The following is a 56,268-nucleotide window of genomic DNA, read 5'->3' as shown; positions in this document are numbered from 1 at the left end:
AGGCGAGCTTGATCCGCTGCGCCTCGCCGCCCGACAGCTCCGTGGCCGGCTGGCCGAGCGTCGGATACCCGAGGCCCACGTCGAGCAGGGTGCGCAGACTCCGGGCCGCGGCGGGGACGTCGTCGAAGAAGGCGGCGGCCGACTCGACCGTCAGACCGAGGACCTCGGCGATGGTGAGGCCCCGCAGCCGCACCTGGAGGGTCTCCGGGTTGTAGCGCGCGCCGTGGCAGTCGGGGCAGGGCGCGTACGTACTGGGCAGGAAGAGGAGCTCGACGGAGACGAATCCCTCGCCCTGGCAGGTCTCGCAGCGCCCGCCGGGGACGTTGAAGGAGAAGCGGCCGGCCTTGTAGCCGCGTGCCCGCGCCTCCTCGGTCTCCGTGAACAGTCTGCGCACGACGTCGAACAGGCCCGTGTACGTGGCCAGGTTGGAGCGCGGGGTCCGGCCGATCGGCCGCTGATCCACCGTCACCAGACGCCCCACCCCCGAGAGTTCCTCGGTGAGCGCGCCGACGAGCGTCGACTTCCCGGAGCCGGAGACACCGGTGACGGCCGTCAGCACCCCTACCGGGAAGGCCGCGTCGACCGCCCGCAGATTGTGCCGGGTGACCGGCCCCGTCCGCAGCCAGCCGGCCGGTGGACGGACCTCCCGCGCGGGCGCGGGCGGCCGGTCGAAGAGGAAGCGGCGGGTCGCCGACTCCTCGACGTCCGCCAGTCCGCTCGGCGGGCCGCTGTGCAGCACCCGCCCGCCGTGCACCCCGGCGCGCGGGCCGACGTCCACGAGCCAGTCGGCGTGCCGGACGACGTCCAGGTGGTGCTCGACGACGAAGACGGAGTTCCCCGCGGCCTTGAGCCGGTCGAGGACCACGAGCAGGGCCTCCGTGTCGGCCGGGTGCAGCCCGGCGGACGGCTCGTCGAGGACGTACACCACACCGAAGAGCCCCGAGCGCAGCTGTGTGGCGAGCCGCAGCCGCTGGAGCTCGCCGTTGGAGAGGCTGGGGGTGGAGCGGTCCGGACTGAGGTAGCCCAGGCCGAGTTCGGTCACGGTCGCGATCCGGGCCACCAGATCCTCGGTGAGGACGCGTGCGGTCTCCTCGTCCTCCGGCGCCGTCTCCCTCGCCGCTGTGGACAGGAGCCCGGACAGTGCCGTCAGCGGCAGCGAGGCGAGCTCGGCGATGGTCCGGCCTCCGAAGGTCACCGCGAGGGCCTCGGGCCGCAGCCGCCCTCCGCCGCACACCGGGCAGGGCGCGCTGGTGAGGAAGCGCTCGGCCTTCGCGCGCAGCGACGTGCTCTTCGAGTCGGAGAACGTACGCAGGACATGACGACGGGCACTCATGTACGTGCCCTGGTAGGGGCGTTGGATACGGTCGGCGTCCCGCACCGGATGAACGGTGACGACGGGCTGCTCGTCCGTGAAGAGGATCCACTCCCGGTCCTTCGCGGCGAGCTCGCGCCACGGCCGGTCGACGTCGTATCCGAGCGCGTCGAGGATGTCCCGCAGGTTCTTCCCCTGCCAGGCGCCCGGCCAGGCGGCGATCGCGCCCTGACGGATGGACAGGCCGGCGTCCGGGACGAGGAGTTCCTCGTTCGTCTCGTGGATCCTGCCGAGGCCGTGACACGAAGGGCAGGCGCCCGCGGCGGTGTTGGGGGAGAAGGCGTCGGAGTCGAGCCGCTCGGCGCCCGCCGGGTAACGGCCGGCCCGTGAGAACAGCATCCGGAGGGAGTTGGAGAGGGTGGTGACCGTGCCCACCGAGGAGCGGGCGTTCGGCGAGGACCTGCGCTGTTCCAGGGAGACCGCAGGCGGGAGTCCCGTGATCTCGCCTACCGAGGGTGCCCCCACCTGGTGGATCAGCCGCCGCGCGTACGGGGCGACCGACTCGAAGTAGCGGCGCTGGGCCTCCGCGTAGATCGTGCCGAAGGCCAGGGACGACTTGCCGGAGCCGGAGACACCCGTGAACACGACGAGCGCGTCCCGGGGGATGTCGACGTCCACCCCGGCGAGGTTGTGCTCACGGGCGCCGCGGACTCGGACGTACGGATCATGGACTCTGTCGTGCATGCGGTGATTTTAGCCTTTCGTCCGCCACCGTCCCGATCGCGTGGTCGCCCCTAGACGGCCGTCATCGGGACGGCGGCGGACGGCCGTCCGGGCGGCCGCCCTGTCGGCGGCCGCCCGGACGGGTCGTGGAACTACCGGACGTCGTAGGCGCGGGTGATGGTCTGAGTGACCGCGTTGCCGTGGGCGTCGGTGAGGACGGCCTTCGTCATGACCTGCGCTCCGGTGGCGCCGGTGTGGTCGAGGACGGCCGTCCACCTGCCGTCCGTCTGCCGGGTCGGCGCCTCGGTCCAGGTGGCGCCGCCGTCGTACGAGTAGGACAGCGTGGCCGCCGTGATCGTGCCGGGGGCGTACCCGGCGTGGCCCTCGGCCGACAGACCGACCTCGATCCCGCTCCGGGCGGGCAGCGTGTTCATGCCGTCCACCGGCAGGTCGTAGACCGGGGTGAGCATCGGCAGACCGCGGGAGTAGACCTCCGGCTCCCGGTGGGAGCGGAAGCTCCACGTGGTGGTGGCGGCGGTGGAGCGCAGCCAGTTCCGGTCCGCGGACGGGATCTTGTTCAGGATCTGGGTGAGTTCGTACGCGGAGTCCTCGTCCGGCACCTTGAACACGCCGTACGGATCGACCCTCGTGGCGATCTGCTCGCCGTTGCGCTTCAGCACCAGCTTGCCGAGGTCGCCGAACGATCCCCCGTAGGTCCAGTGGTCACCGGAGCCGTCGAGCCAGAGCGCGTTCTGGAAGCCGATGAGGTCGCCCTGCCGCTCGGCAGCCAGCATGAGCCCGCCGTCGGCGTCGCGCGGCGCGGCCGGCCGCAGCGGGCCGCCGTACCACTCCTCCGAACTCCGTTGGCCGGGCCGGTAGGTGCGCTCCTGGTCGCCCATGAAGGCGGCGAACGGGAAGCTGGTCATCGCGCCGTGGTACCAGGCGTCGTCGCCGGCCGTGTAGTAGGCCGTGCGGGTGGTGGGCGCGTGGACCTTGCCCATCGGGGTGACCGGAAGGTAGGCGCTGTCACCGCCGCCGGGGCGGATGAACAGGGCGTCGACGTAGTCGCTCTCCTTGCCCATGGCCTTCCACGTCTCGGTGACCCGGGCCAGCCCAGAGTGCTCGGGCCGGTAGACCTGGTCGGAGTGCAGCGGACCCGCGGTCGGGTACGACAGGTTGTAGACGTACGGCGAGCCGCCCTCGGAGCCCGACGCGCGCCAGGTGGACCGGAACTCGAAGGTGCCCTTCCGGGCGCGTCCCTCGACGTCCGCGTAGATCCGGAGGGTGGGGGCCGCCAGGAGCGATCCGGAGGCGAGCCAGGTCTCGTCCCAGGTGCGGGTGTAACTGAACGTGGCGCTGTCCAGCGTCGTGGGGCGCTCGGTCCGCAGGCTCAGCCGGTGGGCCTCGCGGGCGTCCAGGACGACCGTGGTGTCACGGGTGATCCGGAGCTGAGGCCGCGCGAGGTAGCTGATGGACTCGGCCGCGTTCCCCGTGCCGTACGACGTCACGAAACTGCTCAGGGCGTAGTCGCCCGGACGCACGCCGAACGTCTGGTCGCTCGCGCCCGCGTTGACACGGCGCTCGCCCTCGTCGATGTCGAGCTTGACCAGGTCCAGCGACGAGGGGCCGGACGCGGGCTTCCCGTTGCGGTCGACGAGCTTGACCCGGAGCGTGACCGTCTCGGGCTGGACGTAGAGGGTGAAGGGCACGGAGACGTGCGCACCACCGCCGGTGGCCAGGATCCGGCCGGTGACCGCGCCGTACTGGGAGTCCTTCAGACGGGCCGTGGGATCGATCCGCAGCGGCACCTGGACGGTGGCCCCCGCGGGGACCGTCACCCTGCCCCGGGCCGGCTCGGCGATGCCGGAGCGGACCTCGCTGCCGTCGTTGCCGCGCACCCCGTCGACCTTCAGGTTCAGGGTGAGGTCGCGGTCACCGGTGTTGGTGAAGGGCACCTGCACGGTGGTGCGGTCCGAGGCGTCCTGCGGCCAGTTGTAGCTGCCGGCCCGGACGGAGGGAGCGGAGAGCACCTTCTGGTTCACCGCGCCGAGCACGTCGAGCACTCCGGCGCCGGTCTCGTCGGCGCCGGCGATCCTCCCGCCGGTGCGGGCGGAGGAGACCAGGGCGGCCTTGATCTGCTGCGCGGTCCAGTCGGGGTGGGCCTGGCGGAGGACGGCCGCCGCGCCCGCGACGTGCGGGGTGGCCATGGAGGTGCCGGACATCGCGCGGTAGGCGTAGACGCCCCTGCCGCCCGCGGCGGCCGCCGAGATGTCGACCCCGGGGGCGGCGATCTCGGGCTTGAGGAGGTGGGTGGCGGCCACCGGACCGCGGCTGGAGAACCCCGCCGTGGTGTCGTCGCGGTCGACGGCGCCCACGGTCAGCGCCTCGGGCACGCAGCCGGGCGAGGAGACGGTCCCGGTACCCGGACCCGAGTTGCCGGCGGCGACGACGAACAGCGAGTGGCTGCTCCGTGCGAGCTGTTGCGCGGCCTGCGCCACCGGGTCCGTGCAGTCACGTGCCGAGGCGTTGCCCAGGCTCATGGACACCACGTCGGCCCGCTGGTCGACGGCCCACTGCATACCGGCGATGACCCAGGAGTCCTGGCCGTGGCCGGAGTCGTTGAGGACCTTGCCGACGAGCAGGGAGGTGCCGGGGGCGACGCCCTTCATACGGCCGTCGCTCGCCGCTCCGGACCCGCCGACGGTGGAGGCGGTGTGGGTGCCGTGGCCCTGCCGGTCGCCGGTGCTCGTGGAGTCCGTGAAGTTCTCGGACGCGGAGATCCGGCTCGCCAGGTCCGGGTGCTCGGCGTCCGCACCCGTGTCGAGGACGGCGACCTTGGTGCCCTTGCCGTCGTATCCGGCCGCCCATGCCTCGGGAGCGCGTACCTGGGCGGTGGACCGGTCCAGCGTGGCCTCCACCCTGCCGTCCAGCCACAGCTTCTTCAGCGTGGAGGCGGAACGCGAGCGGGGGTCGGTGATGTCCTGCCAGAAGGTCGCGGCGGTGTCCTTGCCCGCTTTGAGCGCCACGCCGTCCACCGCCGGGAGGCTCAGCCCGCGCTCGGCTCCGCGCGGAGCCGCCGGAGCGCTGTCGCGGACGTTCACCCCGGGCAGGTAGGTGGCGATGAGCGGCAGCGCGTCGGTGTGCGCGTCGTCGTAACCCTGGCGGATGAGCCCGGTGACGTTGAACAGCTGCTCGTCGACCGTGCCGTCGGCGATCGCCTCGGTGGCGCCCTCCGGGTAGACGTAGAGGTCCTTGCCCGTCTGACGGGTCTGGACGGTCGGCTGCGTGCCGTCCTCACGGGGCAGGACCGCCGCCGAGCTGCGACCGGACGGGTCCGTGGTCACCAGGATCCTGTCGCCGGTGACGAGGGTGACCGTCACCTGCTTGCCGCCGGTCGCGGCGGACCCGCTGCCGACGACGGGCCTCTTGCCCGAGGCACCGTCAGGCGGGGTGTCCGCCGCAACGGACGGTGCGACCGTGGTGACGGCCAGGACGGCGGCGGTTGCCGCGCCCAGGGCTGTACGCGTGATGGAGCGCATGAATCTCCCACTCGAAACCGTGAACATGTCGGGTGCAGCTGCAGCCTGGCAGGTACACGGATCGCCGAGTGAGGCTTGAGGTGACGGGTTCCCCGCATGGCGGTTACCCGACACGGCTCGTATCCGGAATGCCTTGTACGGGGGGAGATTCGGGCCGCGCGGGTGAGGTGAGCCGCTGCCCGGACACGGGCGCCGCCGCCCGTCGGCCGGTCGTGGGCCCGGTCGTGGCGGCGGTCGTGGGGGCGGTCGGATCAAGACCACGACGTGCTGCCCCGGCCCGCTCCGGGGCATGCCGGCGGCGCGCGCCCGCCGGCCCGGACTCCGTTCGGGGCGGACGGCTCGCCCATGTCAGGACCCCGTTCGGGGCGGCCGCCTCGCCCACGCCCGGACCCCGTCGGTCGACGAGGAGGTCAGAGCCAGCCCGCGCGTGCGGCGTGCCATCCGAGTTGCAGGCGGGAGTCCGCTCCGGCGAGGTCCATCAGCCGGCGGGTGCGTCGCTCCACGGTGCGGATCGAGAGGCCGAGCTGGGTGGCCACCCGCCGGTCGGAGATCCCCGCCAGCAGCAGCGCGAGGACCTCCAGCTCCCCCTCGGTCGGACGGTCCTCGGCAGCCGGCTCCGCGCGCAACCCCGTGGAGGTGTCGAACAGCGGCCGGGCCTGGTCCCATTCCCGCTCGAAGAGGTGGACCAGGGCCGTCAGCAGACCGCTGCGGTGCACCACGATGGCGCTCGGCTCACCGTCGGAGTCCGCCATGTCCAGCGGCACCATGGCGCGTTCCCGGTCCGACACCATCATCTTCAGCGGCAGGTCCTCGGCCAGGCGAATCTCCAGGCCCGCCGAGATGGCCGCCCGTACCTCCCGTCCCACTCCGGGACCGTCGAGGTAGTCCTTGGCGGCCACGACCCGGAAGTCGACTCCCCGGTCCAGCGCGGAACTCTCCGAGACGTCGGCGTCCTCGCGGGCCACCGCGATCGGCTCCCCGATCAGGAACACGAGCAACTCCCGCTGCGCTCCGCGCTGCAGCTGGTGGAACCGGTGCGCGACCTGCTCCACTCCGACGACGACCTCCACGACGCTGCCCGCGGGATGCGCGGCGGTGCTGCGGTACTGCTCGGTCAGGATCGAGAACGCGGCCTCGGCCCGGTGAAGCGCGTTGCGCTGCTCGACGAGGAGCGGGGCCAGGGCCACGGAGGGCGGGGTGAGCCGGTAACGGGCGGGTGCCCGGTCGGCCCCTCTGTCGGGGGAGTCGGACGTCCCGGCCCCGGCGGGCGGGATCCCGTCCCCGGCCTCGGCGGCGATCGCGACCAGGCCACGGGCCGACAGATCGGCGAGGACGCGGGTGACGTCGGGACTCTCGAGGCCGGTCTGGCGTACGAGGTCGTGCGCGGAGGCGGTCGGGCGGGTCAGCAGTGCGGTGTAGACGGCCTCTTCGGGCAGACTCAGCCCCAACGCCTGCAGCATCCAGGTCCCTCCCGGCCGGCCGCCGTGTCCGTCCTTCGCGCGGCTCGTGAGGACCGAGCGCGTCCGTCTCGGCGGCACCCTATCCCAAGGCTCGGACGCCCAGGCGTGGTCGTCGGGTCGCCGGGCGTCGGGAACGGGCGGGGATGTCCGAGGCGGCTCCTAGGCTGAGCCCGTGACAGCCGACAACAACCGGCCTCTGGCCGTCTTCGACCTCGACAACACGCTCGCCGCGACCGCGCACCGCCAGCACTTCCTGGAGCGGCGCCCCAAGGACTGGGACGCCTTTTTCGCCGCGGCGCCCGACGATCCGCCGCTGGACGAGGGGATCGCGCTGTGCCGCGAGGCGGCCGAGGAGTGCGACATCGTCTATCTCACCGGGCGGCCGGAGCGCTGCCGCCGGGCCACCCTGGAATGGCTGTCGGCGCAGGGGCTTCCGGAGGGGCCGGTCCACATGCGCCGCAACCGGGACTTCCGGCCGGCCAGGGTGACCAAGGTGGAGACCCTGCGGCGGCTCGGCGCCGACCGCGCGATCAGGATGCTCGTCGACGACGACCTGCTGGTCTGCGACGCGGCGGAGGCGGCCGGATTCCACGTCGTACGCGCCCTGTGGGCGACCCCGTCGCAGGAGCTGAGGGACGCCCAGGAGAAGGAGGGCCGGACCTGAGCGGAGGCGGGGTCAGGCCTCGTCCTCCAGACGGAAGCCGACCTTCAGGCCGACCTGGTAGTGCTCGATGGCGCCGTCGACGATATGGCCGCGGACCTGTGTCACCTCGAACCAGTCGAGGCCCCTCAGTGTCTGCGAGGCGCGGTTGATGCCGTTGCGGATGGCCTCGTCGACGCCCTCGGTGGACGTGCCGACGATCTCGGTGACGCGGTAGGTGTGATTCGACATGGGGGCCGAACTCCTCTCGGTGCGGTCCCTCCACGGTGCCCCAGGCCGCGTCGGTCCGCGACACGACGACGGCCGGGTGGCCGATGCCCCGGTCGCGGCGGCGGTCGCCCTGCCGGCCGTCGGCGGAGCCGCCGCGACGGCCGGGGTGGAAGCCGTCGCGGCGGTCGCCGTGGAGCCGCCGAGGCAGTCGCCGTGGAGCCGCTGAGGAAGGCGCCGTGGAAGTCGGCCGGGAAATCGCCGAATCGGCCGACCAAAAGCGACCGACGGGTAGTTACCGTTGGTAACGGAACAGATGGTGCGTCCGGGGCGTGGAACGGGATGGTCAAGGACTTGACCATCCCGTTGGTCCAGACCAGAATCCAGGCCACATACCCGCGCGAACACCCCGTTCGGTCCCCCCATGTCGGGTCAGCCCCCCATGCCGCACGACCCTGTGCTGAACCGCAGAAGGTGACCTACGTGAAGAACCGCCATCTCGTCTGCCCCCTGGCAGCCGCCACCGCGCTCGCCCTCGCCGGCTGCGGGATGCTGCCGGGCGCGGGCGGCGGAACGAAGACCGTCAACATCTGGCTCATGCGGGACAGCGCCAGCGAGGACTTCATCAACCGCTTCACCGAGGCCTACGAGGACGAGCACGACGGCGTCGACCTCAAGGTCACCATCCAGGAGTGGACGGGCATCGGAAAGAAGGTCACCGAGGCGATCCAGGGCTCCGGCGGACCCGACGTCATCGAGGTCGGCAACACCCAGGTCGCCCAGTACGCCGACACAGAGAAGCTCTACGACCTCACCCTGGAGTCCGTCCGCGACCTCGGCAGCGACGACTGGCTGCCCGGTCTCGCCGAGCCCGGCAGCATCGGCGGATCCCAGTACGGCATCCCCTGGTACGCGGCGAACCGCATCGTCATCTACAACAAGGACCTGTTCTCGGACGCGGGCATCGACAAGCCGCCGGCCACCCGCACCGAGTGGCTCGCCGACACCGAGAAGCTCAACAGCAACGGATCCCAGGGCATCTACCTCGCCGGGCAGGACTGGTACACCCTCGCGGGCTTCATCTGGGACGAGGGCGGCGAACTCGCCACCGACAAGGGCGGCGAGTGGACCGGCGCGCTCGACAGCCCGGCGGCCCAGCGGGGCATGGCCTACTACAAGGCGCTCCAGTCCCTCGGCTCCGGACCGAAGGACGCCGACGAGCAGAATCCGCCGCAGGCCGACGTCTTCGCCAAGGGCGACGTGGCCCAGCTCATCGCCACGCCCAGCGCCGTCGCCGCGATCCTCAAGACCAACCCGGGACTCAAGGACAAGCTCGGCTACTTCCCAATACCCGGCGCCGAGGCGGGCCGGCCCTGCGCCGTCTTCACCGGCGGCTCCGACCTGATCATCCCGGAGAACGCGCCCCAGCGCGGTGCCGCCCTCGAGGTCGTCAAGGCGCTCGCCGGCGAGAAGTGGCAGTCCGAACTCGCCCGCGCCATGGGCTACGTGCCCAACAAGAAGGGCCTCGCCTCCGTCGTCGCCGGCCAGGAGGCCACCGCCGTCATGGCCAAGGGCGCCGCGCGCGGCCGGGCCACCCCCAACTCCCCGCAGTGGGCGAACGTCGAGGGCGACAACCCCATCAAGCCCTACATGACCGCCGTCCTCCAGGGCGAGGATCCGCTGAAGGCCGCCAAGCGGGCCTCGACCGAGATCACCGACACCCTCGCCGAATAGCATTCAGCGCCTCCACACCCGCGAGCCGCCGGACGGTCATGTCGAATCCAGCCGGTCACGGAAGAAGTAAGGAGCCGGGCCACCGCTCACACGGCCCGGCGCCGACCCTTCCCCTTCCGTACGCCGGAGGAACCCGACATGGCCGCCGCACCGACCCCCACGCTCGCCGTCTCCGCCCAGCCGCTCGCCGTTCCCACCCAGCCCCTGACCGTCCCCGCCCGGGCGGACGCCGAGCCGCTCGCGCCGCAGACGCCCGGCGAGGAGCCCTCGCCCCGGTACGTCGTCGGTCTCGCCCGGCACCAGGAGGACGTCCGCGCCGCCCAGCGGCTGCGCCACCAGGTGTTCGCGGGCGAGTTCGGCGCCCGGCTCGACGGCCCGGAGCCCGGCCTGGACACCGACGCCTTCGACGCGTACTGCGACCACCTCCTCGTACGGGAGGAGACCACCGGCGAGGTCGTCGGCACCTACCGCATCCTGCCGCCCGACCGGGCCGCCGTCGCCGGGCGCCTCTACTCCGAGAGCGAGTTCGACCTCACCCGGCTCGCCCCGATCCGGCACGACCTGGTGGAGGTCGGCCGTTCCTGCGTCCACCCCGCCCACCGCAACGGCGCCGTCATCGCCCTCATCTGGGCCGGTCTCGCCCGCTACATGACGGACACCGGCCACAACTGGCTCGCCGGGTGCTGCTCCCTCCCGCTCGCCGACGGCGGCACCCTCGCCGCCGCCGCCTGGGACACCGTCAGGAGCAGGCACCTGGCCCCGGAGGAGTACTGGGTCACCCCGCACAGGCTCTGGAACGCCGAGGGCGTCGCCCGCCCGGAGGGCCGCACCGAGCTCCCGCCGCTGCTGCGCGGCTACCTCCGGCTCGGCGCCTGGGTCTGCGGCGCTCCGGCGTACGACCCGGACTTCGGCGTCGCCGACGTCTACGTCCTGCTCTCGCTGCGCCGGATCAACCCGCGCTACCTCAACCACTTCCTCTCGCTCGCCCCGGCACGGTGAACGGGACCACGGCCCTCTCGCCGTGGCTCCCCACGGCGCCCTGCACCTCGGGCCACTGCGCCGCCCATCCCGAGACCGCCCCTCCCGCGACCACCCGTCTCAAGGCCGCCCGTCCCGAGACCGCCCGTCCCGAGTCCGCCCGCCCCGGGCTGGGTCTTGCCGTCGGGAGAGCCCACCGTCCCCACGGACACGGGGCGGCCGACCGGGTCGGGAGCGTCCGGGCCGCGGCCCGGCTGACCGCCGGACTCTGCGCCCTCCTCCTCGGCATCCTGCTCGCGCCGGCCGCCGGACTCCTCCCGGCCGCCGGCCGCCTCGCGCTCGTCCGCCACTGGCTGCGCGCGGTGGTCCGCGCCTTCGGCGTCCACGTCCGGTACGAGGGAGCGCCCGCCCCGTCCGGCGGCCCGCTCCTCGTGGTCGCCAACCATGTCTCCTGGCTCGACATACCGCTGATCGCGGCGGCGCTGCCCGGCAGGGCGGTCGCCAAGTCGGAGGTGCGCCGCTGGCCCGTCCTCGGCACGCTCGCCGCGCTCGGCGGCACCCTCTTCATCGACCGGGACGGGCTCAGGGCCCTGCCGGGCACCGTGCACGCCATGGCCGGGGTCCTCGCGGACGGCGGCCGGGTGATCGTCTTTCCCGAGGGATCCACCTGGTGCGGACGGGCCCGGGGGCGCTTCCGGCCGGCCGCTTTCCAGGCGGCCCTGGACGCCGGAAGCGCCGTACAGCCGGTACGGATCGCGTACCGGCCCACCGACGCCGCCGCGTACGTCGGGGACGATCCGCTCGGCTCCTCACTGTGGCGGGTCGTCTCCACCCGTCGGCTCACCGCCGTCGTCCGGCTCGCGGAACCGCTGCCCGCCGCCCGGTACCCGGACCGGCGGGCCCTGGCGGCCGCCGCTCAGCGGGCCGTCGCCAGCGACAGCGCGAACCTGCCCTCGCTGTCGGTCCACCAGCGGTCCAGGTCGAGGCCCGCCTCCGCGAGCTCGGCCCGGACACCCGCCTGACGGAACTTCGCGGACACCTCCGTCCGCATCTCCTCGCCCGCCGTGAACTGCACCAGGAGGTCCAGCTCGGGGATCTTCACGGTGAGCGCGCGGCGGGCCCGCAGCCGCATCTCGATCCATTCCCGATCGGGGTCCCACACCGCCACGTGGTCGAAGGCGTCCGGGTCGAAGTCCGCGCTCAGCTCCCGGTCGATCACGGACAGGACGTTCTTGTTGAAGGCGGCCGTCACCCCCGCCGCGTCGTCGTAGGCGGTCACGAGCGTCTCCTCGTCCTTCACCAGGTCCGTGCCCAGCAGCAGGGCGTCACCAGGGGTGAGCATCGCCCGCACCGAACGGAGGAAGGTCCGCCGCTCGCCGGGCAGAAGGTTGCCGATCGTGCCGCCGAGGAACGCCACCAGGCGCGGTCCCGGTGTCCCGGGCAGCGCCAGCCCCCGGGTGAAGTCGGCGATCAGGGCGTGCACCCGCAGCTCGGGCCGCTCGGCGAGCAGCGACTCGGCCGCACCGGTCAGCGCGGACTCGCTCACGTCGACGGGCACATAGCTGTCCAGACCGGGCAGCAGCGCGTCGATCAGGAACCGGGTCTTCTCGGAGGAGCCGGAGCCCAGCTCCACCAGGGTCCTGGCCCCGGTGGCGGCGGCGATCTCCGGGGCCCGCTCCTTGAGGATCTCCCGCTCGGCCCGCGTCGGGTAGTACTCGGGCAGCCGGGTGATCTCCTCGAAGAGCTCACTGCCCCGGGCGTCGTAGAACCATTTCGGCGGCAGCTCCTTGGGGGAGCGGGTCAGCCCGTGGAGGACGTCGGCGCGCAGGTCGGCGCCGGCGGCGTCGGGGGCGAGGGTGCGGGTCAGCTGGAACGGGCTCACGCGGAGGGCTCCTTGAGCGGGGTGAGGGTGACATCGGCGCGGGTGGCGGTCACGAGCGTGTGCTCGGGGACCTCCCGCCAGCGCGGATCGTCGTCGTACGGTTCGGAGGCCACGACCACCCGGTCGGGGGCCTTCAGACACCAGAGGCTGTTCTCCCAGGCGGTCGCCGCGATCCGCGTGCCGTCGGTGAGCAGCAGGTTCAGCCCGGCGCCGGGGGCCGCCGCGGCGGCCTCCCGCACCGTGTCGGCCAGGGCCGGACCCGGCGCGTCGCCGGACCGCAACCGGTGCAGGACCAGCGCCCAGAGCAGCGCCGAGTCGGTGCGGGCCTCCATCCGGAGGAGTTCGCCGGCCGTCAGGGTTCCGGCGAGCGGCTCCAGGGAGTCGGGCCAGCCCGGGACGGCGCCGTTGTGGCTGAAGAGCCAGGGCCCGGCGGCGAACGGCGCCGCCGCCGCCTCCCCGTCGGCGCCCGGCAGCGTCGCGCCGCGGACGGCGGCGAGCAGCGCCCCGGAGCGCACCACCCGCGCCAGGTCGGCGAAGGACAGGTCGCCCCAGATGGGGCCCGGGCGCCGGTACCGCGCGGGCACCGGATCGTCCTCGGCGTACCAGCCCACCCCGAAGCCGTCGGCGTTCACCACACCGCTGCTCTGGGTGCGGGGCTCCCAGGACTGGCGCAGCAGGGCGTGCTCCGGCCGGACGATCAGCTCGCCGAGAGCCACCGGTGCGCCCAGGTAGGCGATATGACGGCACATCAGTCGAGCTCCGCGTTCCGGGCGGTGCGGAAGCCGGAGAAGATCTGGCGGCGCACCGGCAGGTCCCAGTTGCGGAAGGTGCCCCGGCAGGCGACCCGGTCCACCGCGAACGAACCGCCCCGGAGCACCTTGTGCTCCGGACCGAAGAACACCTCCGAGTACTCCTTGTAGGGGAAGGCGGTGAACCCCGGGTACGGCAGGAAGTCGCTCGCCGTCCACTCCCACACGTCACCGATCAACTGCCGTACCCCGAGCGGCGAAGCACCCTCCGGATAGCTGCCCGCCGCCGCGGGCCGCAGATGACGCTGCCCGAGATTGGCGTGCTCGGGGCCCGGGTCGGCGTCGCCCCACGGATAGCGGCGCGAACGCCCCGAGACGGGGTCGTACCGCGCGGCCTTCTCCCACTCGGCCTCGGTCGGCAGTCGGCGTCCCGCCCAGCGCGCGTAGGCGTCCGCCTCGTACCAGCTGACGTGCATGACCGGTTCGTCCTCGGGTACCGGCTCCGTCACCCCGAACCGGCGGCGCAGCCACTGCGTGCCGTCCCCGCGCCAGAACAGGGGTGCCGCGATGCCGTGCTCCCGGATCTGTGCCCAGCCCTCCGGCCGCCACCAGCGCCGCTCCGTGTACCCGCCGTCGGCGATGAACGCCAGGTAGGCGCCGTTGGTGACGGGAGTGGTGTCGATGTGGAAGGAGGGTACGACCCTGGGGTGCGCCGGCCGCTCGTTGTCGAGGGCCCAGGGCTCGTCCGAGGTCCCCATGGTGAACGGACCGCCCGGGACGAGGACTTCGGCGGGCAGTGGGCCGCCGCGCGGGGCCGGGGGCGGGGGAGCGGTCAGGGCGACCGGCCCCTTCCGCAGCTGATGGGTGATCAGCATCGTCTCGTCGTGCTGCTGTTCGTGCTGGGCGATCATGCCGAACGCGAAGGCGGCGTCGAGGAGAGGCCGCCCCTCGAAGGGGGTGCGCTCCAGCACGTCGAGGACCCGGAGCCGCACGTCCGCCGCGTAGGCGCGGGCCTCCCCGGGTGCGAGGAGCGGCAGCGACGGACGGGTGGCGCGCGGGTGCTCGAAGGCGTCGTAGAGGGAGTCGATCTCGGGCCGCAGTGCCTCCCGGCCCGCGACGGCCCGCCACAGCCACTGCTCCTCCTGGTTGCCGATGTGCGCCAGGTCCCAGACCAGCGGAGACATCAAGGGGGAGTGCTGGGCGGTGAGTTCCCCGTCGTCGACACAGGAGGTGAGCAGCGCCGTACGGTCCCGCGCGACGGTCAGCGCCTCCAGGGCCCGCCGGCGCAGGGCCTCCGGATCGGTCCGAGGTCCTGTCTCCGTCGTCGTCATGACGCCACCGCCTCGAAGTCGTCGGCCGGGCAGTTCCCGGGAACCACGTACCGCTCCTGGAATGCGGCGACCGCCCGCCGCACCTCCTCGCTCGCCCCGATCCGGGGCAGTGCCTCCAGCGCGGTGGCGAACACCGTGCGCGCCGCCGCGTGCAGTTCGGGGTCGGCGAGTCCGTCGCGGGCCGCCGACAGCCACAGCGGATTACGGGGAGCCGGGCCGTCACCCGCCCGCTCCGCGAGCGGCTTCACCGCCCGGTACACGGTCTCCGCCGCCTCCGGGTCGTCGAACACCGCCGTCGTCACCGCCACCGGAACCATCCACCCGTCCGTCCCCGGCTGCGCGTCGACCATCCGCAGCTCCAGATGACCGCGCGGCCGCACCGGAGGGAACAACGTCGTCATGTGATAGCGCAGGTCGTCGACGTCCGCGGGCCGGGGCAGGCCGGTACGCAGCCACTCGCGGAAGGTCAGCCCCTCCGGTACGGCCCAGGGGCCCTCGTCGGCCCGTACGCACATCACCGGTGTGTCCAGGACGTGCGCCGCCCACTCCGCGCGCGGCTCACCGTCCGGCGACGGCGCGAGCGCCCGCCGGGGATCGAGGTCCGTCCACAGCGACTGCCGTGTCGAGCGCCAGCCGGTGGGACGGCCGCCGTGCAGCGGCGAGTTGGCGAAGGCGGCCACGAGCACGGCGCCCAGCAGATGCGCGAGCCGCCATCTCCGGTGGTAGCCGAGCGGGCCGGGTTCCTCCAGGCCGGCGTCGAGACAGATCTGGACCGAGGCCGATTCGCACATCATCGCCCGTCCCGCCGGGCCCGTACGGTCGAGGGCGGTCTCCATCGCGTCGTACCGGGGCTCGTGGAGCACCCGGCCGCGCGGCGCGTGCCAGGGATCCACCCCGTAGCCGCTGAGGGTGAGGCCGAGCGGCCCGAGCGCCGACCGTACCGCCCGCAGATCGGCGGCGAGGGAGTCGAGACATTCCATGAGCGAACCGGCCGGGCGCGAGCTGAGCTCCAGCTGCCCGCCGGGTTCGAACGTCAGGGAGGACACCAGCGGCAGGGACCGCACGGTGTCGAGGGCCGCCGCGAGCCTTGGCGGCCGTACGGGGAGCCGAGGGTCACGCAGCTCGTGGACGAGCCACTCCAGCTCCACCCCCACGGTCCGGGGCGGGCCGGTCTTGAAGCAGATACATCGCAGCAGGTCCTCCGCCTCCGTCTCGCTGAGTGGGCGGCCGCCACGCGGTATGCCGCTCGACGACATCCGTGCACCTCCTGGTCATCGGGCCGGTCGTCCGGGACCGGGCCCCGGAGAGTCGTTGCTTCCACCTAAAGCCACCACCGGGCGGCGTGCAAGAGCGCCCCGGACCGGCCGAACGCGCCCCCTGTGCCCCCGCCCGGCCGAAATTGCCCGGTCACGCGGCGTCCCCGGAAGACCGTCGTACGGTCCCGGGAAGTCCGGGGACGTCCCGGTCCGGCCCCGGGAAATCCTGTTGTCCCGGCCGGGTCGAAACGATCATCCTGAGGTCATGAGTGCACGACTGCGCGCGATCGCGCGGCAGACCGAGGAGATCGTCGCCGCGGGCCACTACCGGGCCCCGGACGGCCGGACCGTCTCCCTCGCCGAGGACCTGACCGTGGCCCTGGCCGAAACCCGTCTCCACGGACCCGAACCGGTCCCGGTCACGCCCGACACCCACCGCACCCCCACCCTCGACGTCACCGGCGAGAGCAGCCTGGTCGCCGCCCGCCGGATGACCACCGCCGACGCCACCCGCCCGGTCGCCGTCCTGAACTTCGCCTCCGCCCGCAACCCCGGCGGCGGCTACCTCAACGGCGCCCAGGCCCAGGAGGAGGCGCTCTGCAGATCCTCCGCCCTCCACGCCACCCTGCTCCGCGCTCCCGACTACTACGCCCACCACCGCGAGGAACGGGACGCCTTCTACACCGACCGGGTCATCCACTCGCCCCGGGTGCCGGTCTTCCGTGACGACAGGGGAGCCCTTCTCGACGAGCCCTTCACCGTCGGCTTCCTCACCTCCCCGGCCCCCAACGCGGGCGTCGTCCGCCGCCGCACTCCCGCACTCGCCGGCCGGCTGCCCACCGCCCTCGCGTCCCGCGCGGAGCGGGTCCTGGAGACGGCGGCCGCGACCGGATACCGCCGGCTGGTGCTCGGCGCCTGGGGCTGCGGGGTCTTCCAGAACGACCCGGAGCAGGTCGCGGGTGCGTTCAGGGCGCTGCTCACCGGAGACGGCCGCTTCGCCGGCCACTTCGAGGAGATCGTCTTCGCCGTGCTCGACCGGGCCTCGGGCGCGCCGACGCTGGCCGCCTTCACGCGGGTCGTGGGGGCAGCCGCCTGACATGCGGCTTTCGCGCCCCCGTGCCAGGCTGAGGGGATACGGACCACAGTCCGACACCCGTCACGGGAGGCACGATCGTGGGCAAGAAACAGACCCGGACCAACCGGGGAGCCCGTACCGGCGGCCATGAGCACCGTACCGATGCGGCCGCGAAGGAACAGACCGCGGCGGTTCCGAAGAGGGACAGCACGATGCCGCTCGTCGAGCACGCGTCGCACCGCAAGGAACGGAAGTTCGGCCACAACTGAGGCGCCGGGGCCGAGGCGTCCAAACCGAGGCGCCACGACTGCGGCGCCTCGTTCGCCGCATCATGGCACCACGGCCAGGCAAGCACGGCCAGATAAGCACGGCCCAGCGAGCACGGCCGACGCGCGCAGCCGAGCACAGAGCGAGGCGGGGAGCCGACGGGGTGCGGGACAGGGGCCCGGTGGCACGACGCCACCGGGCCCCGCCCCTGTGCGACACGGGTCGCCCCGTACGACAGCCCGGCGCGCTACTTCTCGTCGCCGACCGTGATCTCGACGCTCTCCTCCGACGCCCGCGGCGCCGGCGGAACCGCCACGCCCATCCGCTCCTGAGCGGCCGGGTTCATCGTGGAGAGCAACTGCCGGGCCAGGCCGAGTCCGGTGCCGCCCATGGTCAGCGCCTTGGCGAACACGTCCGCCATGCCGTCGGCGCCGTTGAGCAGCACCATCTGGTCCACGTTCCCGAACGCCGACGCACCCGCGGAGACGATCTCCGGCCACTTCTCGGCCAGTTGCTGGGCGACCACGGCCTCCTGGTTCTCGGCGAGCGCCGCCGCACGGGCCTTGATCGCCTCGGCCTCCGCCAGACCCTTCGCCCGTGTCGCCTCCGCGACCGCGAGGCCCCTGGCGTGCTGCGCCGCCGCCTCGGCCTCACCGGTGAGCCGGGTCGCCGTGGCCTCGGCCGCGCTCGCCAGCTCGGTCTCCTTCGCATCGGCCTCGGCCGCAGAGATACGGGCGTCACGCTCGGCCGCGGCCAGCGTCCGGGTCTCGTACGCCATCGCGTCCGCAGGCTTGCGGACCTCCGCCTGGAGCTGCTGCTCCTTGCGGTGTCCCTCCAGCTCGGCGACCCGGGTCTCCTGGACGACGACCTCCTGGCGCGAGGCCGCCTCGGCCAGCGGACCGGCCTGCCTGGCCTTCGCGGAGGCCTGGTCCCGCTCGGCCTGGTATCCCGCCTGGAGGATCTCGCTGTCGCGGGTCGCCTCCGACATGCGTGCCGCGGCCTGCTGTTCGGCCTCGGTCGCCCGCCGGTTCGCCTCGGCCTGCGCGATCCGCGCGTCCCGCTGGACGGCGGCCGCGTGCGGGGCGGCCAGGTTCTTGATGTACCCGGTCGGGTCCTCGATCTCGTGGATCTGCAGGGAGTCGACGATCAGGCCGAGTTTCTCCATCTCCGTGCCACAGGCCGAACGGGCCTGCCCGGTCAGCTTCTCCCGGTCACGGATCATGTCCTCCACGGTCAACCCGCCGACGATGGCGCGGAGATGGCCGGCGAAGACGATGTGCACCCGCTCGCTCATCAGCTTCTGCTGGTCGAGGAAGCGGCGTGCGGCGTTGGCGATCGACACGAAGTCGTCACCGACCTTGAAGATCACCACGCCGCGGACCTTGAGCGGAATGCCCTGGTGGGTGACGCACTCGACGGACAGCTGGGTCTCGTTGAGATCGAGCGAGAGCTTGCGCACCGCCTGGACCCCGGGCAGCACGAGCGTGCCGCGACCGGTGACGATCCGGAACCCCATACCCGCGCCGAGGCCCTCGTTCTTGTGGTTGGAACCGGAGATGATCAGCGCCTCGTTGGGTTCCGCGACGCGCCACATCATTTTGAACACAGCGATGAGAACGGCGAAGGCGCCGACGACGACGCCCGCAAGGATGCCGATGCCCATGGACAAGGTCCCCCTTCACCGGAGCCGGTGCGGATCCGGTGAAGGGAGTGTGCGCCCGTGCGGGCCGCGGCTCAACGGTTGCGTCAACTGTCGTACGCGGCTGTGACATAGACGGTGCGTGGAGGGAGATGTTCCATGACCATCACGACCGTTCCGACATCGATCCGCTCCTTCGGGGAGGCCGGATGGGCGAGGAAGTGCTCGGCACCGCCCCGGATCCGGACGATCACCTCACCGACGAGACCGGGCCCGATCGTGCCGGTCACGCGGCCGAGCAGTCCCACCATCGAGGAGTCCATCGACGCGTCGTCCATGGCTGAACGGTACGTCAGATCCAGTCGTCCAGGGCGGACATGAACCCGTCGAAGTCGTCCCGGTGGACGGTGTGCCCCGCCTTCGCCACCGTACGGACCGTGAACCCGCGATCCTCCAGCATCGCGGCGTCCTCGGGCCACACCAGCGAGCTCGGATCGGCCCGCACCACCAGGGAGGGAACGGCGGCCCGGGCGGGCCACAGATCGGCCCCCACGAAGTCCTCGAGACCGTGGGCGGAGCGCGCGTCCCATACCCCCACCGACGCCATCTCGGTGTCGAGGTCCTCGTCCGACCAGTCCGGGTTGAATCCGCGGACCTGCTCCCGGGTCATGGTCGCGCCCCGGACGAAGGCCGCCGCCCGGTAGCCGGCCGGCCCCGACCGCAGGTGCCAGGCGGGGTCGGAGTAGACCGCGCGGACCGGCTTCAGCCGCTCCAGGGCGAGGGCCAGGACCAGCCCGCCGAGCGAGTGCCCGACGGCCAGCTCCGCGCCGGCCGGGAGGGTTTCGACGAGATCGTCGGCGTAGTCCTCCGGCCGGTAGCCCTCCGGGCCCGCGGCACGTCCGCTGGCCCCGTGCCCCCGCAGGTCCACCGCGACCACCCGGTAGCCACGTTCCGAGAGCGCCGGTCCGACCCGCCGCCAGGTGCGGTGGTCGGCCATGAGGCCGTGGACGAGCAGGGCGATCCGGTCACCGGATCCCCAGGTGGTGGTGTGCAGGCGCACGGTGCCGCCTTTCCGACGGTGCTCTGCGGGCGCCGACCGGGGTCAGCGCACGCTGCGGATGGGGCGCACGGCGAGTGCGCCGAGCACCGACAGTACGGCGGCGATCAAGAACAGTGCCGTGTATCCGCCACTCAGCGAGACGACCAGCGAGGCCACGAAGGGGGCGACGATCTGCGGACCCGCGTTGGCGACGTTGAGGACACCCATGTCACGGGCCGCGTCCCCGGCCGTCGGCAGCACCATGGTCACCAGGGCGGTGTCGACGGCCATGTAGCAGCCGAAGCCGAGGCCGTTGACGGCGGAGAAGGCGAGCATCGCCGTCCAGCTCGTCGAGAAGGCCGGGACGAGGAGCGCGACGGCGGCGAGCGCCGCCGAGGCACCCACGAAGAGCTTGCGCCGGTCGTAGCGGTCCGACAGCCAGCCGCCGAGCACGGTGGAGACCACCATGGCGACCGCGTTGAGCGGCATCAGGATCGCCACGGCCTCCTCGGGGCTCAGCCCGGCGGGCAGTTCGGTGTGGTCCTTGAGGATGTACAGCTGGAATCCGGCCACCGCGAAGTAGCCGAGGACCAGCAGGGCGCGGCCGATGAAGGCCCAGCGGAAGTCGTGCTCCTTGAGGGCGCTGCCGAAGGCCGCGAGCTGCTGCCCGACCGGCAGCGGGGCCTTGGCGGGCATGCGCTGTTCGCGGGCGCAGGCCGAGAACAGCACGGCGGTGGCGGCGATTATCGCGCCGAAGACCAGATAGCCGGTGCGGTAGTCCTCGGAGAAGGCGGCGCCGACGAGGGCGCCGATCGTCGAGCCGACGGGGAGACCGAGGCCGACGGCGGCCGAGGCCTTGCCCCGGGCGGCCACGGGGACCCGGTCGGGCACCACGGAGGTCAGGGCCGCCTGGTAGACGTTCATGACGGCCTGGCCCAGACACCAGGCGATGGTCACGAGCAGGATCGTGTGCACGCTGCCGAGGAGCAGCATCACCGGGACGGTGAGCAGTCCGCCCGCGAGGATCCACGGGTTGCGCCGGCCCGAGCGGTCCGAGAGGGCGCCCGCGACCGGGTTGAAGACGGTGGCGAAGACCGCGGATATCCCGGAGACGAGGCCGAAGGCGGCGACCTTGTCGGCGGGGGAGATGTCCTCGATCTGGAGGGCGAGGAGCATGCCGGGAACGCCGACGTACAAGGCGTACATGGCGGTGTTCCCGGCGAGGAGCAGGGGCAGCAGGCCGCGCGTCGGCCGTGGGACCGAGGGTGAGCCGGGGCCCGGCGCGCCGGTTTCCGGTTCTGTCCCGGAGCCGGTTCCGGAGCTGTTTTCGCGGGAGGAAAGGGCCACGGTGCCCTCCTGGGGGAGATCGCCCGACGAGGGGGCGAGAGGCGGATCGAGCGAGATAGTTACACGTGTCAGTGACACGTGTGAGCATTGTGTAGCACTCGATTCCGGCCATCCGCCAGAGCCGGGGCCGGATTGTTCTGGAAAGATGCCGGAGCGATGAGCCAGCCAACCGAACACTCCCCCGAACGCCCCACCGGGCGCGCGGTCCCGACCAGCGCCGATGTCGCCCGCCTCGCGGGTGTCTCCCGGGCCACCGTCTCGTACGTCCTCAACAACACCTCGGCCGTCCGCATCAGCGAGCCCACCCGCCGCCGCGTGCGCGAAGCGGCCGAGGAACTGGGGTACGTGCCCCACGCCGCCGCCCGCAGCCTGCGCGCCGGCCACAGCCGGATGGTGCTGCTGCCGGCCTCCCACGTCCCGGTGGGACCGCTGTACAGCCAGTTCTTCAACGAGTTCCAGTGGGCGCTGCGGCGCCTCGACTACACGGTGGTCCAGTACGGCAGCGTCGGCCTGGAGGGCGAGGAGGCCGCCCGCGCCTGGGCGGAGCTCCGGCCGGTGGCCGTGGTCTCGCTCGGCGAGGTCCAGCTCACCGGACAGGGCGTCGAGATCCTCAAGCGGTCCGGGGCGCGGGCCGTCATCACCCTCGGCACCCAGGAGGTCGAGGGCACCCACGCCCTCGTCATGGACCAGGGCAGGGTGGGCGAGGCGGCCACCGCCCACCTGGTGGAGAGCGGCCGGCGCCGGATCGGCGTCGTCATACCCGAGGAGCCGGGCCTCGCGATGTTCTCCGGACCGCGTCTCGACGGCGCGCGGCGCGCCGTCGAGGGCACCGACGCCACCGTCGTCCCCCTGCCCCTGCGGTACGAGGAGGAGTCGGCCGCCGGTCTGGCCGCCCGCTGGCGCGAGCTCGGCCTCGACGGCGTCTTCGCCTACAACGACGAGTACGCGATGCTCCTGATGCGTGCGCTCCAGGACGCCGGCGTCGCGGTTCCGGAGGACACCGCCGTCGTCGGCGCCGACGACCTGCTGCTGGGCCGGCTGCTGCGGCCCCGCCTCAGCACCGTACGGATCGACATGGTCCTCGGGCGCGAGCTGGCCGAGCTGGTCGACCGGGCCGTACGGGAACCCGAGTCCCCGCCCCGCACCCGCGCCCTGCTGGCCTCGGAGGTCGTCCGGCGGGAGTCGAGCTGAGCGTTTAGCGTCGGTGCATGAGCACAGTTCCGCAGCGTTTCGAGATCCTGCTGGTGCCCGCGCACGTCGAGGACAGGGGCGGCGCCTCCGTCACGGACAGCGCCGTCCGCTCGGCCGTCGTGGAGGCCACCGGGCGGCACGGCGAGTCCGGCTACCCGATCTACGAAGGGCACGGCATCAGGGCCGACATCGACCCCGAGACGCCGACGGTGGAGGCGCTGCTCGTCGACGGGCGTGAGCTCGACTACGGCCTGACCGCCCTCGTCCGCCCGGTGGCACGGGACTGACCTGGGGCGCCTTCCCCCGCCGTGTCGCGAAACGGCCCGTTGACACGGCCGTCCTCCCGGCAGAGACTCTGCGCGCGCGCCAAGACGAAAGCCTTCGGGGTGAAAGTCTTGTCACCAGGCGAACAGAGTCGTTCCGAAGGTCACGTGGGAGAGAACCGATGAGCATCCGCGACGTCTACATCGTCGACGCCGTCCGCACCCCGATAGGGAAGTTCGGGGGCGCCCTCGCCTCCGTGCGCCCCGACGACCTCGCGGCACACGTCGTCCGGTCCCTCGTCGACCGCTCGCCCGCGCTCGACCCCGCCCGCGTCGACGACGTCTACTTCGGTGACGCCAACGGTGCCGGCGAGGACAACCGCGACGTGGCCCGGATGGCCGTCCTGCTCGCCGGACTGCCCGTCTCCGTCCCCGGCGTCACCGTCAACCGACTCTGCGGCTCCGGTCTCGAAGCGGTCATCCAGGCGGCCCGCGCCATCGCCCTCGGTGACGCCTCCGTGGCGATCGCCGGCGGCGTCGAGTCGATGTCACGGGCCCCCTGGGTCCTGCAGAAGCCCGAGAGGGCCTTCCCGGCGGGCCACCAGCAGCTCCACTCGACGACCCTCGGCTGGCGCATGACGAACCCCCGTATGCCCGCCGAGTGGACGGTCGCGCTCGGTGAGGGCGCGGAGCTGATCGCCGACAAGCACGGCATCACCCGGGAGCGGCAGGACGCCTTCGCGCTCGCCAGCCACCGCAAGGCGGCCGAGGCGTGGGCGAAGGGGCTGTACGACGACGAGGTCGTCCCCTACCCGGGGGTCGAGCTCGGCCGCGACGAGTGCATCCGCGACTCCACGTCCATGGAGGCCCTCGCCAAGCTGAAGCCCTCCTTCCGCCCCCAGGGAGGCACCGTCACGGCGGGCAACTCCTCGCCGCTCAACGACGGCGCGGCGGCCCTGCTGCTCGTCGACGAGGAAGGACTGCGCGAGACCGGCCGGGAGCCGCTCGCCCGGATCCGGACGTCCGCCGTCACCGGCATCGAGCCCCAGCTCTTCGGCCTCGGGCCGGTCGAGGCGGCCCGGCGGGCCCTGGACAGGGCCGGGCGCTCCTTCGGAGACCTGCGGACCTTCGAGCTGAACGAGGCCTTCGCCGCCCAGTCGCTCGGCTGCCTCGCGGAATGGCCGGAACTCGACCCCGAGATAGTGAACCCGCGCGGCGGCGCCGTCGCCATCGGTCACCCCCTGGGCGCGTCCGGTGCCCGCCTCGCGGGATCGGTCGCCCACCAGCTGGCCGCCGCCGGCTCGGGCACCGGCCTCGCGGCGCTCTGCATCGGCGTCGGCCAGGGGCTCGCCCTGGTCCTGGAGCGCTGACCCTCCGGACGGCACGGGACCGGGCGGCACCGCACCGGAACGCACACGAGGGGGGTACGGGAGTCACTCCCGTACCCCCCTCGCGGTGGGTCACGCCTGCTTGGCGTCCTCGACGGACTTGCGGACCTCGTCCATGTCCAGCTTCCGCGCCTGGCCGATGACGTCCTCGAGCGCGGCCTCCGGCAGGGCGCCGGGCTGCGCGAAGATCGCCACATTGTCCCGCACGATCATCAGCGTCGGGATCGAGCGGATCTCGAAAGCCGCCGCCAGCTCCTGCTGCGCCTCGGTGTCCACCTTGGCGAACACCAGGTCCTGGTGACGCTCCGACGCGGCCTCGAAGACCGGGGCGAACTGACGGCAGGGACCGCACCAGGAAGCCCAGAAGTCGATCAGGACGAACGCGTTGCCGCTCACGACTTCGTCGAAGTTGTCCTTGGTGAGCTCTACGGTGCTCATGTTTTCCTGCCTCCGAGATGTGTAGACGATGCGATCCTGGCCCTGGCGGCCCCGTGTGGCACTCCTCCGTGTGCGGGACCCCGGGAAGAGTGGGATACGGAGCCGGGTCCGGCTCCGTGACCGGTCCTGAGTGCCACCCCGGTCCCAGGACCACGGACCAGGAGGGGACGATGACCGGAGGTAACAGGGAACGCGGACACAGCCTCTTCCCCGACTTCAACGTCCTGTTCGACAGGGAATTCCCGGGACTGCCCGGATGGCGCCCCGCGACGGCCGCCCACTCCATCCCGGTGGAGATGTCCACCGACGGCGGCGTCTGCGTGCTGCGGGCCGAACTGCCCGGCGTGGACCCGGAGGACATCACCATCAGGGCGGACGGCGATGTCGTCACGGTGAGTGCCGAGCGCGGTGAGAGCACCGAGGACGGGGCGCACTCGGAGTTCCGTCACGGATCGTTCCGTCGCATGCGGAAGCTCGGCGCACGGGAGCACATCACCTTCGGCGGAGCGGTGACCGCCGAGACACCCGGCCCGATCGCCGGTGCCCTGGTCCGGCAGGGCAAGGGCGGGGACTTCCGCAGCCCGGAGCGGATCCGGGCCCGGGCGCACCACATCGGAACCGAACTCGCGGCCACCCCCTGAGCGTTGGACGTGTCCGGGCCGGCAGCCCCGAGTCCTGGCCGGCAGCCCCGGGCCGGCCACTGGAGACGCGCGGGCTCCTCCCTGACGGCGTCTTCGATCAGCGACGCCACGAGGGGGCGGGTCAGAGGGGTGGTGGACACGGTTCGTCCTGTCTGCGAGGGGTCACCGGATGACGGGGTGCGGGGCGCGGGCCGGGGGCGGGTGAGGTGTGTCGTCCGCGTGGAAGGCCAGCTGGTCGACGACGGCGACGACGCCGTCCAGGCTCTCGGCGAGCCGGACGAGCATCAGGGCCTGGCTACGGCGCCGGACACGACCGGCGAGCGTCACCACGCTGTCGAGGACGTGCACGTCCACCGCGTCCCCGGGCAGGTGCAGGGCGTCCGCGAGGACGTCCTCACGGATGCGGTCGCGTATCTCCGCGTCGGGGCGGAGGTAGACGCGGAGCAGGTCGCGGCGGGTCACGATGTCCACCAGGCGCTCCTCCTCGTCGACCACCGGGAGGCGCTCGACTCCGCGCCGCACCATCAGCCGTGCCGCGTCCGGCACCGTCTCCTCGGCGTGGACCGTGATGGCCGGCCTGGTCATCAGGTCCAGCGCCGCCGGTTCGTCACGGGCCAGGAGATCACTCTCGGAGACGACTCCGACGACGTGGTCGTCCGCGTCCACCACCGGGACCCCGCTGATGTCGTGCTCGGCGAGCAGCTTCGCCACCTCCTTGAACGAGGTCGCGGGGACGGCGGAGACCACGTCGTCGGTCATGAGATCGCCGATCTTCAGGTGCTTCATCGCCGTACCTCCTGTTCGAGGGCCGGAGGGTGCGGAAGGAGCGCTCCCCGCGTCACCAACCTCCGACGCGCGGGTGGGGGGTGGCGAGGGCCGAATGGTCCACCGTCCCTGGCCTGAGCGGCGCTCGATCGCACGGGGACCGGCCGCCGGGGCGCGGACAGGCCTTCGCACGGGGACCGGCCGCCGGGGCGCGGACAGGCCTTCGCACGGGGACCGGCCGCCGGGGCGCGGACAGGCCTTCGCACGGGGACCGGCCGCCGGGGCGGGGACATTCCTTCGGACGGGGACTCCGACAGGACCGCGGGCCGCCCCCGGACTACCGTGAAGGGGGGTGGGCCACGTGTGCCGGGAGATCGGGCGGAGGGTGCGATGGGCGGCCGGGAGAACCCGGGATCCGCGGGCCCCGGGATCCCGCGGCTGAAGCTGGACGAACTGCTAGAGGAGCTCCAGGTACGCATCGACGAGGTGCGGGGCACCCGGGACCGCCTCAACGGCCTGCTCGAAGCCGTGATGTCCGTGGGAAGGGAGCTGGACCTGCCCCAGGTGCTGCGGGGCATCGTGGAGGCGGCGGTGACGCTGGTGGACGCCGAGTACGGGGCGTTGGGAGTCGTCGGCGGCGACGAGAGGCTCTCCGAGTTCCTGCCGATCGGGATCGACGACGAGCTGCGGAGCCGGATCGGCGATCTGCCCTCGGGCCACGGCATCCTCGGCGAGCTGATCCGCAACCCCGTGCCGCTGCGCCTGTCCGAGCTGTCGGACCATCCCGCCTCGTACGGCTTCCCGCCGCACCACCCGCCGATGCACTCGTTCCTCGGCGTCCCCATCCGTGTCCGTGACGAGGTCTTCGGCAACCTCTACCTCACCGAGAAGCGTGGAGCCGCCGACTTCGACTCCGAGGACGAGGCTGTCGTGACGACCCTGGCGGTCGCGGCCGGCATCGCCATCGAGAACGCCCGCCTGTACGAGGAGAGCGGTCTGAGGCAGCGCTGGCTGGCGGCGAGCTCGGACCTGACGAGCGCCCTCCTGTCCGGCGCGGAGGAGTCCGAGGTCCTGGGCGGGATGCTGGAGGAGGCGGTGGACATCGCGGGCGCCGACATGGGGGTCTTCTATCTGGTCGGGTCCGGCGGTGAACTACGGGGTTCGCTGGCCCGCGGCGACGGGGCCGAGGCGCACCGGGGAGTCGTGCTCCCGAGCAGCGAGGGGACCCTGGCCGCGGCAGCCCTGGGCAGGGACGGCCTGATCACGGTGGCCGACGTCGAGAGCGACGAGCGGGTCACCGTACAGCCCGAACGCTGGCGGGGCTTCGGACCGGCCGTCGCGGTCACGGTCGGGACGAAGGAACGGCTCAGCGGCGTGCTGATCCTCGCGAGGCGCCGGGGGCGGACGCCGTTCGCGGGCGCCGAGATCGGCGCTCTCCCCGGGTTCGCCGGGCAGGCGGCGCTGGCCCTCGAACTCGCCGACCGGCGTCGCGACGCCGAGCAGGTGAGCCTCCTGGAGGACCGTGACCGGATCGCCCGCGATCTCCACGACCTCGCGATCCAGCGGCTCTTCGCCACCGGCATGACCCTGCAGAGCGCCCGCCGGTTCGTCGAGCACCCGGAGGCGGTGGACCGGCTGACCCGCGCGATCGACGACCTGGACGCCACCATCAAGATCATCCGTTCGACCATCTTCGGCCTCCGGGAGCACGACACCCCAGGTGCCGTCCCCCGGCTCAGGAACCGCATCGTCAAGGTGGTCGACTCGGCGGCCCCGACCCTCGGACATGCCGCCGCCCTGCGCATGGAGGGCTTGCTCGACACGGACGTGCCGGCCGAGGTGGCCGAGGAGGTGATCGCCGTCATCGGCGAGGCCCTGACCAATGTGGCCCGGCACGCAGGGGCCCGCCATACGGAGGTGGCCGTCGTCGCCGAGGACGGCGTCCTGGCCGTGACCGTGTGCGACGACGGCGTCGGCATCCCGCCGGGCGGAGCGCGCAGCGGACTGCGGAACCTCACCGAACGGGCCGAGCGTCTGGGCGGCGACCTGTCGGTCCGTACCCGACCGGAACCGACGGGCGGCACGGTACTCGCCTGGCGAGTCCCCCTGGGGTCCGTACGGGAGTGAACGCTACTCGCCCCCGGCGTCGTGCTCGTGGGCCTGCGCGGCGATGACGGCGGCCTGCACGCGACGTTCCACTCCCAGCTTGCCCAGGAGCCGCGAGATGTGGTTCTTGACCGTCTTCTCCGACAGATAGAGCCGTTTGGCGATCTCCCGGTTGGTGAGCCCCTCGCCGATGAGGTCGAGCACGGACCGCTCCCGCTCGGACAGCACGGCGAGACGCTCGTCCTCCGGCGGCTTCGCCGCCTCGGTGGCACGCAGCGAGCGCATCAGGCGGGCGGTGGTGGCCGGGTCGAGCATCGACTGTCCGGTGGCCACGGTCCGTACCGCCGAGACGAGATCGGAGCCCTTGATCTGCTTGAGCACGTATCCCGCCGCTCCCGCCATGATGGCGTCGATGAGGGCGTCCTCGTCGTCGAACGACGTCAGCATCAGACACGCGAGCTCCGGCAGGCGGGAGCGCAGCTCACGGCAGACGGAGATCCCGTCGCCGTCGGGCAGCCGTACGTCGAGCACGGCCACGTCCGGTCGCAGCGCGGGCCCTCTGGCGAGGGCCTGGTCGACCGTCGACGCCTCTCCGACCACCCGCATGTCGGGCTCGTCGTCGATCAGGTCGCGCAGTCCCCGGCGGACGACCTCGTGATCGTCCACGAGAAAGACACGCGTGCGTGTGTCGGCTTCCGGCAGCTCGGTCATGGCGACCCCCGTGGTCGGTGAATGCCTGCGCGCCCTCATAAGGATTCTCCGCCATGAGGTGGTTCCGGGCTTCTTCGTGGGCTCCGGGATCCGTCCGGGATGTCCACGCTTCCCTTCCGCGGGCCGGTACGTCACGCGCGAGCGGCTGCCCGAGCCGACGGGGGAAGGCCGTGGCCCGGTGGAGCCTTCGTGCGGCGGCGCCGTCCTCGGGGCCCTCCACCGTTCCGTGCGTGGTCCGTGGCTGTCTCCCGGCGGCGTCCTCACGGTCCCCCGGGGGACTCGCCCGGCGCGAAGGTGCAGCGAGCCGCGCCATTCGGCACGGCTCCCGCCAGACTGGGACCCATGACACGAGTGGTGGAACACGAGCACGACCATGGGCGCGCGCCCGAGCACGAGTACGACGTGGTCGTCCTGGGGGCGGGACCGGTGGGGGAGAACGTCGTCGACCGGGTGCGGGCCGCCGGTCTGAGCGCTGCGATCGTCGAGAGCGAGCTGATCGGCGGCGAGTGCTCGTACTGGGCCTGTATGCCCAGCAAGGCGCTGCTGCGCCCCGTGATCGCCCGCTCCGACGCCCGGAAGGTCGCCGGGCTGCGCGAGTCGGTCTACGGTCCGCTCGACGCCCTCGAGGTCTTCGCCCACCGGGACGAGGTCGTCGGCGACTGGAAGGACGACGGCCAGGTGGACTGGCTTGACTCGATCGGGGTGCGGGTCTTCCGGGGCCACGGCCGCCTTCTCGGCCCCCGCCGGGTCGAGGTCGCGGGGCCCGAGGGCGAGCGTCATGTCCTCACCGCCCGCCACGCGGTCGCGGTCTGCACCGGCAGCCGGGCCGTCCTCCCCGATCTGCCCGGCATCACCGGGGCGAGGCCCTGGACCAGCCGTGAGGCGACCAGCTCCGACCGGGTCCCCGGGCGGCTGATCGTGGTCGGCGGAGGTGTGGTGGGCGTGGAGATGGCCACCGCCTGGCACGCCCTCGGCGCGAAGGTCACGATGCTCGTACGGGGCGAGCGCCTGCTGCCCCGGATGGAACCCTTCGTCGGCGAGCACGTGGCCGAGGCCCTCAGGGCGCGCGGCGCGGACGTCCTGACCGGTGTCTCCGTCAGCGCGGTGGTACGCGACGGGGGTACGGGACCGGTGACCGTGGTCCTGGAGGGCGGCGACCACGTCGAGGGCGACCAGGTCCTCTTCGCGACCGGCCGGGCACCCCGTACCGAGGACATCGGGCTGGAGACGGTCGGCCTGAAGCCGGGCTCCTGGCTCGACGTGGACGACAGCCTCAGGGTCACCGGCAGCGACTGGCTCTATGCCGTCGGGGACGTCAACCACCGCGCGCTCCTGACCCACCAGGGCAAGTACCAGGCCCGGATCGCCGGTGCCGCGATCGCCGCCCGCGCGAAGGACGCCGGGCCCCTGGACGACGGGAGTTGGGGCGCGCACGCGGCCACCGCCGACCACGCCGCCGTGCCGCAGGTGGTGTTCAGTGACCCCGAGGCGGCCGCCGTCGGTCTCTCGCTCGCCGAGGCCGAGCGGGCCGGGTACCGCGTCAGGGCCGTGGACCTCGACATGAGCGGGGTCGCCGGGGCCGGGCTCTACGCCCAGGGCTACCGCGGGCACGCCCGGATGGTCGTCGACCTCGACCGCGAGGTCGTGCTGGGTGCCTCCTTCGTCGGCCCGGGCATCGGTGAACTCGTCCACTCGGCGACGGTCGCCGTGGTGGGGGAGGTCCCCATCGCCCGGCTGTGGCACGCGGTCCCCTCGTACCCGACGCTGAGCGAGGCGTGGCTGCGCCTGCTGGAGGCCTACCGGGGCTGACGCCCCTTCAGCCGGCCCGTCCGGCGGGAGTCCCGTCCGTACCGGAGCCGTACGGGGCGACGAGTGCCCGTGCCGCCGAGCGCGCCACCTCCAGGGCCGGCCGCCGATCGCGCCCCGACTCCTGGCCCAGAACGACCCGGGTGCTCAACCCGTCGAGCAGGGCCAGGAGTTCGGAGGCGCGGGCGCCGATGTCGAGAGGGGCGAAGCGCCGCCGCTCGACACCCGCCGCGAGGAGTGCCTCCAGGTCCTCCCGCCAGCCGCGGTCGAGCTCCTCCTGCGCCTCGCGGAGCGCGTCGTTGCCGGGGGTGCGGGCCCACAGCTCGATCCACAGGGTCCAGCGCGGGTCGCGCGGGCCGCGCGGCAGATAGAGCCGGAGGAAGTGGTCGAGCTTGCGCTCGGCCGTGGTCCGCCGGACCATCAGCGCGCGGCGTTCCTCGGCGAGCGAGGCCTCGCTCCACCGCAGGGCGGCGAGCAGCAGCAGGTCCTTGCTGCCGAAGTAGTACAGGATGTGGCCGCCGCTCGTACCGAGCCGTTCGGCGAGCGCCGACATCGTGAGGGTGGCGAGGCCGTTCTCGGCGATCGCCGCCATGGCCTCCTCGAGCATCCGTTCCTGGGTGACGTGTCCGTCCCGCCGTCGTGCCGCCCCTGCCACCGCCGCTGTCCCCGTCCTGCCGTTCCGCCACTGACCTCGGGGTCGACCTTAATCGCAACCTCCGAAGGTCTTGACGTGGCCCGAACCCATCGCACATCTTGAATGACGTTCAAGAACTTAGAACGGTATTCAATGCGGGAGTGCGATGTGCGTGAACACGAGACGGCGGCCGTGACCACGGCGACCACGGGCCGGACCACGGAAAACACCGGCCGGGACGAGGTGTTCCAGATCGAGGAACACGGGATCGACCCCATACCCGACGCCGAACGGCACGGCAGCGCCAAGGACGTCTTCTGGCTCTGGTTCGGCTCGAACCTCACGTTCACCTATGTGATCAACGGCGCCCTCGCCGTCGCCTTCGGCCTCTCCTTCTGGCAGGCCACCGCCGTCGTCGTGATCGGCGGCCTCGCCTTCGTGGTCATCGGCGCGGCCGGACTCGGCGGCGTACGGACCGGCACCGCCACCCTCGTCATCTCCCGCGCGGCCTTCGGACCGCGCGGCAACTGGCCGGCCGGTCTGCTCAACTGGATCGTCAGCATCGGCTACACCATCGTGAACACCGTCGTCGGCACCCTCGCCCTGGAGGCCTTCTTCGCCGACCTCGGCTGGAGCGGCGGGACCGGCGTCCGCGCCCTCGCCCTCGCCGTCACCCTGGCGCTGACCTTCGCCGTCGCCCTCTGGGGCCACGCCACCGTCCAGTTCGCCGAACGCTGGATGGCCTACGTCCTCGCCGTCGGATTCGCCGCCCTGCTCGTCCTCGTCCTGCCCGGCGCCGACACCTCCGCCCCCTCGGCCGCGCCCGGCGCCGCCGGCTGGAGCCTCGCCTTCGTCGTGATGCTCGCGGGCCCCTTCTCGTACGTCCCCATGCCCGCCGACTACACCCGCTATCTGCCCCGCACCACCTCCCTCAAGGCCGTGACCGTGAGCGGCGCCCTCGGCGGCTTCCTCTCCTCCGTCGCCCTGGGGGTCGCCGGAGTGGCCGCCGCGACCCAGGTCGACATGACCGACGCCGTCGCGGGCACCGAGAGCCTGCTCCCCGGCTGGTTCCAGCCGCTCTTCCTCGCCCTCGTCCTCGGCGGCTCGGTCACCAACTCGATCATCACGCTCTACTCCTCGAGCCTGAACCTCCAGGTCCTCGGCATCCCCTGGACCCGGGCCCGCGCCATCGTCATCAGCGCCGCGGTGACCGCCGCCGGCTCCCTCGGCGCCCTCTTCCTCACCGACTTCACCACCTCGCTCCTCTCCTTCCTCTCCCTCCTGATCATCGTGTTCGCACCGTGGAGCGGGGTCTTCCTCGCCGACATGGTGCTCCGCCGCTGCACCTACGACTCCGCCGGACTGCACGCGCGCACCGGCGGCGCCTACTGGTACCGCTCCGGCTGGCACCCGGCGGGCCTCGTCGCGCTCACCACCGGTCTCCTCTTCTCCGCGCTCACCTGCGACTCCGAGCTGTGGAGGGGCCCGCTCGTCGCCCCGCTCGGCGGCGCGGACCTCACGCTGCTCGGCGCGGGAGTCTCGGCCCTGGTGTACGTGCTCCTAGCCCGACGCGGCGTGGCGCCGGTACGCCCCTGACGCCGCCCCCCGCCGGCCCCGTCACACCCCTCCCACGCCCTCGTACGTACGTCACGGAGTCACCCCGCATGAACGGCACCACCCCCCTCCCCGCCCCCGCCGACCTCCTCCTCACCGGGGCCCGGATCCACACGGTCGACCCCGCGCTCCCGGAGGCCCAGGCCCTCGCGGTCCGCGACGGCCGCATCGTCTGGATCGGCCCCGACACCGCGGCCGGAGCCTGGAACGGTCCCGGCACCCGGGTCCTCGACGCCGGCGGACGGCTCGTCCTCCCCGGCTTCGTCGACGCCCACAACCATGTGCGCCTCGGCTCCGACGACGCCTGCGTCCAGCTCTCCGGAGCCCGCACCCTCGACACGATCCACGAGCGCATCCGCACCTGGCACTCCGCGCACCCGGACGCCGACTGGATCGAGGCCGAGGCCTTCGACTACTCCGCCGTCCCGGACGGGCGCATGCCCACCGCGGCCGACCTCGACCCGGCCACCGGCGACACCCCCGCCTTCGTCCTCAGCTACGACGTCCACACCGCCTGGCTCAACACCGCCGCCCTCCGCCGCCTCGGCGTCGACCGCCACCACACCGACCTCCCCTTCGGGCGGGCCGTCACCGACCCCACGACCGGCGAACCCACCGGATTCGTCAAGGACTTCGCCGTCAGGGGACTCTCCCGCGACGGCCACCGGGCCCTGCGCGAGCTCGGCGTGCCGTGGGCCTCCCCGGACCGGCAGTACGGCCGACTCGCGAAGAGCCTCGACGACGCCATCGGCTTCGGCATCACCACGGTCGTCGAGCCCCAGAACTCCCTGGATGACCTCGCCCTCTTCCGGCGCGCCCGGGCCGAGGGCCGACTGCGCTCCCGGATCGTCGCCGCGCTCTTCCACCCGCGCGGCACGACCGCGGCCGACCTGGACGCGTTCGAGGCGGCCGCCGGGGAGTTCGCGGACGACCGGCTGCGGGTCGGCCCGCTGAAGCTCTACATCGACGACGTCGTGGAACCCCGTACGGCCGCCCTCCTCGAACCGTACGCGGGCTGCTCCCACCACCGCGGCGACACCTTCTACCCGCCCGAGGAGTTCGCCGAACTGCTCACCCGCCTCGACGCGCGCGGGTTCCAGTGCTTCGTCCACGCCACCGGCGACCGTGGCATCCGTACCGTCCTCGACTCCGTCGAACGCGCCCGCGCCGCCAACGGGCCGCGCGACGCACGCCACCAGATCGTCCATGTCGAGTGCCTCGACCCGGCCGACACCCCGCGCTTCGCCGAGCTCGGCGTCGTCGCCTGCATGCAGCCGCGGCACGCCGCCCCCGACATCGCGGGACCCGGCCAGGACTGGGCGGAGAACGTCGGCCCCGACCGCTGGCACAAGGCGTGGCCGCTGCGCAGTCTCCGCGCGGCGGGTGCGGTGCTCGCCCTCTCCAGCGACTGGAACGTGGCCGAGATGGACCCCATGGTCGGCATCCACGCCGCCGTGACCCGCCGCCCGCCCGGCGGCGGGGAGGCCTGGACGTCGGGCGAGACGATCGATGTCGTCGCCGCGGTCGAGGGCTACACGATGGGCTCGGCGTACGCCAACTTCCTGGAGCACGAGAGGGGATCGCTGACGGTCGGCAAGCTGGCCGACTTCGTCGTCCTCTCCCGCGACATCCTGCGCGTCGCCCCGGAGGAGATCCCGGGCACGGTGGCGGAGACGGTCGTGGTGGGCGGAGAGGTGGTCGTGGAGCGCTGAGCGCGCCCGCGCCGAGTGCCCGGCGTCGGGCCCCTGCGCGGGGTGCCTGCGCGGGTCGCGGGGCGGGCGGAGTGCGGGACGGCCCGCCCCGAGAGGGGCGGGCCGCCGTGCGTGCTGGTGGGGAGGACCGGTCAGAGGCGGTCGAGAATCGTCCGCAGCTCCGTGACCTCGGCGGTCTGGGTCCGCACGACGTCGTCCGCGAGCGCCTTGGCCGTGGAGTTGCGGCCGTTCCGCTGCTCGTCCTTCGCCATGGCGACGGCGCCGTCGTGGTGGGCGATCATCAGCTCCGCGAACTTCCGGTCGAAGGCCTTGCCCTCGACGGCGGCCAGGTCCTTCATGTCCTGGTCGGACATCATCCCGGCCATGCCGTGACCGCTCCCGCCGGATCCGTGACCGGCGGACTCGGGCCTGCCCCAGCCCTTGAGCCAGGCCTTCATCTTCTGGATCTCCGGGTCCTGGGCCCGCTCGATCGCGGTGACCAGCTTCCTGACCCCGGGGTCCTCGGCGCGCCCCTCGGCGAGCCTCGCCATCTCCAGAGCCTGTTCGTGGTGGGGGATCATCATCTGCGCGAACATGACGTCCGCGTCGTTGAAGGCGCCGGTGGCGGCGGCCCCGGTGGCGGAGGGAGCCGCGGTGGCGGTGGGAGTGCCCGACGTGGGAGCGCCGTGGTCCCTACCGCTCTTGCCGTCGTCCGTGCCGCAGGCGGCGAGCAGGAGCCCGGTCGCGGTGGCGGCGCCGACGAGGGCGACCTTCCGGGCGGTGCTACGGGTGAAGGAACGCATGGGTGATACCTCGAGAGTGCTGTTCGTACGTCGTACGGGCGGAAAAGGGCAGCCGAAGGCGTTCACGGGCAGCGCGAGGCGCCCGCGGTGGCGTACGGCCTAGATCCGCAGTACGGACAGCCGGGCGAGGTCGGGGGGCCGGGGCGGGGGTGCGTGCGGCCCCGGCGCGGGAGCGAGCCGCGCGAGGAGGAGGGTGAGCCAGTCGGGGCGGCGGCCGAGCGCGGCGCGGACAAGCCCGGCGAGCAGCCAGCCGGCGAGGACCGCCACGCACAGGGTGGTCATGTCCATCCCCGTACCGGAGGGCTCATGGCCGGTGTCGGAGCCGGTGCCGCCGTGGGTCCGGTGCCCGGATTCATGCCCGGCAGCGGCAGCGGCAGTGCCGTGGGCCGTGGCGGAGGTGGTGTCCATGCCGCCGCGGGAGCCCTCGGGGTGGCCGACGGTGTGCATGAGGAACACTCCGAGCGCGAGCACGACGACGAGCAGAAGGTGCGCGAAAGCGCCTTCCGCTCGTCTACGTCGTTCCGCTTCACGGGTGCGCACAGCCAGGACCTCCCGGCTGCGGAATATACCGTACGGGGGTATCAAAACGGCGTGAGGAAGGCGGGGTGGGAATCCGTGTCCGGGTGCGGCCCGGGGTCCCGGCCGGGGGATCCCCGACCCCGGGATCCGGGGGATCCCGGGGTCGGCCCCGACCGCCTCAGGACGGCGGGGTCTCGCCCGCCATCGCGGCGGCCATCCGCAGGTGCGGCGCGGCCTCGTCCCTGCGCCCGAGGCGTTCGAGGGTGCGGCCCAGCATCAGCCGGGCGTAGTGCTCGACCGGGTCGCGCTCCAGGACCGCCCGCAGTTCGGTCTCGGCCCGGGAGAGCTGGGCGGAGTGGTAGTAGGCCCGTGCGAGAAGGAGCCGCTGGGCCGTCTGCTCCGGGTGCTCGGCGACCAGACCGCGCAGGATGCGGACGGCGGTCCCGTACTCCTTCGCGTCGAAGAAGAACCGGGCGCGATCCCATCGTTCTCCGGCCGTTCCGAACTCGTAGTACGTGTCGCTCACTTGCTCGCCCTTTCCAGAGACCCGGATCTGTCACCCTGTGAGGTGGTCGACCAGGTCAACAAGACGAGATCGTTGAACATTCCACTACTGTCACCTCCCCGGACAGGAACAGGTTGAGCATGAGCAATCTTGATCGCCAGGCCCCGCTGACCGTGTGCGGCGGCCGTGGCTTCGTCGTCGCCGAGCCGGTACGGGAACTCCTCAGCCCCCGTCGTGTCCAGCTCGGCGAGTCGACCGAGGTCCGCCGACTGCTTCCTAACCTCGGCCGGCGGATGGTCGGAGCCTGGGCCTTCGTCGACCACTACGGGCCGGACGACATCGCCGACGAGCCGGGCATGCAGGTCCCGCCCCACCCGCACATGGGGCTCCAGACCGTCAGCTGGCTCCACGAAGGAGAGGTCCTGCACCGCGACTCCACCGGCAGCCTCCAGACCGTCCGGCCGCGCGAACTGGGGCTGATGACCTCGGGGCGCGCCATCTCCCACTCGGAGGAGAGCCCCAGGCCGCACGCCCGCTTCCTGCACGGCGCCCAGCTCTGGGTGGCCCTCCCCGACGCCCACCGCCATGTGGAGCCGCACTTCGAGCACCACGCCGACCTGCCGCGGGTCACGGCCCCGGGCCTGACGGCCACGGTCGTCCTCGGAGAGCTCGACGGCGCCACCTCGCCCGGTACGACGTACACCCCGCTCGTCGGCGCCGACCTCGCCCTCGCCGCCGGCACCGAGGCGAACCTCCCGCTGGACCCCGACTTCGAGTACGCGGTCCTGGCCATGTCCGGCGAGGTCCACGTCGACGGCGTCCCCGTCCTCCCCGGCTCCATGCTCTACCTCGGCTGCGGCCGCAGCGAGCTCCCCCTCCGCGCGGCCTCCGACGCGGGTCTGATGCTTCTCGGCGGCGAACCCTTCGAGGAGGAGATCGTCATGTGGTGGAACTTCGTGGCGCGCAAGGACGAGGAGATCCGCGAGGCCAGAGAGGCCTGGATGACGAGCGACCGCTTCGGCGAGGTCAAGGGCTACGACGGCGACCGCCTGGACGCCCCGGAGGTCCCGGCTGCCCACCTGAAGGCGCGGGGCCGGGTGCGCTGAGCCGGGGTCTTCCCCTCACGGTCACTCCGGACGGCTGAACCGGCGGGCGGCCCACAGCAGGGTCAGGCCTCCGACCGCGAGGAGCAGCCCGGCCTCCAGGAGCAGCGGGGGCTGCCGCCCCGCCCATTCGATGCCGCCGACGGCCGCCTGGTCCGGGACCCGCAGTGCGATGCAGCGCCGCAGCAGGTCCACCCCGTACGCGAGCGGATTGACGGTCGCCAGGCCGCGCGCCCAGCCCGGCATGGACTCCAGTGGGAAGAAGGCTCCGGAGAGGAACAGCAGGGGCATCATCAGCAGACTGAGGAGTGTGTGGAACAGCTCGGGGCTGCGCAGCGTCACCGACAGCGCCAGGGTCATGCTGGTGAGGGTGAACGAGGCCAGGAGCATGCTGCCGAGGAGCAGCAGCAGGAGCACCGGGTCGTACGGCAGGCCGACCGCGCCGGCCAGGCTGAGCAGGACGGCGCCCTGCACCGCGGCGACGAGGGTGCCGCCGGCGCAGCTGCCCAGGAGCAGGGTGGATCGGCTGACGGGGGCCATCAGGAGCTCGCGCAGGTAGCCGCTCTGCCGGTCGGTGATCAGCCGGATGCCCACCATGATGGCCGGGGTCTGCACCGTCATCATGAGCATGCCGGGGAAGAGGTACGTCTGGTAGCCGGTGCCCAGTGAGGCGGCGGGGATGAGGGTGGCGAGCCCCCCGCCGAGGGCGAAGAGGTAGACCACCGGCTGCAGCAGCACCAGCGCGGTGTGGGAGCGCTGGCACGCCAGGCGCAGCAGATCGCGGTGGACCAGGGCGTGGATCGCCCGCAGTTCGTGTCGCAGCCGGGGCGCCCGCCCCCGCTCGGTGCCCTGGGGCGCCTGGAGGGTGAGCGCGCTCATCGGCCGCCTCCGGTCGTGGCGGGGGTGGTCGTGATGCTGCGGCCGGTGTGGTGGAAGAAGACGTCGTCGAGCGTCGGCGGGGTGGCGGAGGCGGCGTGCACGGCGATGCCGTGTGCCTCCAGCGCGGCGCACAGGCGCGGGATCCACGCGCTGCCGTCGGGCACCCGCAGCCACGTGCCGTCGGCGTCCACGGTGACGGGGCGGTCCGGCGGCGCCGTCCGGGCGACGACCTCCCGCGCCCGCCCGTCGTCGCTGGTGCGCAGCGCCACCCGGTCGTCGCCGATCTCCGCCTTGAGCCCGTGCGGCGTGCCCTGCGCGACCAGCCGGCCCCCGTCGATGATGGCGATCCGGTCGCAGTTCTCGGCCTCCTCCAGGTAGTGGGTGGTGACGAAGAGGGTGCTGCCGAGCCGGTCGCGCAGGGCCCGCAGGTGCTCCCAGATCTCGGCGCGCGCGTGCGGGTCGAGACCGGTCGTCGGCTCGTCCAGGAACAGCACGCTCGGGGAGTGCAGCAACTGGCGGGCGATCTCCAGGCGTCGCCGCATGCCGCCCGACAGCGCGCGTACGGGGAACCGCCGGCGGTCGGTCAGTCCGGCGGGTTCGAGCACCTCGGCGGTCCGCCTGCGCACGTCGCGGCGGGGCAGCCCGTACAGGCGGGCGTGGATGCGCAGGTTCTGCTCGACGGTCAGGTCGGGGTCGAGGGCGCTGTGCTGGAACAGGATGCCGACCTGGCGCCGCACGTCGTGCGGCTGGGTGGCCACGTCGAAGCCGGCCACGGTGGCGTGACCGGAGGTGGGGCGGGCGAGGGCGCACAGGAGGGCGATGGTGGTGGACTTGCCCGCGCCGTTGGGGCCGAGGAAGGCGAACGTCTCGCCCCTGCGCACGTCGAGGTCGAGGCCGCGGACCGCGTCGACGGTGGTGCCGTCCGGGCCCGGGTAGCTCTTCACCAGACCGCGCGTGCTGATCGCGTATCCGGGGTCGTGAGGGGGTTCCCCCGTGCGGGGGGCGGTGACCTCGGCGTTCAGGAGGGCGGCTGCAGCGAGTGCGTCGTCACCTGCGGATGGCTGCATGGGGTCCTTGTCCTCGTCCTCTTCCTCGTGCTCTTCCGCGTCGTCCGCACGGAGCCGGAGCCCGCTCCGGCCGGCGGCTGCCTCGGGGCAACCACCGGCCGGGGGGTGCTTCGGTGTTACGCGCAGCTGATGCCGATACAGATGGTGTTGAGAAGCGTCAGCAGGCCGACGCACGCGCACGTTCCGTCGAACGACGCGCCGTCGACGCCGACCGGGTCGGTCTCCGGAAGGGCGTGCAGGTGGGCCAGCAGCTCGAGGTCGTGGTTCTCCATGACAATCTCCTTCTCTTGTGTGACACGTGGCGGCAGGGACTCCTGCCGCTCAGACCGGCTGCTGAACCATCCAGTGCCGGGGCTCTGTGTGGCGGACCCTCAGGAGGAACGCCAGGATTCCCGCCGATCCGTCGCTCCAGCTCGTCGAGACGTCCCCGTACTCGTTGGGGAAGACGACGTGGCCGCCGCGGTGGGACCGTTCGGAGACGATGAGCCGGGCCAGCTCCTCGGCCCGCGCCCGGTGGGCGGGGTCGCCGGTTGCCTCGGCCATGTCGAGGAGGAAGTCGCCGTTGCCCGCCAGTCCGTGGCATTGCGTGACGGCGGCGCGGGAGGCGCGCTCGACCACGGCTCGGGTGCCGCCGACGGCAAGGTCACGGAACCGTGGGTCTCCGGTCGCCCGCCACAGCCGGACGAGGAACGAGCCGATGCCGGCGGAGCCGTGGCACCAGTACGGTGCCGTCGGCACGTCCGTGCCCTGGGCCGGCCACTGGGCGGCGTCGCCGACGGTGACGGCGTGCGTCACGAGAAGCTCGCCGGCCGCCAGGGCCAGTTCCCGGTGCTCCGGGTTCTTGGTGACGGCGGCGGCCTCCAGGAGGAAGCAGCCGATGCCGGCGGTGCCGTGGGCGAAGCCCAGGTAGCGCTTGCCGGCCTCCTCGACCACGGCCTCGGCGGGCACCGGCCAGCTCGCCCCGGACGGCTCGCGCCGGGCCGCGGCGGTCAGCCGGTCGGCGGCCTCGGCGACCCGCTCGGCGAAGCGTGGATCGCCGGTGCGGTGCCACAGGTGGACGGCGGCCAGTCCGCTGCCCGCCGAGCCGTGGGTGATGTCGTGGCTGGGCGTCGACTCCTGCGGGGCGAGGGCGAGGGCCAGGGCGTGGTCGATGAGCGCCCGGTCGTCGACCGCGCGGCCGGCGTCGTACAGCGCCCAGGCCGTGCCGCGGCCGCCGAAGTGCAGGCCGGGCCGTGTGGAGCGGGTGTCGGTGCGGTCCGCGATCCAGCGGCCCGCGGTGGCGATCAGCTCCGGGAGGCGGGGGTCGTCGGTGAGCTCGAAGTAGCGGGTCAGGACGGACAGCACACCGGCCGCGCCCTGCTGCACGATGCAGGCGTCGGTCTCCCCGGCCTTGACGGACACGGGCCACAGCCGCAGGTCGTCGTCCGGTGTCATGGAGTCGACGAGATGCTCCACGATCCCGGCCACGGCGACGTCGATCACGTCGGTGTCCGTGTCGGTTCCGGTGCCTGTCGTGCCGGTGCGGGCAGCGCCGGTGCGAGCCGCGGCCGTACGAGCGGCTTCGCCACGTCCGCTCTCGGCGCCACTCCCCGTACCGCTCTCCCGGAGCGCGTCCCGAGCCCGGGCCGGGTCCCAGCGCGCGGCGGGGTCGTCCTTCATCAGTCCGAGGATCATCGCGCGCAGGCCGTCCGGCAGGTCCAGGGGAGCGGCGCAGGCGTCGAGCCACTCGCCGAGCCGGTCCTCCGCAGGCCGCGTGGCGGGCTTCTCCTCCAGCAGAGCCGGCACCTTGCCGGTCAGGACGAAGCACAGCGTCGCGCCGAGGCTGTAGTAGTCGCCGGTCGGGGAGACGGGCGCGTCCACCAGGCGCTCGGGGGGACTGAAACCGGGCGTGCCGACGCGGGTCGGGAGGGCGACGTCGTCGGCGAGGACGGCGAGCTCCAGGTCGATGAGGCGCAGTGCGCCGTCGGGGCGGACCATCACGTTGGCCGGGGTGAAGTCGCGCAGCACGCAGCCTCGGGCGTGGGCGGCCTCGACGAGGTCCACCAGACGTCCGGCCTGGGCCAGCGCGTCGGTGCGGTAGCGTGCGGCGCCGGCGTCGCGGAAGTGCTCGGCGACCCAGTTGCGCAGGGGGATCCCCGGCACCTCCTCCTGGGCCAGGAACAGGTGTCCGCCGTGCTCGAACATCGCGAGCGGCTCCGGTGCCAGCCCCGTGCCCTTGAGCTTCTCCAGGGTTCTGGCCTCGGTGCGCAGCCAGTCGCGGACGTCGTTGCCGGAGGCGTCGGCCTCCACATGGGGCCGGGTCTCCTTGATGACGACCGGGGCGTCGGTCTCGACGTCGGTGCCTCGGTAGACGCCGCCCTTGTTGGTGTGCCGGATCGCCTCCCGCACCGAGAACCGGCCGCCGAGCAGGACCGGGCGCCGCGGCGTCTCCGTCCTGGGCGCCGCGACGGGCACGGAGTCGGGGAAGGGGCTGACCGCCCACGCCGGCGGCGCGTACTGGCCGGTCCGCTTGTCCTCCACGGGGTTGCCGTCGGGGTCCTCGATGTACCAGACCATCAGCCCCTCGTCCGAGAGGCGCCGCCGCCCGACGAAGGCGCCGTAGCGGTAGTGCACCAGGCTGTTGGGGGCGTACGGCTGGTCGGACAGGATGCGGGGTCCTGCCAGCCCCTCGGTCGCCGTGTGGAGGTCCTGCGCGAGGCGGGCCGCGTCGGCGTCGGAAGCCGGGTAGACCGTGATGAACTTGCCCGAGCTTCCGCGGGGCGTGGCACGGGTGTTGAGGGCACTCACCTGCTCCAGCGAGCGGGCGAACTTGAACGCCGAGCCGTCCTTGAGCAGGACGTCCAGGGCCTTCTCGAGCACCGCCGGGGCGGAGGCGGCCGTCGCCGACACGTGCAGCTTCCAGCCCTGGGCCGGCCCGGTCCCGGAGCGTGGCGCCACCCGGCACCAGCTCTCGTTCGACTCGGTGGCCCAGCGCTCGCCCGCCCCCTTGGCGAGGAGCGCGCCATGGAGCAGGGCTTCCAGCTCGGACTCGGTGACTTGGGTCGTCATGCCCATCCTTCTCAGCGGGTGAGAACCGACGGGAGGGAGCGTGCCCCGACGTCATAGTCGTATCAACGCGCATGCCGCTGGATTCACTTGATTCGGCGAGCGCACGGGGCCGTTGTGCCACCTTGTTGCGAGACCGCGCGGAGAGGGCGTGCAACCGCGCGTTACGGGGCGCATTCGTGTCGGCGCACGCCGTCCCGCGGCATGCGTTCGTGGGCCCGCGGATCGCTGACCTGCGCGGGGCCCGGCATCGTGAAGTCCATCGCCGTACGGTGCACCGGGTCGTACGACTGCCACCCGGGGTCGCCCGTCTCCGTGAACGAGACCCACGCCCCGTGCAGGGCGGGCCTCGGCCGGATCGAGGCCGTAGGCCGCGGTGAGGGCGTCGAGGGCGGCGGCGGGGACGAGGTCGAGGCGCCCGGTCGGGACGAGGCCCCGGATCGCCGGGTCGGGGCGCGCGTTCAGCTCGCCACGCGACTCCGCCCGAGCGGGCAGGAATTCAGCCGGCGGGACGCTGGCGGGACGAGGCCTGGACGAGGAGCGTTACGCGGCTCCGGGCCGACGCGGATGCCAAGGGCCCTGATCACCTGGGACGTCAACGTCAACGTCGACCGCACCGTCTGCCGGGCCCGCCGGCACGCCGCCGGCGCGGCGAAAGGGGGGATCTCCAGAAGGAACCGCCCGGCGGGAGGTCAAGGGCTACGACGGCGACCGCCCGGACGCCCCGGAGGTCCTGGCGGCCCACCTGAAGGCGCGGGGGCGGGTGAGACGGACGCGCGCACGCGCGCCGGGCCGGCGCGTGGCAGCCCGAACCGCCGCACCGGGGGACGGGGCCCGGCGCGACCCGTACGGTCACCGTCGCCGCGGTCGGTCAACGGCTCCGTTCCCGATGCGCGGGAGTACTAGGAAGCGCGTCGCTTGATCTCGTCGCGGGCCTTCAGCGCGCTCTCGTGCACCTTCTCCATCGCCTTGCGGGCCTTGGCCGCCAATTGGTCCGTCTTTCCCTCCCTCTCGAGGTCCTTGTCGCCGGTCACCCTGCCGACGGCCTCCTTGACCTTGCCCTTGCCCTTCTGCACGGTGCTCTTGCGCATGATCGGGCTCCTCTCGTGAGAGTGTTCGGGCCGTCCGGCCCCTCAGGGCTGCGGACGATCGCCGCGGGCGTCCCCGCCGGGCTCGGCGCCGCCACCGTCCGGCGCACGCCCCCGGCCCCTCCGGTGGTGCACCGTGAACCGCAGGAACGTCGTCAGACACACCACCGTGACCACCCACACCGCGGCGAAGATCCAGAGCGGCGCGGAGGACGAGGAGGTGGCGGCGAGGAGGAACAGGGCCACGGAGGCCCCGCCCAGCACCGTGGTGCACCAGCCGAGGCGCCGCCGCCGGGACTCCTCCCACCCGACTCCCGCACCCGACCCCGCGTGCGGCTGCCCGAGGGTGCGCAGCGTCCGGTTGAGCGACCGGTCGCCTCTGAGACCCTCCTCGATGCCTTCGAGGAGCTTGCGTTCCTGGTGGGTGAGCTTGGGATCGTGCATGACGAGCTCCCGTCGAGCGGTCCGGTCACCGGTCACGTCGTCACCGGTCACGTCCAGGTCGCACGCAGACGTTCCTGGTGCCCTTCGATCCATGTGGCGAAGTCCTGGAGGGAGGGGTTGAGGCTCCGGACCGCTTCGATGTCCCGGGCCTCGGTGAAACGCTGCTCGCAGTCGGTGTAGTACTGGAACATGTTCCCCGACTCGTCCGCGCCCGGGAATCCCTGCGCACGCCATTCGTCCGGGGAGAGGGGGCGGTAGCGCACCGGCTCGCCGAGCGCTTCGGTGAGGGCGGCGGCCATGTCGGCGACCTTGAGGTGTTCGCCCGCGATACTCACCGTCGCGGCGATGAGATCCGTACCGCGTCCGAAGACGGCCAGTGCGGTCCTGCCGACGTCGTCCGCCGCGAGCCCGGAGAGTCTGGCCTCACCCATCGGGTACGTCAGCCACAGCGCGCCGTCCGCGCCGCGCTGCGGGGCGAACGAGTCGAGCAGGTTCTCCCAGAAGAAGGTGGTGCGGAGGAACGTCGTCGGCACCCCGTCGTCGAGGAAGTAGTGGTCCGCCTCCGCCTTGCCGTCGAAATGCGGCACCTTGTACCGCTCCTGCAGCGTCGGCATCCGCTCGTCGTCGAGCGGAACGCACGCGCGGGTGTCCTCCAGCGTCGACCAGACCGCGTGCTGCACACCCGCGTGCGAGGCGGCTCCTGCCAGGGCCGCGGCCTGGGCCTTCTCCCGTTCCGCCGACATGTGTTCCCAGAAGCTCGTCATCAGAAACGCGCCGTAGGCGTGCTCGAAGGCCGGTCCGAGGCTCGCCGGGTCGTCCATGTCGGCGCGCACGACCTCGGCGCCCAGCCGCTTCAGCTCCACGGCCCGCTCCCCGTCGGGGTGCCTCGTGACGGCACGGACCGAGAACCCTCCGTCACGGTCGGCCAGCACGGCTCGCGCGAGGCCGCCACCCTGCCGGCCGGTCGCGCCGAACACCGTGATGATCTTCTTGGCGGTCATACTCGATTCGCCTCACAGCCGCGTGCGGCACCCGTGGAACCCGGGGGCTCTCCTCCGCGTGCTCCCGCGTACGGCCACCGCGTGCGGTGGCCTCGGCGGGCTCGGATGCCGACCCCCACCACAGTACCGCTGGACCCTCGGACAGGAAGGGTGAGCTACTGGGTGGCGGCGGTGGCCGGTGCGGGGGAGTCCTTCGGCGCGCGGCCCAGCGCGCGGATCGCCGGTACGCAGAGCATCACGCCGATGAGCGCGATGCCCATCACCGAGGAGAACAGCAGCACCCGGTCCGCGCCGTAGGCGTCCGCCGCCGGGCCGGCCAGGGCCCGGCCCAGCGGGATCACCATGATGGAACCGGCCACGTCATAGGCCGAGACGCGGCTCAGCACGGCGAGGGGGATGTGCGACTGCACGCTCGTCGCCCACATCACGCCCCAGAACGCGAACCCGCAGCCTGCCACGACCCCGGTGAGCGCCGTCACCGTGAAGGACCAACCAAGAGCGGGTGCCAGGGGATTGAGGGCGAAGAAGAGCATCGCGCAGGCTCCCGCGACGAGCGGTCGGCGCGGTCGCACCCGCATGCCGAGGAGGCCGCCGACGATCGTCCCGGCGCCGTCGGCCGAGGCGATCCAGCCGTATCCGCCGGCCCCGTGCTGCTCGGTGAGCAGCGCCGCGCCCAGCGGGAGCGCCGGGCCGAAGACGAAGAGGCCGTACACCGCCCACACGGCGATGACCCCCCACAACCAGGACCGGGACCGGAACTCGTGCCATCCCGTGGCCAGTCGGTGCAGCAGCGGGTCGTCGCTCTCGTCCCGCGCCGTGCCGAGCTTGCGCAAGGGCGCGAGCCCCAGCGCGCTGAGCGCGTACGCCGCCGCGATGACCACGAACGAACCCGCCACGTCCCAGTAGGCCACCAGAAGACCCGCCACACCGGGACCGAGCAGGGTGCAGATCGCCTCGGAGATGCGCAGCAGCGCGTTGGCCCGCTGGATGTCCTCGGCGACCTGGGGGACCAGGCTCGCGAGGCCCGGCTGGAACATCGCCGTCGCCGCGCCGCTCAGCGCCAGCAGCGCCATGATCTGCCAGAGCCGTATGTCCGTGGCGATCAGCAGCACCGCGAGCGCGAGCATGGCCACCATGCGCACCACGTCGGCGCCGACCATCATGACCTGCGGCGTGAACCGGTCGGCGAACACTCCGCCGAAGAGCACCAGCAGGACGATCGGCGCCATCCACGCGGCCAGCGCGTATCCCACCCCCGCCGCCCCGTAGCCCGCCCCGAGTACGGCGGTCGTGAGCGACACCATCAGCATGCCGTCGGCGAGCAGCGACGTGCTGCGGGCCGTGAAGAACAGCCGGAAGCGACTCGACCGCCACGGGCTGGGAGGAGAGCCCTGCTCCCGCTGCCCGGTTACCTCATCCATCGTCATGTCACATCCGCCGGTCCCGGCCGGTCCCTTCCCTGAGAATCTCCTGCCGGAGCCAGGCACTGCTCCGGTCCGCCTCCGCCGGCGGGTCCTGGACGATCACATAGCGGCGCGGTGCCAGTACGCCGGGGCGGCCGGGGAGCGCGTCCATCAGCGCCGTGTGGGCCTCCGCCGGTGTCAGCGGGGTGTCGCCGGCGGCGATGAACGCGGTCAGGGCCCTCTCCGCCGGCAGGTACGCGTACGAGGCCTCCACGGTGACGTGGACGGGCAGGCCCCCCAGGGCCCCGCTCAAGGCCTCCGCCACCAGTGACGGCGACGTCCAGGACCCGTCCACCCGGCACCACCGCGGACCCCGTTCGACCGGGCGGACTCCTGTCACCTCGGTGAGGGACGACAGGGGTACGTCGTCCGCGGCCGCCGCTTCCAGGAGCCGTACCAGACCGGTGAGGAAGCCCTCCGCCTCCGACCGCCCGAACAACGCGGGATCCGCCCACAGCGCGAGGTGGATCAGCGGCTCTGTCGCATGGACGAAGGTCAGGACGCGGGTCGGCAGCACCTGCTCAGGACCCCAGCTCAGCTCCAGCTCGGGCCCGACGGTCTCCTCCTCCGGCCGCGCGGAGGCGACCTGGGCGACGGTGGAGGGGAGGGTGCTCACGTCGTTGAAGACGACGTCCCGCGCGAACTGGCTGCCGCGCTCGAAGGTCGCCCGGCCGATCATCTCCCAGAGGCGCACCGCGTCGAACTGGCTGTGCCGGTACGCGTCGAGCGCGCCTCCCCAGGACTTCTTGAGCAGGGCGTCGAAGGTCGGCACCTGGACGTCCAGGGAGAGCAGCGCGTCCTGGGACAGGGTGTTCACCGAGCGGGTGAGACGTGCGTGGTACCGGTTGGAGGTGGGGACGGCGGCGACGCACGCGGTCTGCGCCGTACGGTGGGCGACGAGCGCGCACCACGCGGTCAGCAGCACGGTGGACGGCAGGCCGCCCGTGCGCTCGGCCACGAGTGCCAGGGCCCGCGCGGCGCGCCGCGACCGGAGGGTGAGCTGCGGCACCCGCACCTCGGTGCCCTCGGCGCCCGGTTCCGCGAACATGGCCTGCGGTCCGCCGCGGATGATCCGTTCCCAGTAGCGGAGCGACGCCTCGGACTTGCGGAGACCGGCCGGGGCCGCTTCCTGGGCGGCGAGGTCGAGCGGGGTGAGGGAGTCGAGGGGCGGCAGCGTCTCTCCGGCCAGCAGGCTCAGCCACTCCTCCTTCAGGACCGCGAGGGCACCGACGTCGGTCACGGCGTGGCTCGCCGCCATGGCCACGTAGACGGGGGCGCCGGCCAGGGTGACGACGGAGATACGGAGGGGGAAGTCCCGGTCCAGATGGAAGCGCTCGGCGCGGGCCTGCCGGGCCAGGGACTCGGCACGGGCGGCGGGACCGCCGGGACCGCCGGGACCGCCGGGGTCGAGAGGATCGCCGGACTCGGCAGTCGTGGCGGCCGCGGAAGCCGGGGCTGCTTCACCGGCGGCTTCGGGGGCGGTACCGGCTCCGTCGGATTCCTCAACTCCTCCGGTTTCGACCACCCCTCCGGGGAGTTCGTCGAGATCGAGGACCGTGACCGTGAACGTTCCCTCGGGCGCCACCACTTGCTCACTGGGCGCGACCCCCGGAGCGTGGGGAAACGTCGTCCGCAGTGCCTCGTGCCGCACCGCCAGCGCGCGCAGCGCGTCGATCACCGACTCCGTCCGGGTGCCCTCGGGGACCGGCCACACATCGTGGATGTTGATGTGCTCGGGCTCGTCCCGCAGCATGCAGCGGATCATGTTGGCCTGGCCCATCGTGACGGGGCCCCGGCGCTTCTCACCGCCCGTGTACGCGACGGTGAGGGTGTGGGGCCCCCTCGGGAGGCGGTGGCCGCTCATGCGTTGCCTTTCACGGACGCTCGAAGCTGATCGGGGTGACGGTGCCGCCTGCTCGCGCGGGTCAGCGCCTCCCATGCCTCGGTCAGGAGGGCGAACTCCGCCATGTCCTGGCGCGCCTCGTCGAGGAGTTGTTCGCGGAGGGAGGAGAGGACGCCCGCGGCCGCGGCCCAGCGGCCCCCCAGGGTGCGGTACGAGCGGGTGAGGGCGTCCAGCCGGCCGGCGTTCTCGGCCCGGTCCACCCGGGTGCCGTCCGCGCTGTCCCTGACGAACCCGGCGACGGCGGAGGCGCGAACGCGGCCCTCGGCGTCGAGCAGCGAGTCACCGGCCTCCTTCAGGGCGGCGTACACGGTGGCGAAGTGCGGGCCGGCGAGGAGGAACTTGGCGAACCTCAGCTGGTAGGCGAGGAACCCGGCGTCGGAACGACGCTCGCTCGTATGGAAATTGACGATGTGACGGTTGTGCAGCACTCCCGGCAGCCGGGCGTCCTGGACCAGATGGATGAGGAAGTAGTCGCTGCCGATGGTGTCGGTGGCGGGCGGCAGGGGCACCTGCCCGTACACCTCGCGGTCGAGGGCGATGTTGCACATGTCCACACGCATGGGGCTGACGCTCATCAGGGTGGAGCGGTCCCCGGTGTACGGGGCGGTCCCCGCGCCCCGGAAGGACTCCGCGATCAGGTTCCTGCGCCAGATCTCCGGGTAGTCCCCGGGGATCGACAGACCGACGACGTCCTCGTACACGGCGGGGTCGAGCCGGCGGATCTCCTCGACGTCCACCGACATCTCACCGACGAACGAGCCGCCGACGAGGGTCACCGGCCGGTCCGCGTACGCGGGGTCGAGCCTGCTCCGGGACACCAGACCGGCCGCCTCGGTGGCCCGCCGCCCCAGCGTCAGGAGCTCCTGGTGGAGGGGGAAGACCGGCTCGCCGTCCAGGTACTGGTAGCGGCTGTCCGAGTCCCGGCGGTGGACCGAGGTGCAGCCCAGGGCCTCCGCGACGAGGAAGGCGCGGTTGGTGCAGGCCCCGTAGGAGACGCGGTTCGGCAGCATCAGGTCGAGCAGCCGGTCGGGCTCGGCGACGCCGGACCCGGCGATCACCTCCCGGAGGAAGGCCCGCTGCTCGTCCTCGTCGAGGTGGTGGACGACCACCCCGGGGACGGTGGGCAGCGCGGCCACCACCTCCCGGTGCTCGGCGAGCACCGGGGCGTCGGAGGAGTCCAGGATCAGGAGACGGACCTCGACGCCGAAACGCCGCGCGCCGTAGGCGGCCTCCTCGGCCACGGCCCTGATGGCCGGGGCGCAGGCCCGGTTGGTGGGAAGGGTCAGACAGACACGGCGCACGCCGGCTCCCCGCCCTGCTCGGCGGCGGTCGCACCCGCGCCTCCGGTGTCGGGCGCGTCCTTCCAGGAGGTGAGTCCGAGCAGACGGCTGCCGAGTGCGTTCAGGGTGGCCGTGGGGTACCGCTTGGACTCGTGCAGGACGGGGTCGCCGACGAGGGTGCGGTTCCAGCGCGGGGTCCGCAGGTGCCGCCAGGAGTCGACGCGGGACCGCCTCAGCCGCTCGTGCTCCTCGAGCGCCGGCATCATCGACAGGTACTGGACCGCGCGGACCTGGTCCCGGGAGGTGTTGCGCGCCACGCCGTGGGCGAGCAGGCCGTTCCAGATCAGCAGGTCGCCGGGGCGCAGATCGGGCCGTACGACCGGGTACTCCGTGCGGTCCACGGAGGGCCGGAGGGGGTCCCGGTCGGCCGGCCGGCCGACCTTCCACTCCTCGAACCGCCGGAACAGCTCCGGGTTGCACTGGAAACCGCCCGACTCCGGACGGGTGTCGTTGAGCGCGATGATTCCCTGGACCCGCTGCGGGGGTACGCCGAGCGTGGTGTCGATGTCCCAGTGCAGGTCGATGTCGAAGCCGCGGTCCGTGGGCTCGATCAGGGCGCGGTCACGGTTCCCGACATTGGGCGGGTTGAGGTTGAGCCGGTCCTGTGTGACCCACAGTTCCTCGCAGTCCCACACGTCCACGAAGGCGTCGTAGACGCGCTGCGCCTGGCGGTTGTCCCAGAGGAGCTGGTGGTGGTACGCCTCCACGAAGCCGTAGATGTGCAGCTGCTGGTCCAGTTCGGAACGGAACGGCCGGTCCTCGTGCCAGCTGTCCGGCCTGTCCGGGTCGAGGCCCTGGAAGTCCCAGGTGAAGTCGAGCAGGCGCTTCGCGGCCTCCGCGGGGATCGCCTCCCGGACGATCACGTAGCCGTACGTCTGCCAGTGGGCGAAGTCCTCCTCGGACAGCACCCGTAACGGCCGGGACTTCTTCAGTTCCCGCAGGGTGGTCTGCGCCAGATAGGACTCGCCGTCCGCGCTGAAGTACGGCAGGTCCGAGGCCGCGCGGTGGAGGCGGGGGCGGCGGGAGCGATGCGGGGCCGGCATGGTCATGGGGTCCCTCCGGGGCGGGAGTCGGGGGAGGCGGTTCGGCTCGCCGGCCGGCGCGGGGCGCCGGGGCGGACCGCACGGGCGGGCAGCGTGGAGGGACGGCAGGGGAGAGGCGTGAGGGAAGGCATGGAGGACGGCGTGGAGAGACTGCTGCGCCGTGGCGCGGTGCCGTGGCCACGCCGTACAGAAGAATTGGTTTAGACCATAGCTTCTGTCAAGTGCCATCTCAATATGCGAAGTTGCTCCGCTCCGGGGAGTCGGGTGTCGCGTGGCGGCACTCCCGGCCCGGCGGCTTTGGTCTAGACATCAGGGTCGCGGCTGGCTTAGTGTCCCCCTGCGCAGTCCGGTCCCTGATGGGGCATCAACAGGCTTCTTCGCCGAGGATGCGCGTACGCGCCGCCGCGATGACGCCGCGGTGAATTCCTCCCGCCCGTCCGACCGACACCCCTGACTGTTCGACCACGCCCAGAGGGAGCGGTTTTTCCATGAGCACACCCAGCACCACGGCCCTGCCGGACGGCGGCCTGAGAAGCCCAGGTGCGGGCCTGATCACCCTGGACCCGGTCCACACCGCGCTCCTGCGCGGCCTGGACGACCTCCTCACCGGACTCGCCGCGCGGCTCTCCGCGCCCGAGGTCCTCGGACCACCGCTGCTGTCCGTGGAGGGCCTGGCGCGGCTCGACTTCTTCCGCAACTTCCCCCATCTCGGCGTCTCCGCCGGGCGGTTCGACGCGGACGCGCTCGACGGCCTCGCGGCCGGCGAGACCCCGGGAGAGCTGGGGCTCCGGCCGACCGGTCATCTCCTGCCCTCCGCCACCTGCTACGGACTGCTGCTCTCCCTCGAAGGCCGGGACGTCGGCGAGGACGGCCTGCGGCTCTCCGCCACCGGGCGCTGCTTCCGCAACGAGACCCACTACGACGGGCTGCGCCGCCTGTGGGGCTTCCACATGCGCGAGGTCCTGTACCTCGGCACCAAGCAGGGAGCCGTCGAACACCTGGAACAGGGAGCCGAGTTCATCCGGCAGGCCGCCGCGAGCCTCGGCCTGGAACTCAGCAGGGCGGTGGCCGACGACCCGTTCTACGACAAGGGCGGCTCCCGGGCCAAGCTGATGGCCCTCGATCCCGTCAAGCACGAGTTCAGCGCGCCCGACGGCACGGCCATCGCCTCGGTGAACCGGCACCGGAACTTCTTCGGCGAGCGGCTGGACATCCGCGCGGGCTCGGAGGGACCGGCGTACAGCGCCTGCGTCGCCTTCGGCGTGGAGCGCTGGGTCCACGCGATGATCCTCACCCACGGCAGCCCCGAGCAGGCCCTGGACCGGCTCCGCGAAGCCCGCCTCCGGGGCGTGGACGGCTGAGCCCACCGGCTCGGCCCCTCCGCCCCACGTCATCCCGCACAACAGCAGCAAGGAGCGACCCCTCCCATGGAACGCATCGCCGCGTGGCTTCACGAGAAGAACCCCGGCCTCGACGGCCCGATCGACACCGACGAGGACCTCATCGAGGCGCGTCTGATCGACTCGATGGACTTCCTGGAGTTCATCGACCTCCTGGAGGAGCTCTCCGGGACCAGCATCGACCTCCAGGAAGTCACCATCGACGACTTCCGCACGCTGGGGCGCGTCCAGGAGCGCTTCCTGAGCACCGCCGGGTGAACGCCCCCCGATGACCGGCACTCCGGGGCCGGGCCGGGGCGCCACCGTTGCCGTGGTGGCGACCACCCGCGAGGTCCTGGCCCGTCCCGAGCTGCACGAGGGCGAGGGGCTGCTCACGCCCTGGGAACGGCGCCGGCTCGCGGGCATCCGGCTGCCGAGCCGTCGTGACGACGTGGTCGCCTCGCGGCTCCTCGTCCGGCTGTGCGTGGCCCTCTTCACGGGCCTGCCGCCGGCCGAGTCGGCCCCCGCCCAGCTGTGCTCCGACTGCGGTCGGCACGGCCACGGGCGCCCCTACCTGCCCGGACGGCCCGAGGTGGGCGTCAGCCTGAGCCATGCCGACGGCCTGGTCGCGGCGGCCGTCGGACCGGGCCCGGTCGGCATCGACGTCGAGCCCTCGACCCGCCGCCCCGGCCCGCCGCGGATCCTGCGCCGCCTGCTGCCCGCAACGGAGTTCGCCGAGGCCGTCGTCCAACCGGACCCCGGTCCGGCGCTGCTCCGTCTGTGGGTGCGCAGAGAGGCGCGACTGAAGGCGGGCCGGGACGGCCTCCGCCTGGTGGAGTGGACGGACCGGGACCGTGCGGCCGTGGCGACGGTGGCCGGCACGACCGCGACGACGATCTTCACGGTCGCGCCCGCCACGTCGCCCGAGGCCCTGTCTCCGGCCGCGACCGACTCGGTCCCGGCGAGGGAGGGCGCCGACCAGGAAGTCACCCACCCCCGGTTCTGACACCAGTACGGGGAAGGATTCGCCCCCGGTCGGCCGAATGCCGCCCGTGTCGGGCGAATGTCGGGCCCCGGGCGTGGTCCCGGGCCGCCCCGGTGGTAGGTCGTTCGCCATGCAGTCAGGCACACCGGCGACGGTGACCCCCTTCCTTCGTACGGCCGCCGCCTACTCGTGGCGGCTGCTGATCGTCGGCGCGCTCGTCTACAGCCTGTTCGCCGTGCTCGGACGCTTCCACGAGATCGGCGTGGCCCTGTTCCTCGGGTGCGTGATCACCGCGCTGCTGCGGCCGCTCGCCGACATGGTCGCCAAGGGACTGCCCCGGTCGCTGGCGGTCGCCCTCACACTGCTCGGGAGCATCGCACTCGTCCTCGGCGTGCTCGCGCTGGTCGGGGAGGCGGTGGCGGGGGAGCGGACGACGCTGGTGCGCGAGTTCCGGGTCGGGGTCGACCGGATCGAGGACTGGCTGCAGAGGCCGCCGTTCCGGCTGAACCCGGGCGCTCTGTCCGACCTCCAGGCCAAGATCGGGGAGTACGTCTCCAGTCATCGTTCGACACTGGTCAGTACGGCGCTGAGCGGCGCCCATCATGTGGTGGCCGTGCTGACGACGCTCGCCCTCGCGCTGTTCTCCGCGGTGTTCTTCATCCACTCGGGGGACCGGCAGTGGGAGTGGTTCCGCAAGCAGTTGCCCGGCTCGGTCCGCGACCGGGTGGCGGTCGGCGGACGCGCCGCCTGGCGGACCTTCACCGGCTACACCCACGGGATCGTCCTCGTCGCGGCGGTGAACGCGGTGCTCGTCGGGCTCGCCCTGTGGCTCCTCGGTGTCCCGCTGGCGGTGCCCCTGGCCCTCCTGGAGTTCGTCGCCGCGTTCGTCCCGCTGATCGGGTCGCCGATCGCCCTGGCGATCGCCGCCGTCGTGGCGCTCGCCTCGAAGGGCCCGCTGGTGGCCGCGATCGTGATCGGCCTGATCGTGGTGATCGGCCAGATCGAGGGGCATCTGCTGCACCCGCTCGTCATGAGCTGGGCCGTACGGCTGCACCCCCTGGTGGTGGCGATCTCGGTGATCGCGGGCTCGATCGCCGCCGGGATCGTGGGCGCCGTGGTGGCCGTGCCGCTGGTCTCGGTGCTCTGGTCCGTCCACACGGCGCTGCGGGAGGCCCGCGCGGCGAAGGCGGAGGCGGCGGAGGCGCCGACGCCGGAGGGGTGACGGGGGGAGCGACGACACAGGGGTGACGGGCGGGGAGCGACGCCGGAGGGGTGAACGGCGGGGGAGAGGCGAAGGGCGGCGAAGTGAAGCCGAAGGGGCACACCGGTGCGGACCCGGTCGGCGTCGTGACACCGCACTCGACATGACGGACCGTCAAGGACGGTGTCCGTGGACCGAGGTGACGTTCTGTTGTCGTGCGAGGTCTTGCGCGGGAGTTCCGGGCTCTCTACTCTCCCGGCCAATGGTTAGGAATATTTCCTAACCATTGGCCATGAAGGGAAAGGGAGTTGTCATGCGTCGACGAAGCGTCTCGCTTCTCGGACTCGCGGGGCTGCTGGCGTTGCCCCTGACGGTGCTGCCGCAGGCACAGGCCGCCGACGGGGTGGTGTCCACCGGAAAGACGGTGACGGCCTCGTCCGTCGAGACCTCGGCCTTCGGGGCAGGTCTCGCCGTGGACGGCAACACGGCCACGCGCTGGGCGAGCCTCGAAGGGGTCGATCCGCAGTGGATCCGCGTCGACCTCGGGGCCAACCACGCCATCTCGCGCGTCAAGCTCAACTGGGAGGACGCCTACGGGAAGACGTACCGGATACAGACCTCGGCCGACGGGTCGAACTGGACCGACGTCTACTCCACCACGGCGGGCGACGGCGCGACCGACGACCTCACGGTCTCCGGCAGCGGCCGCTACGTCCGGATGTACGGCACCGGCAGAGGCACGGCCTACGGCTACTCCCTCTGGGAGTTCGAGGTGTACGGCGCGCCCAGCGGCGGCGGGGGAGGCGGCGGGACGGGCGTCCCCTTCGGCAGCCACCTCAAGCCCTACGCCGCCGGCATGCTGAAGCCCTCCGGTTCCCAGGCCGCGATCGACCAGAAGGTCGTCGACTACTACAACCGGTGGAAGTCCGCCTTCGTCCGGCAGAACTGCGGCAACGGCTGGTACCAGATCATCTCGCCCGACGCCGACCACCCGTACGTCGCCGAGGCGCAGGGCTACGGCATGGTCGTCACCGCGACCATGGCGGGCGCCGACCCCGACGCGAAGAAGATCTTCGACGGCCTGGTCAAGTGGAAGATCGACCACCCGTCGTCCGTCAACCCGAACCTGCTCGCCGCCGAGCAGGACACCGCCTGCCGGAGCGTGAACGGAGGCGACGGCGCCACCGACGGCGACATGGACGTGGCGTACGGCCTGCTCCTGGCCGACAAGCAGTGGGGCAGCACCGGCACCTACAACTACAAGGACCTGGCGCTCAAGCACATCGCCGCGATCAAGAAGGACGAGCTCAACCCCACGACCAAGCTCCTGAAGCTGGGCGACTGGAGCAGCTCGGGCGACCAGTACTACTGGATCTCCCGCACCTCGGACTGGATGGTCGACCACTTCCGCGCCTTCCGTACGGCCTCCGGCGACACGACCTGGGACGCCGTGCGCACCGCGCACCAGACCCAGATCTCCCGGCTCCAGTCGACGTACGCCTCGGGCACCGGGCTCCTCCCCGACTTCGTCGTCGACACCAACACCACCCCGAAGCCCGCTCCGGGCCAGGTCCTCGAGGACCCCAACGACGGCGCGTACTGGTGGAACGCCTGTCGCACCCCGTGGCGCATCGCGGACGACGCGGTGACCAGCGGGGACGCCACGTCGCTTGCGGCCGCGCGGAAGCTCAACAGCTGGATCAAGACGAAGACCGGCGGCGACCCGAACAAGATCGCCATCGGCTACAAGCTCAACGGCACCCAGATCTCCTCCGGCAGCGAGGCCGCCTTCTTCGCCCCGTTCGCGGTGGCGGCGATGACCGACTCGGGGAGCCAGGCCTGGCTGGACGCCCTGTGGAACAAGATGCTGGCCACCCCGATCGACACCAGCAGCTACTTCTCCGCGAGCATCCAGCTCCAGGTCATGATCACGGTCTCGGGCAACCACTGGGTCCCCTAGGGCGTGTCCGCAATGTCGATCGGTCGTTACTCCGTTCGTGGTGCGACGTCATGAACTGACTGATCAGGCATGGGAAGTGATCGGGCCGTTGCT

Annotated in this window: 51 protein-coding genes (1 of these 51 only partly in view); 21 read left to right on the top strand and 30 right to left on the bottom strand. The window is 72.6% G+C overall.

Translation table 11 applies throughout. The annotated features are described in order from the left end of the window. The 3 genes from IE311_RS24240 to IE311_RS24230 all read right to left on the bottom strand — a co-directional run. Nucleotides 1-2,056, bottom strand: the 5' portion of a protein-coding gene (locus IE311_RS24240) for an ATP-binding cassette domain-containing protein (RefSeq protein WP_189833904.1). 317 nt of this gene lie to the left of the window's left edge; only the first 2,056 of its 2,373 coding nucleotides appear in the window; the start codon lies at nt 2,054-2,056; the stop codon falls past the left edge of the window. A 131-nt stretch (nt 2,057-2,187) separates the two neighbouring features. Continuing rightward, nucleotides 2,188-5,574, bottom strand: coding sequence for a S8 family peptidase (locus IE311_RS24235; protein ID WP_189833903.1), 3,387 nt, complete (start codon nt 5,572-5,574; stop codon nt 2,188-2,190). Between the two features lie 410 nt (nt 5,575-5,984). Beyond that, the gene (locus IE311_RS24230) at nt 5,985-7,034 is read right to left on the bottom strand and encodes a helix-turn-helix domain-containing protein (protein WP_189833902.1); all 1,050 of its coding nucleotides are present in this window, start codon (nt 7,032-7,034) and stop codon (nt 5,985-5,987) included. Between the two features lie 172 nt (nt 7,035-7,206). On the opposite strand from IE311_RS24230, the gene IE311_RS24225 reads away from it, so the two are divergent. Further along, nucleotides 7,207-7,698 (top strand): phosphatase domain-containing protein, encoded by a 492-nt coding sequence (locus IE311_RS24225; RefSeq protein WP_189833901.1) that lies wholly within the window; start codon nt 7,207-7,209, stop codon nt 7,696-7,698. A 12-nt stretch (nt 7,699-7,710) separates the two neighbouring features. On the opposite strand, the gene IE311_RS24220 is transcribed toward IE311_RS24225, so the two are convergent. Further along, nucleotides 7,711-7,926, bottom strand: a complete 216-nt coding sequence (locus tag IE311_RS24220) for a dodecin (RefSeq protein WP_189833900.1) — start codon at nt 7,924-7,926, stop codon at nt 7,711-7,713. Between IE311_RS24220 and IE311_RS24215 the strand changes: the two genes are divergently transcribed. The 4 genes from IE311_RS24215 to IE311_RS24200 all read left to right on the top strand — a co-directional run bounded on the left by IE311_RS24215 (nt 7,925) and on the right by IE311_RS24200 (nt 11,636). Beyond that, nucleotides 7,925-8,131 (top strand): hypothetical protein, encoded by a 207-nt coding sequence (locus tag IE311_RS24215; protein ID WP_189833899.1) that lies wholly within the window; start codon nt 7,925-7,927, stop codon nt 8,129-8,131. The genes IE311_RS24220 and IE311_RS24215 overlap by 2 nt on opposite strands. Nucleotides 8,132-8,385: 254 nt before the next feature. Continuing rightward, a complete protein-coding gene (locus IE311_RS24210) occupies nt 8,386-9,636 on the top strand; it encodes an extracellular solute-binding protein (RefSeq protein WP_189833898.1) in 1,251 nt (416 codons plus the stop codon). A 138-nt stretch (nt 9,637-9,774) separates the two neighbouring features. Then, complete coding sequence (locus tag IE311_RS24205) at nt 9,775-10,635, top strand: GNAT family N-acetyltransferase (RefSeq protein ID WP_189833897.1); 861 nt, start codon at nt 9,775-9,777, stop codon at nt 10,633-10,635. Then, nucleotides 10,632-11,636, top strand: a complete 1,005-nt coding sequence (locus IE311_RS24200) for a lysophospholipid acyltransferase family protein (protein ID WP_229902116.1) — start codon at nt 10,632-10,634, stop codon at nt 11,634-11,636. The genes IE311_RS24205 and IE311_RS24200 overlap by 4 nt, the downstream gene beginning before the upstream one ends. On the opposite strand, the gene egtD is transcribed toward IE311_RS24200, so the two are convergent. Genes egtD through egtA form a run of 4 tightly spaced genes read right to left on the bottom strand, consistent with a single transcriptional unit; the run spans nt 11,531 to nt 15,832 of the window. Next, nucleotides 11,531-12,496 (bottom strand): L-histidine N(alpha)-methyltransferase, encoded by a 966-nt coding sequence (gene egtD / locus IE311_RS24195; protein ID WP_189833896.1) that lies wholly within the window; start codon nt 12,494-12,496, stop codon nt 11,531-11,533. The genes IE311_RS24200 and egtD overlap by 106 nt on opposite strands. Then, on the bottom strand, nt 12,493-13,245 hold the full coding sequence (gene egtC / locus IE311_RS24190) for an ergothioneine biosynthesis protein EgtC (RefSeq protein ID WP_189833895.1): 753 nt from the start codon (nt 13,243-13,245) through the stop codon (nt 12,493-12,495). Before egtC ends, egtD begins: the two co-directional genes overlap by 4 nt. Beyond that, nucleotides 13,245-14,576, bottom strand: a complete 1,332-nt coding sequence (egtB, locus tag IE311_RS24185) for an ergothioneine biosynthesis protein EgtB (protein ID WP_189833894.1) — start codon at nt 14,574-14,576, stop codon at nt 13,245-13,247. Before egtB ends, egtC begins: the two co-directional genes overlap by 1 nt. Further along, the gene (gene egtA / locus IE311_RS24180) at nt 14,573-15,832 is read right to left on the bottom strand and encodes an ergothioneine biosynthesis glutamate--cysteine ligase EgtA (protein WP_189833893.1); all 1,260 of its coding nucleotides are present in this window, start codon (nt 15,830-15,832) and stop codon (nt 14,573-14,575) included. Before egtA ends, egtB begins: the two co-directional genes overlap by 4 nt. A 265-nt stretch (nt 15,833-16,097) precedes the next feature. Between egtA and IE311_RS24175 the strand changes: the two genes are divergently transcribed. Then, nucleotides 16,098-16,928: a TIGR02452 family protein gene (locus IE311_RS24175; protein ID WP_189833892.1), complete on the top strand. Its 831-nt coding sequence runs from the start codon at nt 16,098-16,100 to the stop codon at nt 16,926-16,928. Nucleotides 16,929-17,005: 77 nt separating this feature from the next. Beyond that, nucleotides 17,006-17,176, top strand: a complete 171-nt coding sequence (locus IE311_RS24170; protein WP_189833891.1) for a hypothetical protein — start codon at nt 17,006-17,008, stop codon at nt 17,174-17,176. Between the two features lie 245 nt (nt 17,177-17,421). Here the strand turns inward: IE311_RS24170 and IE311_RS24165 are convergent, their stop codons facing one another. From IE311_RS24165 to IE311_RS24150, 4 genes are all read right to left on the bottom strand, one after another. Further along, nucleotides 17,422-18,837 carry a flotillin family protein gene (locus IE311_RS24165; protein ID WP_189833890.1) on the bottom strand — a complete coding sequence of 472 codons (1,416 nt, stop codon included), beginning with the start codon at nt 18,835-18,837 and terminating at the stop codon, nt 17,422-17,424. 83 nt (nt 18,838-18,920) lie between these two features. Next, nucleotides 18,921-19,151, bottom strand: a complete 231-nt coding sequence (locus IE311_RS24160; RefSeq protein ID WP_189833889.1) for a hypothetical protein — start codon at nt 19,149-19,151, stop codon at nt 18,921-18,923. Nucleotides 19,152-19,165: 14 nt separating this feature from the next. Further along, a complete protein-coding gene (locus IE311_RS24155; RefSeq protein WP_189833888.1) occupies nt 19,166-19,873 on the bottom strand; it encodes an alpha/beta fold hydrolase in 708 nt (235 codons plus the stop codon). Nucleotides 19,874-19,915: 42 nt separating this feature from the next. Beyond that, nucleotides 19,916-21,058 carry an MFS transporter gene (locus IE311_RS24150; protein ID WP_229902115.1) on the bottom strand — a complete coding sequence of 381 codons (1,143 nt, stop codon included), beginning with the start codon at nt 21,056-21,058 and terminating at the stop codon, nt 19,916-19,918. Between the two features lie 297 nt (nt 21,059-21,355). Between IE311_RS24150 and IE311_RS24145 the strand changes: the two genes are divergently transcribed. From IE311_RS24145 to IE311_RS24135, 3 genes are all read left to right on the top strand, one after another. Further along, a complete protein-coding gene (locus IE311_RS24145; RefSeq protein WP_189833886.1) occupies nt 21,356-22,390 on the top strand; it encodes a LacI family DNA-binding transcriptional regulator in 1,035 nt (344 codons plus the stop codon). A 17-nt stretch (nt 22,391-22,407) separates the two neighbouring features. Beyond that, complete coding sequence (locus IE311_RS24140) at nt 22,408-22,677, top strand: hypothetical protein (RefSeq protein ID WP_189833885.1); 270 nt, start codon at nt 22,408-22,410, stop codon at nt 22,675-22,677. A 158-nt stretch (nt 22,678-22,835) separates the two neighbouring features. After that, a complete protein-coding gene (locus IE311_RS24135) occupies nt 22,836-24,023 on the top strand; it encodes a thiolase family protein (RefSeq protein ID WP_189833884.1) in 1,188 nt (395 codons plus the stop codon). Nucleotides 24,024-24,113: 90 nt separating this feature from the next. Here IE311_RS24135 and trxA read toward each other — a convergent pair whose 3' ends face one another. Beyond that, nucleotides 24,114-24,509, bottom strand: coding sequence for a thioredoxin (gene trxA, locus IE311_RS24130; RefSeq protein ID WP_268257204.1), 396 nt, complete (start codon nt 24,507-24,509; stop codon nt 24,114-24,116). Between the two features lie 140 nt (nt 24,510-24,649). On the opposite strand from trxA, the gene IE311_RS24125 reads away from it, so the two are divergent. Beyond that, entirely contained in the window at nt 24,650-25,120 is a 471-nt protein-coding gene (locus IE311_RS24125; RefSeq protein ID WP_189833883.1) for an Hsp20/alpha crystallin family protein, read from the top strand. 162 nt (nt 25,121-25,282) lie between these two features. Here the strand turns inward: IE311_RS24125 and IE311_RS24120 are convergent, their stop codons facing one another. Next, nucleotides 25,283-25,906 (bottom strand): CBS domain-containing protein, encoded by a 624-nt coding sequence (locus IE311_RS24120; RefSeq protein ID WP_189833882.1) that lies wholly within the window; start codon nt 25,904-25,906, stop codon nt 25,283-25,285. A 369-nt stretch (nt 25,907-26,275) separates the two neighbouring features. Here IE311_RS24120 and IE311_RS24115 point away from each other — a divergent pair, with 369 nt between their 5' ends. Continuing rightward, nucleotides 26,276-28,012 carry a sensor histidine kinase gene (locus IE311_RS24115; protein ID WP_189833881.1) on the top strand — a complete coding sequence of 579 codons (1,737 nt, stop codon included), beginning with the start codon at nt 26,276-26,278 and terminating at the stop codon, nt 28,010-28,012. Between the two features lie 3 nt (nt 28,013-28,015). On the opposite strand, the gene IE311_RS24110 is transcribed toward IE311_RS24115, so the two are convergent. Further along, nucleotides 28,016-28,702: a response regulator gene (locus tag IE311_RS24110; RefSeq protein ID WP_189833880.1), complete on the bottom strand. Its 687-nt coding sequence runs from the start codon at nt 28,700-28,702 to the stop codon at nt 28,016-28,018. 342 nt (nt 28,703-29,044) lie between these two features. On the opposite strand from IE311_RS24110, the gene IE311_RS24105 reads away from it, so the two are divergent. Continuing rightward, nucleotides 29,045-30,511: a dihydrolipoyl dehydrogenase family protein gene (locus IE311_RS24105; RefSeq protein WP_189833879.1), complete on the top strand. Its 1,467-nt coding sequence runs from the start codon at nt 29,045-29,047 to the stop codon at nt 30,509-30,511. Nucleotides 30,512-30,518: 7 nt separating this feature from the next. On the opposite strand, the gene IE311_RS24100 is transcribed toward IE311_RS24105, so the two are convergent. After that, the gene (locus tag IE311_RS24100) at nt 30,519-31,115 is read right to left on the bottom strand and encodes a TetR/AcrR family transcriptional regulator (protein ID WP_229902113.1); all 597 of its coding nucleotides are present in this window, start codon (nt 31,113-31,115) and stop codon (nt 30,519-30,521) included. 195 nt (nt 31,116-31,310) lie between these two features. Here IE311_RS24100 and IE311_RS24095 point away from each other — a divergent pair, with 195 nt between their 5' ends. Both IE311_RS24095 and IE311_RS24090 read left to right on the top strand, forming a co-directional pair. Next, nucleotides 31,311-32,738: a purine-cytosine permease family protein gene (locus IE311_RS24095; protein ID WP_373313949.1), complete on the top strand. Its 1,428-nt coding sequence runs from the start codon at nt 31,311-31,313 to the stop codon at nt 32,736-32,738. Between the two features lie 68 nt (nt 32,739-32,806). After that, nucleotides 32,807-34,468: an amidohydrolase gene (locus tag IE311_RS24090; RefSeq protein ID WP_189833877.1), complete on the top strand. Its 1,662-nt coding sequence runs from the start codon at nt 32,807-32,809 to the stop codon at nt 34,466-34,468. 131 nt (nt 34,469-34,599) lie between these two features. Here the strand turns inward: IE311_RS24090 and IE311_RS24085 are convergent, their stop codons facing one another. From IE311_RS24085 to IE311_RS24075, 3 genes are all read right to left on the bottom strand, one after another. Continuing rightward, on the bottom strand, nt 34,600-35,250 hold the full coding sequence (locus IE311_RS24085; RefSeq protein ID WP_189833876.1) for a DUF305 domain-containing protein: 651 nt from the start codon (nt 35,248-35,250) through the stop codon (nt 34,600-34,602). A gap of 99 nt (nt 35,251-35,349) precedes the next feature. Further along, complete coding sequence (locus IE311_RS24080; protein WP_229902112.1) at nt 35,350-35,721, bottom strand: DUF6153 family protein; 372 nt, start codon at nt 35,719-35,721, stop codon at nt 35,350-35,352. Between the two features lie 226 nt (nt 35,722-35,947). Beyond that, a complete protein-coding gene (locus IE311_RS24075) occupies nt 35,948-36,295 on the bottom strand; it encodes a tetratricopeptide repeat protein (RefSeq protein ID WP_189833874.1) in 348 nt (115 codons plus the stop codon). A gap of 119 nt (nt 36,296-36,414) precedes the next feature. Here IE311_RS24075 and IE311_RS24070 point away from each other — a divergent pair, with 119 nt between their 5' ends. Beyond that, on the top strand, nt 36,415-37,380 hold the full coding sequence (locus IE311_RS24070) for a pirin family protein (protein ID WP_189833873.1): 966 nt from the start codon (nt 36,415-36,417) through the stop codon (nt 37,378-37,380). Between the two features lie 21 nt (nt 37,381-37,401). Here IE311_RS24070 and IE311_RS24065 read toward each other — a convergent pair whose 3' ends face one another. The 11 genes from IE311_RS24065 to IE311_RS24015 form a co-directional block, all read right to left on the bottom strand. Next, complete coding sequence (locus IE311_RS24065) at nt 37,402-38,256, bottom strand: ABC transporter permease (RefSeq protein WP_189833872.1); 855 nt, start codon at nt 38,254-38,256, stop codon at nt 37,402-37,404. After that, nucleotides 38,253-39,323 (bottom strand): ABC transporter ATP-binding protein, encoded by a 1,071-nt coding sequence (locus IE311_RS24060; protein ID WP_189833871.1) that lies wholly within the window; start codon nt 39,321-39,323, stop codon nt 38,253-38,255. Before IE311_RS24060 ends, IE311_RS24065 begins: the two co-directional genes overlap by 4 nt. A gap of 116 nt (nt 39,324-39,439) precedes the next feature. Next, nucleotides 39,440-39,595, bottom strand: a complete 156-nt coding sequence (locus tag IE311_RS24055) for a VenA family class IV lanthipeptide (RefSeq protein WP_189833870.1) — start codon at nt 39,593-39,595, stop codon at nt 39,440-39,442. A gap of 49 nt (nt 39,596-39,644) precedes the next feature. After that, nucleotides 39,645-42,371 (bottom strand): class IV lanthionine synthetase LanL, encoded by a 2,727-nt coding sequence (lanL, locus tag IE311_RS24050; protein WP_189833869.1) that lies wholly within the window; start codon nt 42,369-42,371, stop codon nt 39,645-39,647. A gap of 899 nt (nt 42,372-43,270) precedes the next feature. Further along, entirely contained in the window at nt 43,271-43,459 is a 189-nt protein-coding gene (locus IE311_RS24045; protein ID WP_189833868.1) for a CsbD family protein, read from the bottom strand. Nucleotides 43,460-43,501: 42 nt separating this feature from the next. Next, a complete protein-coding gene (locus IE311_RS24040; RefSeq protein WP_189833867.1) occupies nt 43,502-43,900 on the bottom strand; it encodes a hypothetical protein in 399 nt (132 codons plus the stop codon). A gap of 47 nt (nt 43,901-43,947) precedes the next feature. Then, complete coding sequence (locus IE311_RS24035; RefSeq protein ID WP_189833866.1) at nt 43,948-44,901, bottom strand: NmrA/HSCARG family protein; 954 nt, start codon at nt 44,899-44,901, stop codon at nt 43,948-43,950. Nucleotides 44,902-45,056: 155 nt separating this feature from the next. Continuing rightward, nucleotides 45,057-46,328: an MFS transporter gene (locus tag IE311_RS24030; RefSeq protein WP_189833865.1), complete on the bottom strand. Its 1,272-nt coding sequence runs from the start codon at nt 46,326-46,328 to the stop codon at nt 45,057-45,059. Nucleotide 46,329: 1 nt separating this feature from the next. Then, nucleotides 46,330-48,228 (bottom strand): condensation domain-containing protein, encoded by a 1,899-nt coding sequence (locus IE311_RS24025; RefSeq protein WP_229902111.1) that lies wholly within the window; start codon nt 48,226-48,228, stop codon nt 46,330-46,332. Beyond that, complete coding sequence (locus IE311_RS24020; protein WP_189833864.1) at nt 48,225-49,568, bottom strand: DUF6271 family protein; 1,344 nt, start codon at nt 49,566-49,568, stop codon at nt 48,225-48,227. Before IE311_RS24020 ends, IE311_RS24025 begins: the two co-directional genes overlap by 4 nt. Further along, nucleotides 49,550-50,656 carry a phytanoyl-CoA dioxygenase family protein gene (locus tag IE311_RS24015; RefSeq protein WP_189833863.1) on the bottom strand — a complete coding sequence of 369 codons (1,107 nt, stop codon included), beginning with the start codon at nt 50,654-50,656 and terminating at the stop codon, nt 49,550-49,552. The genes IE311_RS24020 and IE311_RS24015 overlap by 19 nt, the downstream gene beginning before the upstream one ends. 482 nt (nt 50,657-51,138) lie before the next feature. On the opposite strand from IE311_RS24015, the gene IE311_RS24010 reads away from it, so the two are divergent. The 5 genes from IE311_RS24010 (at nt 51,139) to IE311_RS23990 (ending at nt 56,175) form a co-directional block, all read left to right on the top strand. Continuing rightward, nucleotides 51,139-52,011 carry an aminoacyl--tRNA ligase-related protein gene (locus tag IE311_RS24010; protein ID WP_189833862.1) on the top strand — a complete coding sequence of 291 codons (873 nt, stop codon included), beginning with the start codon at nt 51,139-51,141 and terminating at the stop codon, nt 52,009-52,011. A 66-nt stretch (nt 52,012-52,077) separates the two neighbouring features. Next, on the top strand, nt 52,078-52,308 hold the full coding sequence (locus IE311_RS24005; protein WP_189833861.1) for an acyl carrier protein: 231 nt from the start codon (nt 52,078-52,080) through the stop codon (nt 52,306-52,308). 10 nt (nt 52,309-52,318) lie between these two features. Then, the gene (locus IE311_RS24000) at nt 52,319-53,035 is read left to right on the top strand and encodes a 4'-phosphopantetheinyl transferase family protein (RefSeq protein WP_189833860.1); all 717 of its coding nucleotides are present in this window, start codon (nt 52,319-52,321) and stop codon (nt 53,033-53,035) included. Between the two features lie 109 nt (nt 53,036-53,144). Beyond that, the gene (locus tag IE311_RS23995; RefSeq protein WP_189833859.1) at nt 53,145-54,236 is read left to right on the top strand and encodes an AI-2E family transporter; all 1,092 of its coding nucleotides are present in this window, start codon (nt 53,145-53,147) and stop codon (nt 54,234-54,236) included. Nucleotides 54,237-54,528: 292 nt separating this feature from the next. Next, nucleotides 54,529-56,175 (top strand): glycosyl hydrolase family 8, encoded by a 1,647-nt coding sequence (locus IE311_RS23990; protein ID WP_189833858.1) that lies wholly within the window; start codon nt 54,529-54,531, stop codon nt 56,173-56,175. The last annotated feature ends 93 nt before the right edge of the window (nt 56,176-56,268 follow it).

Source organism: Streptomyces zaomyceticus (assembly GCF_014656215.1).
GTDB classification, from domain to species: Bacteria; Actinomycetota; Actinomycetes; order Streptomycetales; family Streptomycetaceae; genus Streptomyces; species Streptomyces zaomyceticus.
The sequence above is the reverse complement of the archived record's forward strand: the minus strand, read 5'-3'. Positions and strand labels throughout refer to the sequence as shown.

What these genes read in the sequence shown, in the direction of transcription:
- IE311_RS24085 (WP_189833876.1), bottom strand. Translation starts at nt 35,250, where the DNA reads ATGCGTTCCTTCACCCGTAGCACCGCCCGGAAGGTCGCCCTCGTCGGC.
- egtA (WP_189833893.1), bottom strand. Translation starts at nt 15,832, where the DNA reads ATGTCGTCGAGCGGCATACCGCGTGGCGGCCGCCCACTCAGCGAGACG.
- IE311_RS24135 (WP_189833884.1), top strand. Translation starts at nt 22,836, where the DNA reads ATGAGCATCCGCGACGTCTACATCGTCGACGCCGTCCGCACCCCGATA.
- IE311_RS24090 (WP_189833877.1), top strand. Translation starts at nt 32,807, where the DNA reads ATGAACGGCACCACCCCCCTCCCCGCCCCCGCCGACCTCCTCCTCACC.
- IE311_RS23990 (WP_189833858.1), top strand. Translation starts at nt 54,529, where the DNA reads ATGCGTCGACGAAGCGTCTCGCTTCTCGGACTCGCGGGGCTGCTGGCG.
- IE311_RS24150 (WP_229902115.1), bottom strand. Translation starts at nt 21,058, where the DNA reads ATGTACGCCTTGTACGTCGGCGTTCCCGGCATGCTCCTCGCCCTCCAG.
- IE311_RS24010 (WP_189833862.1), top strand. Translation starts at nt 51,139, where the DNA reads ATGAGCACACCCAGCACCACGGCCCTGCCGGACGGCGGCCTGAGAAGC.
- IE311_RS24000 (WP_189833860.1), top strand. Translation starts at nt 52,319, where the DNA reads ATGACCGGCACTCCGGGGCCGGGCCGGGGCGCCACCGTTGCCGTGGTG.
- IE311_RS24220 (WP_189833900.1), bottom strand. Translation starts at nt 7,926, where the DNA reads ATGTCGAATCACACCTACCGCGTCACCGAGATCGTCGGCACGTCCACC.
- IE311_RS24235 (WP_189833903.1), bottom strand. Translation starts at nt 5,574, where the DNA reads ATGCGCTCCATCACGCGTACAGCCCTGGGCGCGGCAACCGCCGCCGTC.
- IE311_RS24100 (WP_229902113.1), bottom strand. Translation starts at nt 31,115, where the DNA reads ATGCTCGAGGAGGCCATGGCGGCGATCGCCGAGAACGGCCTCGCCACC.
- lanL (WP_189833869.1), bottom strand. Translation starts at nt 42,371, where the DNA reads ATGACGACCCAAGTCACCGAGTCCGAGCTGGAAGCCCTGCTCCATGGC.
- IE311_RS24025 (WP_229902111.1), bottom strand. Translation starts at nt 48,228, where the DNA reads ATGAGCGGCCACCGCCTCCCGAGGGGGCCCCACACCCTCACCGTCGCG.
- IE311_RS24005 (WP_189833861.1), top strand. Translation starts at nt 52,078, where the DNA reads ATGGAACGCATCGCCGCGTGGCTTCACGAGAAGAACCCCGGCCTCGAC.
- IE311_RS24105 (WP_189833879.1), top strand. Translation starts at nt 29,045, where the DNA reads ATGACACGAGTGGTGGAACACGAGCACGACCATGGGCGCGCGCCCGAG.
- IE311_RS24120 (WP_189833882.1), bottom strand. Translation starts at nt 25,906, where the DNA reads ATGAAGCACCTGAAGATCGGCGATCTCATGACCGACGACGTGGTCTCC.
- IE311_RS24015 (WP_189833863.1), bottom strand. Translation starts at nt 50,656, where the DNA reads ATGACCATGCCGGCCCCGCATCGCTCCCGCCGCCCCCGCCTCCACCGC.
- IE311_RS24215 (WP_189833899.1), top strand. Translation starts at nt 7,925, where the DNA reads ATGGGGGCCGAACTCCTCTCGGTGCGGTCCCTCCACGGTGCCCCAGGC.
- IE311_RS24205 (WP_189833897.1), top strand. Translation starts at nt 9,775, where the DNA reads ATGGCCGCCGCACCGACCCCCACGCTCGCCGTCTCCGCCCAGCCGCTC.
- IE311_RS24160 (WP_189833889.1), bottom strand. Translation starts at nt 19,151, where the DNA reads ATGGACGACGCGTCGATGGACTCCTCGATGGTGGGACTGCTCGGCCGC.
- IE311_RS24035 (WP_189833866.1), bottom strand. Translation starts at nt 44,901, where the DNA reads ATGACCGCCAAGAAGATCATCACGGTGTTCGGCGCGACCGGCCGGCAG.
- IE311_RS24145 (WP_189833886.1), top strand. Translation starts at nt 21,356, where the DNA reads ATGAGCCAGCCAACCGAACACTCCCCCGAACGCCCCACCGGGCGCGCG.
- IE311_RS24110 (WP_189833880.1), bottom strand. Translation starts at nt 28,702, where the DNA reads ATGACCGAGCTGCCGGAAGCCGACACACGCACGCGTGTCTTTCTCGTG.
- IE311_RS24115 (WP_189833881.1), top strand. Translation starts at nt 26,276, where the DNA reads ATGGGCGGCCGGGAGAACCCGGGATCCGCGGGCCCCGGGATCCCGCGG.
- IE311_RS24140 (WP_189833885.1), top strand. Translation starts at nt 22,408, where the DNA reads ATGAGCACAGTTCCGCAGCGTTTCGAGATCCTGCTGGTGCCCGCGCAC.
- IE311_RS24175 (WP_189833892.1), top strand. Translation starts at nt 16,098, where the DNA reads ATGAGTGCACGACTGCGCGCGATCGCGCGGCAGACCGAGGAGATCGTC.
- IE311_RS24165 (WP_189833890.1), bottom strand. Translation starts at nt 18,837, where the DNA reads ATGGGCATCGGCATCCTTGCGGGCGTCGTCGTCGGCGCCTTCGCCGTT.
- egtC (WP_189833895.1), bottom strand. Translation starts at nt 13,245, where the DNA reads ATGTGCCGTCATATCGCCTACCTGGGCGCACCGGTGGCTCTCGGCGAG.
- IE311_RS24030 (WP_189833865.1), bottom strand. Translation starts at nt 46,328, where the DNA reads ATGACGATGGATGAGGTAACCGGGCAGCGGGAGCAGGGCTCTCCTCCC.
- IE311_RS24065 (WP_189833872.1), bottom strand. Translation starts at nt 38,256, where the DNA reads ATGAGCGCGCTCACCCTCCAGGCGCCCCAGGGCACCGAGCGGGGGCGG.
- IE311_RS24125 (WP_189833883.1), top strand. Translation starts at nt 24,650, where the DNA reads ATGACCGGAGGTAACAGGGAACGCGGACACAGCCTCTTCCCCGACTTC.
- IE311_RS24230 (WP_189833902.1), bottom strand. Translation starts at nt 7,034, where the DNA reads ATGCTGCAGGCGTTGGGGCTGAGTCTGCCCGAAGAGGCCGTCTACACC.
- IE311_RS24045 (WP_189833868.1), bottom strand. Translation starts at nt 43,459, where the DNA reads ATGCGCAAGAGCACCGTGCAGAAGGGCAAGGGCAAGGTCAAGGAGGCC.
- IE311_RS24060 (WP_189833871.1), bottom strand. Translation starts at nt 39,323, where the DNA reads ATGCAGCCATCCGCAGGTGACGACGCACTCGCTGCAGCCGCCCTCCTG.
- IE311_RS23995 (WP_189833859.1), top strand. Translation starts at nt 53,145, where the DNA reads ATGCAGTCAGGCACACCGGCGACGGTGACCCCCTTCCTTCGTACGGCC.
- IE311_RS24055 (WP_189833870.1), bottom strand. Translation starts at nt 39,595, where the DNA reads ATGGAGAACCACGACCTCGAGCTGCTGGCCCACCTGCACGCCCTTCCG.
- IE311_RS24040 (WP_189833867.1), bottom strand. Translation starts at nt 43,900, where the DNA reads ATGCACGATCCCAAGCTCACCCACCAGGAACGCAAGCTCCTCGAAGGC.
- IE311_RS24070 (WP_189833873.1), top strand. Translation starts at nt 36,415, where the DNA reads ATGAGCAATCTTGATCGCCAGGCCCCGCTGACCGTGTGCGGCGGCCGT.
- egtB (WP_189833894.1), bottom strand. Translation starts at nt 14,576, where the DNA reads ATGACGACGACGGAGACAGGACCTCGGACCGATCCGGAGGCCCTGCGC.